The 57,671-nt window shown below is 60.6% G+C and carries 53 protein-coding genes (1 of these 53 running past the window's edge); 19 read left to right on the forward strand and 34 right to left on the reverse strand.

Translation table 11 applies throughout. The features are described from left to right. Window positions 1–196 (forward strand): hypothetical protein (locus ACIOWL_RS18570; protein ID WP_400388584.1); only part of this gene is annotated, 196 nt, incomplete at its 5' end. 383 nt (window positions 197–579) lie between these two features. On the opposite strand, the gene ACIOWL_RS18575 is transcribed toward ACIOWL_RS18570, so the two are convergent. Continuing rightward, the gene (locus ACIOWL_RS18575) at window positions 580–1,344 is read right to left on the reverse strand and encodes a hypothetical protein (RefSeq protein WP_400388587.1); all 765 of its coding nucleotides are present in this window, start codon (window positions 1,342–1,344) and stop codon (window positions 580–582) included. Window positions 1,345–1,478: 134 nt separating this feature from the next. Here ACIOWL_RS18575 and ACIOWL_RS18580 point away from each other — a divergent pair, with 134 nt between their 5' ends. After that, window positions 1,479–2,669: an alanine racemase gene (locus tag ACIOWL_RS18580; protein WP_400388590.1), complete on the forward strand. Its 1,191-nt coding sequence runs from the start codon at window positions 1,479–1,481 to the stop codon at window positions 2,667–2,669. Further along, a complete protein-coding gene (locus ACIOWL_RS18585; RefSeq protein ID WP_400388592.1) occupies window positions 2,666–3,973 on the forward strand; it encodes a D-arabinono-1,4-lactone oxidase in 1,308 nt (435 codons plus the stop codon). Before ACIOWL_RS18580 ends, ACIOWL_RS18585 begins: the two co-directional genes overlap by 4 nt. Here ACIOWL_RS18585 and ACIOWL_RS18590 read toward each other — a convergent pair. The 5 genes from ACIOWL_RS18590 to ACIOWL_RS18610 form a co-directional block, all read right to left on the reverse strand. Continuing rightward, window positions 3,964–5,049: a hypothetical protein gene (locus tag ACIOWL_RS18590; protein WP_400388595.1), complete on the reverse strand. Its 1,086-nt coding sequence runs from the start codon at window positions 5,047–5,049 to the stop codon at window positions 3,964–3,966. The two genes, ACIOWL_RS18585 and ACIOWL_RS18590, sit on opposite strands and share 10 nt — an antisense overlap. Before the next feature lie 40 nt (window positions 5,050–5,089). Next, entirely contained in the window at window positions 5,090–6,742 is a 1,653-nt protein-coding gene (locus ACIOWL_RS18595; RefSeq protein WP_400388596.1) for a thiamine pyrophosphate-binding protein, read from the reverse strand. A gap of 183 nt (window positions 6,743–6,925) precedes the next feature. Continuing rightward, complete coding sequence (locus ACIOWL_RS18600) at window positions 6,926–8,269, reverse strand: TIGR01777 family oxidoreductase (protein ID WP_400388599.1); 1,344 nt, start codon at window positions 8,267–8,269, stop codon at window positions 6,926–6,928. 72 nt (window positions 8,270–8,341) lie between these two features. Continuing rightward, the gene (locus tag ACIOWL_RS18605; RefSeq protein ID WP_400388602.1) at window positions 8,342–9,556 is read right to left on the reverse strand and encodes an RtcB family protein; all 1,215 of its coding nucleotides are present in this window, start codon (window positions 9,554–9,556) and stop codon (window positions 8,342–8,344) included. A gap of 536 nt (window positions 9,557–10,092) precedes the next feature. Further along, window positions 10,093–10,389: a hypothetical protein gene (locus ACIOWL_RS18610; RefSeq protein WP_400388605.1), complete on the reverse strand. Its 297-nt coding sequence runs from the start codon at window positions 10,387–10,389 to the stop codon at window positions 10,093–10,095. Window positions 10,390–10,787: 398 nt separating this feature from the next. Between ACIOWL_RS18610 and ACIOWL_RS18615 the strand changes: the two genes are divergently transcribed. Beyond that, on the forward strand, window positions 10,788–10,961 hold the full coding sequence (locus tag ACIOWL_RS18615) for a hypothetical protein (protein ID WP_400388608.1): 174 nt from the start codon (window positions 10,788–10,790) through the stop codon (window positions 10,959–10,961). Between the two features lie 352 nt (window positions 10,962–11,313). Further along, a complete protein-coding gene (locus ACIOWL_RS18620; RefSeq protein ID WP_400388610.1) occupies window positions 11,314–11,559 on the forward strand; it encodes a Fic family protein in 246 nt (81 codons plus the stop codon). 280 nt (window positions 11,560–11,839) lie between these two features. Here the strand turns inward: ACIOWL_RS18620 and ACIOWL_RS18625 are convergent, their stop codons facing one another. Continuing rightward, a complete protein-coding gene (locus ACIOWL_RS18625) occupies window positions 11,840–13,531 on the reverse strand; it encodes a flavin monoamine oxidase family protein (RefSeq protein WP_400388613.1) in 1,692 nt (563 codons plus the stop codon). Window positions 13,532–13,566: 35 nt separating this feature from the next. Continuing rightward, window positions 13,567–15,048, reverse strand: a complete 1,482-nt coding sequence (locus ACIOWL_RS18630; RefSeq protein ID WP_400388616.1) for an amino acid permease — start codon at window positions 15,046–15,048, stop codon at window positions 13,567–13,569. A gap of 100 nt (window positions 15,049–15,148) precedes the next feature. Here ACIOWL_RS18630 and ACIOWL_RS18635 point away from each other — a divergent pair, with 100 nt between their 5' ends. After that, window positions 15,149–16,753: a PucR family transcriptional regulator gene (locus tag ACIOWL_RS18635; protein ID WP_400388619.1), complete on the forward strand. Its 1,605-nt coding sequence runs from the start codon at window positions 15,149–15,151 to the stop codon at window positions 16,751–16,753. On the opposite strand, the gene ACIOWL_RS18640 is transcribed toward ACIOWL_RS18635, so the two are convergent. The 18 genes from ACIOWL_RS18640 to ACIOWL_RS18725 all read right to left on the reverse strand — a co-directional run bounded on the left by ACIOWL_RS18640 (window position 16,750) and on the right by ACIOWL_RS18725 (window position 40,580). Then, complete coding sequence (locus ACIOWL_RS18640; protein WP_400388621.1) at window positions 16,750–17,556, reverse strand: carbon-nitrogen hydrolase family protein; 807 nt, start codon at window positions 17,554–17,556, stop codon at window positions 16,750–16,752. The two genes, ACIOWL_RS18635 and ACIOWL_RS18640, sit on opposite strands and share 4 nt — an antisense overlap. A 323-nt stretch (window positions 17,557–17,879) precedes the next feature. Then, window positions 17,880–19,271: a glucuronide transporter gene (uidB, locus tag ACIOWL_RS18645; RefSeq protein ID WP_400388624.1), complete on the reverse strand. Its 1,392-nt coding sequence runs from the start codon at window positions 19,269–19,271 to the stop codon at window positions 17,880–17,882. A gap of 109 nt (window positions 19,272–19,380) precedes the next feature. Continuing rightward, the gene (uidA, locus tag ACIOWL_RS18650; protein WP_400388626.1) at window positions 19,381–21,165 is read right to left on the reverse strand and encodes a beta-glucuronidase; all 1,785 of its coding nucleotides are present in this window, start codon (window positions 21,163–21,165) and stop codon (window positions 19,381–19,383) included. Window positions 21,166–21,315: 150 nt separating this feature from the next. Further along, entirely contained in the window at window positions 21,316–22,320 is a 1,005-nt protein-coding gene (locus ACIOWL_RS18655; RefSeq protein WP_400388629.1) for a LacI family DNA-binding transcriptional regulator, read from the reverse strand. A gap of 30 nt (window positions 22,321–22,350) precedes the next feature. After that, a complete protein-coding gene (locus ACIOWL_RS18660) occupies window positions 22,351–23,541 on the reverse strand; it encodes a Gfo/Idh/MocA family protein (RefSeq protein WP_400388632.1) in 1,191 nt (396 codons plus the stop codon). A 40-nt stretch (window positions 23,542–23,581) separates the two neighbouring features. Next, window positions 23,582–24,472: a sugar phosphate isomerase/epimerase family protein gene (locus ACIOWL_RS18665; protein ID WP_400388635.1), complete on the reverse strand. Its 891-nt coding sequence runs from the start codon at window positions 24,470–24,472 to the stop codon at window positions 23,582–23,584. A gap of 65 nt (window positions 24,473–24,537) precedes the next feature. Further along, window positions 24,538–25,407: an ATP-binding cassette domain-containing protein gene (locus tag ACIOWL_RS18670; protein ID WP_400388637.1), complete on the reverse strand. Its 870-nt coding sequence runs from the start codon at window positions 25,405–25,407 to the stop codon at window positions 24,538–24,540. Then, window positions 25,404–27,137, reverse strand: coding sequence for a dipeptide/oligopeptide/nickel ABC transporter permease/ATP-binding protein (locus ACIOWL_RS18675; RefSeq protein WP_400388861.1), 1,734 nt, complete (start codon window positions 27,135–27,137; stop codon window positions 25,404–25,406). Before ACIOWL_RS18675 ends, ACIOWL_RS18670 begins: the two co-directional genes overlap by 4 nt. Before the next feature lie 110 nt (window positions 27,138–27,247). Next, entirely contained in the window at window positions 27,248–28,189 is a 942-nt protein-coding gene (locus ACIOWL_RS18680; protein WP_400388640.1) for an ABC transporter permease, read from the reverse strand. Between the two features lie 9 nt (window positions 28,190–28,198). Further along, window positions 28,199–29,728, reverse strand: a complete 1,530-nt coding sequence (locus ACIOWL_RS18685) for an ABC transporter substrate-binding protein (protein ID WP_400388642.1) — start codon at window positions 29,726–29,728, stop codon at window positions 28,199–28,201. Window positions 29,729–29,923: 195 nt separating this feature from the next. Further along, window positions 29,924–30,928, reverse strand: coding sequence for a Gfo/Idh/MocA family protein (locus tag ACIOWL_RS18690; protein ID WP_400388644.1), 1,005 nt, complete (start codon window positions 30,926–30,928; stop codon window positions 29,924–29,926). Between the two features lie 26 nt (window positions 30,929–30,954). Further along, window positions 30,955–31,824, reverse strand: coding sequence for a sugar phosphate isomerase/epimerase family protein (locus tag ACIOWL_RS18695; RefSeq protein WP_400388646.1), 870 nt, complete (start codon window positions 31,822–31,824; stop codon window positions 30,955–30,957). Next, complete coding sequence (locus ACIOWL_RS18700) at window positions 31,821–32,408, reverse strand: gluconokinase (RefSeq protein ID WP_400388648.1); 588 nt, start codon at window positions 32,406–32,408, stop codon at window positions 31,821–31,823. The genes ACIOWL_RS18695 and ACIOWL_RS18700 overlap by 4 nt, the downstream gene beginning before the upstream one ends. After that, window positions 32,405–33,634 carry a D-mannonate dehydratase ManD gene (manD, locus tag ACIOWL_RS18705; protein ID WP_400388650.1) on the reverse strand — a complete coding sequence of 410 codons (1,230 nt, stop codon included), beginning with the start codon at window positions 33,632–33,634 and terminating at the stop codon, window positions 32,405–32,407. The genes ACIOWL_RS18700 and manD overlap by 4 nt, the downstream gene beginning before the upstream one ends. Beyond that, window positions 33,631–35,160, reverse strand: a complete 1,530-nt coding sequence (locus ACIOWL_RS18710) for a mannitol dehydrogenase family protein (RefSeq protein ID WP_400388652.1) — start codon at window positions 35,158–35,160, stop codon at window positions 33,631–33,633. The genes manD and ACIOWL_RS18710 overlap by 4 nt, the downstream gene beginning before the upstream one ends. After that, window positions 35,157–36,566, reverse strand: a complete 1,410-nt coding sequence (gene uxaC / locus ACIOWL_RS18715) for a glucuronate isomerase (protein ID WP_400388653.1) — start codon at window positions 36,564–36,566, stop codon at window positions 35,157–35,159. The genes ACIOWL_RS18710 and uxaC overlap by 4 nt, the downstream gene beginning before the upstream one ends. Window positions 36,567–36,644: 78 nt before the next feature. Further along, entirely contained in the window at window positions 36,645–37,664 is a 1,020-nt protein-coding gene (locus ACIOWL_RS18720) for a LacI family DNA-binding transcriptional regulator (RefSeq protein ID WP_400388655.1), read from the reverse strand. An 84-nt stretch (window positions 37,665–37,748) separates the two neighbouring features. After that, on the reverse strand, window positions 37,749–40,580 hold the full coding sequence (locus ACIOWL_RS18725; RefSeq protein WP_400388658.1) for an FAD-binding and (Fe-S)-binding domain-containing protein: 2,832 nt from the start codon (window positions 40,578–40,580) through the stop codon (window positions 37,749–37,751). 131 nt (window positions 40,581–40,711) lie between these two features. Here ACIOWL_RS18725 and ACIOWL_RS18730 point away from each other — a divergent pair, with 131 nt between their 5' ends. After that, on the forward strand, window positions 40,712–41,365 hold the full coding sequence (locus tag ACIOWL_RS18730; protein WP_400388661.1) for a GntR family transcriptional regulator: 654 nt from the start codon (window positions 40,712–40,714) through the stop codon (window positions 41,363–41,365). A 20-nt stretch (window positions 41,366–41,385) separates the two neighbouring features. Further along, the gene (locus tag ACIOWL_RS18735; RefSeq protein WP_400388664.1) at window positions 41,386–41,838 is read left to right on the forward strand and encodes a hypothetical protein; all 453 of its coding nucleotides are present in this window, start codon (window positions 41,386–41,388) and stop codon (window positions 41,836–41,838) included. 4 nt (window positions 41,839–41,842) lie between these two features. On the opposite strand, the gene ACIOWL_RS18740 is transcribed toward ACIOWL_RS18735, so the two are convergent. From ACIOWL_RS18740 to ACIOWL_RS18750, 3 genes are all read right to left on the reverse strand, one after another. Then, window positions 41,843–42,658, reverse strand: a complete 816-nt coding sequence (locus tag ACIOWL_RS18740) for an SDR family NAD(P)-dependent oxidoreductase (RefSeq protein ID WP_400388666.1) — start codon at window positions 42,656–42,658, stop codon at window positions 41,843–41,845. Between the two features lie 689 nt (window positions 42,659–43,347). Next, window positions 43,348–43,782 carry an acyl-CoA thioesterase gene (locus ACIOWL_RS18745; RefSeq protein ID WP_400388668.1) on the reverse strand — a complete coding sequence of 145 codons (435 nt, stop codon included), beginning with the start codon at window positions 43,780–43,782 and terminating at the stop codon, window positions 43,348–43,350. A gap of 37 nt (window positions 43,783–43,819) precedes the next feature. Next, window positions 43,820–44,209, reverse strand: a complete 390-nt coding sequence (locus ACIOWL_RS18750; RefSeq protein ID WP_400388672.1) for a pyrimidine dimer DNA glycosylase/endonuclease V — start codon at window positions 44,207–44,209, stop codon at window positions 43,820–43,822. A 936-nt stretch (window positions 44,210–45,145) separates the two neighbouring features. On the opposite strand from ACIOWL_RS18750, the gene ACIOWL_RS18755 reads away from it, so the two are divergent. The 4 genes from ACIOWL_RS18755 (at window position 45,146) to ACIOWL_RS18770 (ending at window position 47,063) form a co-directional block, all read left to right on the forward strand. Further along, window positions 45,146–45,592, forward strand: coding sequence for a hypothetical protein (locus ACIOWL_RS18755; protein ID WP_400388675.1), 447 nt, complete (start codon window positions 45,146–45,148; stop codon window positions 45,590–45,592). Then, complete coding sequence (locus ACIOWL_RS18760; RefSeq protein WP_400388678.1) at window positions 45,568–45,822, forward strand: GNAT family N-acetyltransferase; 255 nt, start codon at window positions 45,568–45,570, stop codon at window positions 45,820–45,822. Before ACIOWL_RS18755 ends, ACIOWL_RS18760 begins: the two co-directional genes overlap by 25 nt. Before the next feature lie 199 nt (window positions 45,823–46,021). Next, a complete protein-coding gene (locus ACIOWL_RS18765; protein ID WP_400388680.1) occupies window positions 46,022–46,342 on the forward strand; it encodes a hypothetical protein in 321 nt (106 codons plus the stop codon). A 58-nt stretch (window positions 46,343–46,400) separates the two neighbouring features. Next, on the forward strand, window positions 46,401–47,063 hold the full coding sequence (locus ACIOWL_RS18770) for a uridine kinase (protein ID WP_400388683.1): 663 nt from the start codon (window positions 46,401–46,403) through the stop codon (window positions 47,061–47,063). Between the two features lie 97 nt (window positions 47,064–47,160). Here ACIOWL_RS18770 and ACIOWL_RS18775 read toward each other — a convergent pair whose 3' ends face one another. Next, the gene (locus tag ACIOWL_RS18775) at window positions 47,161–47,580 is read right to left on the reverse strand and encodes a hypothetical protein (RefSeq protein WP_400388685.1); all 420 of its coding nucleotides are present in this window, start codon (window positions 47,578–47,580) and stop codon (window positions 47,161–47,163) included. Between the two features lie 291 nt (window positions 47,581–47,871). On the opposite strand from ACIOWL_RS18775, the gene ACIOWL_RS18780 reads away from it, so the two are divergent. Then, complete coding sequence (locus tag ACIOWL_RS18780) at window positions 47,872–48,141, forward strand: recombinase family protein (protein ID WP_400388688.1); 270 nt, start codon at window positions 47,872–47,874, stop codon at window positions 48,139–48,141. A 34-nt stretch (window positions 48,142–48,175) separates the two neighbouring features. On the opposite strand, the gene ACIOWL_RS18785 is transcribed toward ACIOWL_RS18780, so the two are convergent. From ACIOWL_RS18785 to ACIOWL_RS18800, 4 genes are all read right to left on the reverse strand, one after another. Next, the gene (locus ACIOWL_RS18785) at window positions 48,176–48,589 is read right to left on the reverse strand and encodes a DUF779 domain-containing protein (RefSeq protein ID WP_400388690.1); all 414 of its coding nucleotides are present in this window, start codon (window positions 48,587–48,589) and stop codon (window positions 48,176–48,178) included. A 149-nt stretch (window positions 48,590–48,738) separates the two neighbouring features. Then, window positions 48,739–49,764 (reverse strand): alcohol dehydrogenase AdhP, encoded by a 1,026-nt coding sequence (gene adhP, locus ACIOWL_RS18790; RefSeq protein ID WP_400388693.1) that lies wholly within the window; start codon window positions 49,762–49,764, stop codon window positions 48,739–48,741. 150 nt (window positions 49,765–49,914) lie between these two features. Continuing rightward, window positions 49,915–51,438, reverse strand: a complete 1,524-nt coding sequence (gene adh / locus ACIOWL_RS18795; protein WP_400388696.1) for an aldehyde dehydrogenase — start codon at window positions 51,436–51,438, stop codon at window positions 49,915–49,917. Between the two features lie 179 nt (window positions 51,439–51,617). Further along, on the reverse strand, window positions 51,618–52,841 hold the full coding sequence (locus ACIOWL_RS18800; RefSeq protein WP_400388699.1) for a transcriptional regulator: 1,224 nt from the start codon (window positions 52,839–52,841) through the stop codon (window positions 51,618–51,620). A 293-nt stretch (window positions 52,842–53,134) separates the two neighbouring features. On the opposite strand from ACIOWL_RS18800, the gene ACIOWL_RS18805 reads away from it, so the two are divergent. The 6 genes from ACIOWL_RS18805 to ACIOWL_RS18830 all read left to right on the forward strand — a co-directional run. Next, window positions 53,135–53,473: an ArsR/SmtB family transcription factor gene (locus ACIOWL_RS18805; protein WP_400388702.1), complete on the forward strand. Its 339-nt coding sequence runs from the start codon at window positions 53,135–53,137 to the stop codon at window positions 53,471–53,473. A gap of 11 nt (window positions 53,474–53,484) precedes the next feature. Continuing rightward, window positions 53,485–54,456, forward strand: a complete 972-nt coding sequence (locus ACIOWL_RS18810) for an SRPBCC domain-containing protein (RefSeq protein ID WP_400388705.1) — start codon at window positions 53,485–53,487, stop codon at window positions 54,454–54,456. Between the two features lie 56 nt (window positions 54,457–54,512). Continuing rightward, window positions 54,513–55,214, forward strand: a complete 702-nt coding sequence (locus ACIOWL_RS18815; protein WP_400388708.1) for a demethylmenaquinone methyltransferase — start codon at window positions 54,513–54,515, stop codon at window positions 55,212–55,214. A 266-nt stretch (window positions 55,215–55,480) separates the two neighbouring features. Beyond that, window positions 55,481–57,085, forward strand: coding sequence for an ABC-F family ATP-binding cassette domain-containing protein (locus tag ACIOWL_RS18820; protein WP_400388711.1), 1,605 nt, complete (start codon window positions 55,481–55,483; stop codon window positions 57,083–57,085). A gap of 65 nt (window positions 57,086–57,150) precedes the next feature. Beyond that, window positions 57,151–57,402, forward strand: coding sequence for a hypothetical protein (locus ACIOWL_RS18825; RefSeq protein WP_400388714.1), 252 nt, complete (start codon window positions 57,151–57,153; stop codon window positions 57,400–57,402). Window positions 57,403–57,481: 79 nt separating this feature from the next. Beyond that, window positions 57,482–57,671, forward strand: partial view of a dienelactone hydrolase family protein gene (locus tag ACIOWL_RS18830; RefSeq protein WP_400388717.1) — the beginning only. It continues 398 nt past the right edge of the window; the window shows 190 of its 588 coding nt (coding positions 1–190); it begins with the start codon at window positions 57,482–57,484; the stop codon falls past the right edge of the window.

Raw genomic sequence — 57,671 nt, forward strand, 5'->3', positions numbered from 1 at the left:
ATCATCCCAAGCAAAATGTTTCGTATTCACCAAACAAAAAATAATTTGGTATCAACAAACTTGGCACACTATTGAGTTCTCAAACAACAAACACTATCTGGTTCTCCGCCACCCACAATCCGGGGGCGATATCGTCCAGCGTTATATTCAAATCTTAGCATCAAAAAAATCTGAAAGTCAAATCCATTCACTGTGATTTGAACCAGAATTCTTGAATCCCAAACAATCCGATATTCTCCACAAAAACCTGTGTAAGAACCCTGATTTCCCGGGGTTTTCACCGCCTCAACCCGTCTGGTTTTTATCCCGTCCGGCTCGTGGCGACAAGGAAAAACTATACACAGGTTTGTGGGGTCGTGCAAATCGGTGGGGTACTTTTCCACGGTGACCGTGACCACACACCGACAGAACAACGTTCGTTAGCGCGGTTTTACGGTCAAAAACCCCGGAAACACGGGGATTTTCCCTGGTCGGGACTCGCTAGGAAAAATATTCTTCTTTTTCCTCCCAGAATCCCGGCCTACAAATTCTTCATCTTCAGGCCGGCAGGCAAGAACTACGTCGCCAAACGCCGCGCATCTATTCTTCGATAACTTCCGCATCGAGGATACGAGGATCATCCAACTCAAGAAGATCCGGCGCCATCGTCGGAAGTCCGGCGAAGGCGACATTCGCAGTTTCAACAACACGCTTGGCCAGGTACCGGTTGCCAGCTCCGCCGATGACCGCCCCAACCCCGAAGGGAACGATCCTTCCAACAACACTTGCCGCTTGAGTGCCGACCACCTTACGCATAAACGACTTCTGCAAGGTGCGCTGCATGGAGGCGTAAAAACTTGTTGGCTTATTGGAGCCGAAGGCCTTCGCCCATCCCTTGATCGGTCCCCCACCCCGGCCGGCGGCCTGACGTGTCAGCCCGGCAATCATGGCGCTGCCTTCTTCTCCCATCAAGATGCCCATCACCAGGACCCGCGAGCGTTCAGGATCTTCAATGGCGATTCCGTGCAGTTCGGCAAGTGTCTGGGCATAGAGCGCCGAGGCTTCAAGGAAGCCCAAGGTAGCCGCCACAGACAGACCCAAGGCAACACCCGTACCTACCGCAGGAACAGCGGCGGTACCACCAACGGCGGCACCCGATCCGGTCACTACGAGCAGATAGTCATGCTCGGCAATTTTTGCGAGCTCGGTGGCAGTTGCTTCTGGGTGCTTGCGGCGCAGTCGTTTCAAATAGGCAAGTACCAACGGACGCTGGACACCAACGCCCTTCATAATGGCGTCCTGAATGACCGTACGTGGTTTACCGTCGTTGCCGATGACCGTCATCGAAATGGGATCTTTGCTCATGATGATGCCAGCATATCGAGGCAAACCTGTAAGTTTCCGTGAAAACCACAACTTTTGCCTCGCAATGGCATGCCAGGACGGTCTTCTTGGGCCGAAGTCTTGAATCGGATACACCCCGGTGGAAGAGTTAGGACATGAAAAACGCGCAGGCCAAACGGTACAACCACGCCCTCAAACAGGCTGGAATCAGTGAGCGCCCCTTGGCGCTACTGGATCTGGAGGCTTTCGACTCGAATGTGATCGCCCTTCGCGAACGGGCCGGAGGCCTTCCCATCCGGGTGGCGTCCAAGTCCCTGCGGGTGCGCAAGGCACTGGAGCGTGCGCTGGCCGCCGACGGAATCCGCGGGGTGCTGTGTTTTACGCTCAGCGAAGCCTTGTGGCTAGCCAGCCATGGATTGAAGGACCTGGTGGTCGCCTATCCCCAGGCCGATGCCGAGGCGATCAGCCGCTGGGCGTCAAGTGAACTGGCCCGCACCGAGATTACCCTGATGGTCGATTCGGCCGCGCAACTGGATCTCATCGACCGAATGGTGCCTCGCCATGCCTCGCTGAAGATCGCCCTGGAACTGGATGCCGCGTACTACCCCACTGCGGGCCTGCGTATCGGGGCAGCCCGTTCCCCGTTGAGAACACCCGAGGATCTGGTTTCGCTAGTCCAAGAGGTTCAACGCCGAAAAGGTTTCGAACTCGATGGGCTGATGGCCTACGAATCGCAGATCGCTTCGGTTCCGGATGGCGGCTTTGCGCCTAAGGCCTGGGTTGCGCGGGCCTTGCGCACACGCAGTGCCGCCGAGCTGGCCGAGCGCCGCGCCGAGGCGGTGCATCGAGTCCGCGACATTGCCGATCTACGCTTCGTGAACGCCGGCGGAACCGGTTCCTTTGAAACCACTGCCAAGGAAAGCGTGGTGACCGAACTCAGCGCAGGTTCCGGACTCTTCGCACCGGCACTGTTCGACTCCTTCCGTTCATTCACCCCCACCCCTGCCTTGTTCCTTGGTTTTGCGGTGGTCCGCAGGCCCGATACTCGCACGGTCACGATTCTGGGCGGCGGCTGGGCAGCCTCCGGCCCTGCCGGTAAAGACCGATTGCCGCGGATCGAGCATCCCCACAAGCTGCGGTATCTCGCATTGGAAGGCGCCGGCGAAGTCCAGACTCCGCTGACCGGGCCGACCGCGCACCGCCTCAACGTCGGAGACACGGTCTGGCTGCGGCATGCGAAGTCGGGGGAACCAGCCGAACGGGTCAATAAGGTGGCGGTCTGCTCGAAATCCAAAATTGTTGATCAGTGGCCCACCTACCGCGGCGAAGGGAAAGCCTTCTTGTGACCAGCTTTCGAAACTTTGCCGGAACCGTCACCGCCTCCCCGAGGCTGCGCCCGTCCATCTCATCGTTGGACCAGCTCGGCGGGCTGCTCGATTCGGCGGTTCGTGCCGGGCACACCGTGCGCGCCGTGGGAGCCGGGCACTCATTCACCCCGCTGGTTCACACCGGTGGCGTGCTGCTCGACCTGGACGGGTACCAAGGCATCGACGAGGTTGATGCGCTCACGCACGAGGTGACCTTCCGCGCCGGCACCCGGCTCTGGCAAATACCGGGACTGCTCGCACCCTTCGGCCTGGCCCTTGAAAATATGGGTGACATTGACCGGCAGTCTCTCGCCGGAACCCTCAACACCGGGACCCACGGCACCGGGTTAACATTCACCGGATTCAGCGGAACCGTGACGGGGCTGCGTTTGATGCTGGCCGATGGGAGCCTGGTTCACACCAGCGCAACGGAAAATCCAGATCTGTTCCAGGCAGCCCGCGTAGGGCTGGGGGCACTGGGCGTCATGACCCATGTGCGCCTGAGGTGTGTACCGCACTACATGATGCAGGCTCGTGAGACTATCGAAGCCATCGAGCCGTTGTGCGAAAGTTTTATCGAGCGCAGCCAGCGGGAGGACCATCTGGAGTTCTTCTGGTTCCCGGGAACCGCCAAGGCGCAGGTTAAAACCAATACCCGGCTTCCCGGCGAATTTCCGGCGAAGGCACCGGGCCGGCTTGCGAGCTGGGTGAATGACGAACTGCTATCCAACGGCGGGCTGCAAGCCATCTGTTCGGTGGGCGCGGCCCTCCCGAGATTGGTTCCGCACCTGAACTCGTTCGCCAGCCGGATACTCTCCGAACGCAGCTACATCGCCGCCTGGAATCAGGTATTCGTCAGCCCGCGGCGGGTGAAGTTCACCGAGATGGAATATGCCCTGCCGATGGAGAGTTTTGCGGCGGCTTTCACCGAGATTCGCGAGTATTTTGCCTCACGGGGCGCCCCGGTGGTTTTCCCCTTGGAGGTCCGCACCGCGGCCGGCGATGACACGTGGCTGGGAACCGCCAGCGGCCGGGACAGTGTTTATATTGCGGTGCATCGCTACATTCACGACCGGGCTCCACAGTATTTCCCTGCGATGGAAGCAATTCTGAGCTCATACGGCGGACGTCCGCACTGGGGCAAACAGCATACTCTTCGCGCGGCCGAGCTGAGCCGTCTGTACCCGAGGTTCGAGGACTTCCGTGCCGTCCGTGCGCGGGTTGATCCGCAGGGATTATTTGTTAATGACTACCTGCGTGAGCTCTTGGATCTTCAGAACTGAACGTCAGTCCAGATCAGTTCCGAAGTTTCGATAGCCTCCGGGGTCGAGCCTGGCAGCAATTGGAAGGTTTGCGGCGCGGCACCGCCAACATGCCCCTGGCCCAAAACGTTCCATCCCTGATTTGGGATCACGAAGTTTCCAGAATCGTTGAGTGCTTCTTCCCGTCCGAGGTCCTTGCCCATTTGCAGGACGTCGTCGGTGAACTCGCTGCGCTGGGACAGCGCACCGGTCAGCACAAGGTGCTCATCCTCGATCCCGGCGGCCTTGCTCCCGTCATCGGCCACCACATAGTCTTCGCCGGTGATGTAGTCGGAGATGACCTTCAGTTCATCGTGCTGGCGTGCAGCCGCAAAATCATAACTGCTGCTCGCTGGCTCGGTCTGAGCGGCCAGGATGTGCACACGCTCGCCGCGGTATTCGATAGGAATGTCCCACAGCCCGTTATGCATCACCGGGATCGAGGAGGCGACGGCGCCACCCAGTTGTGAATCCGCAAGGTTGTTCTCGGTCACCGCACTCCATTTCAGTGTGGACACGGAGATGACATCCTGTTGATCGATCGGGTACTTGGAGAGCACCACGGTCGAAGCCTGTTCGGCAAAAGCCCCCTGGCCCCACGCATCACCGGCGCCGCCGACAATGCGGTCCCCGTCAAGATCAGCGCCGCTCTGCGTCCCGCTGGAGCCCACGGCCAGATAGGAATAGGCATACTCGACATCCGCCGCATCGTCATCTGCGCTGTTGAGGTAGTTGGCGATGAAGGTATTCACCGCGTCCTGGTCCGCATCCATGCCGGTGAGCACCATGACGTCGGGGTTGGACACGCTGATCGCCTCGGCCACCCGCAGTGCCTCGGTGTCCGTGCGGGTCAGCAGGTCCCGATACAGGTCGCCAGGCTCAGCCCGGCTGAGCTGGGTGGCCATGGTGGCAACACGCAGGGACGTCTCGGAGAGTTGGGGTGCAGTTGCACCGGCCCCGTCGTTCGGGCCGGTAGGTGCGGCCAAAGCCGGGGTTACAGGGAGCAGTAACAGCGCTCCCATTCCCAGGCTCGCTGCACCAAGTAAAATCTTGTGCACACTGCAACCCTACGCCCCGAGGCCGCCTCTGACCAGCTTCTTAATCGGATTGTGATGCGGTGGCGCGGGCCGCCTTGCGGTTTGCAGCCAAAACTTCTTCCATATACGGGGCGCGAACCCGGGCGGAAATCCGGGCATCCACCAGGCAGACACCCCGGGCCCCGGCAGCTACCCAGTCGCTGACCTTGCTGAAATCTTCCAGGGATTCCACCTTGATCCCGGTGGCTCCCATTCCCTGCGCCAGGGCCGCGAAGTCCACGGTGGGGATCAACATGGGATCTTCATGCAGACCGATCGAACCGTACTGATGAACCTCTGCCCCATAGGCCGAATCGTTGTAGATCACAATGACGCCGCTGGACACGGTGCGCACGATCGACTCCAGGTCCGCCAGGCCCATGAGGAACCCTCCGTCCCCGGAAGCCAGCACCACGGTGCGCCCGGCGGCGGCCGCTCCGGCGCCAACCATCGAGGCGATACCCAGGCCGATGGACTGGTAGGCGGTGCCAACACAGGTCAGCGAGCGCGCCCCGCTGGTGGACCAGTACATTGGGCCCCAACCGATGAAGTGCCCGCCGTCCTGCACCAGCACTCGGTTCGCCGGCAGGATCTGCTCCAGTTCACTGGCCACCCGGCGTGGATCCAGCAAGCCATCGGCGGCGCGTTCCTCCCCGCGGGGCCGGGTGCGCAAGGTTGCCAGGTCCACGTTTTCAGCCCATGAGGCCTGTGCCTGCGGCACAACCTGAAGCAGATCCGCGGTGGCGGCGGTGATGTCCGCCGTCGCGAAATAATCCACCCGCGGGTTGGTGGCGGACGCAGCCAGGTCAAGCTGGATCAGGGTGGCCGACTCGTTTACCAGCTCTCCGAAACGCATGGTGAACTGGTTCAGCGATGCGCCCAGGGCCAGCACAACATCCGACTGGGCGATGATCTCAGCATTTTTCTCGGTGGCGAAGCCCCCGGTGATACCCAGGTCATAGGGGTAATCCAAGAGGTCGCGGGCCAGCAGCGTCCCGGAGGTGGTTGCACCGAGTTTCGCGGCAAGTGCCGTGATCTGCGCGGCCGCGTCAATGGCGCCGCGTCCGTAGAGAATGTGGGGGCGCTTGGCACCGGAAAGCACCGCGGCAATCTGGTTCAGCTGGGTCGAGTTCAGTTCCGGGGCCGGGGGTGCCGACTGCAACGATTCGAAGCTGGGCAGCTGGCCTTCCGGTGTTTGAAGGGCGGTCAGATCGTAGGGGATCGCCAAAACCACCGGGCACTGCTCACGCAATGCGTGGGCGGCCGCTGCCAGGGCGATGGCGCCGGGGGTTTCTTGATCCACCACGTAGCGCGGAGCCCGCACGGCGGTGTCGATGGCCGCCTGGTCAACGTCCCAGCCGCGCAAGCCGGTTCGCGGAGCGTCGCCGGTGACAAAAAGCAGCGGGGTGCGGGCCGCGGCGGCCTCGGCCAGCGCGGTGACGGCGTTGGTGTAGCCTGCCCCATAGGTGGTGGATGCGATGGCCAGCTTGTTGGAAATCCGGAAATAGGCATCCGCGGCTGAAACCGCGGCCGATTCGTGGCGGACCGCGGTGTAGCTGAACCCTTGGCGCACGGCGGCGTCGAGGAAGTGGGCATTGCCGTTGCCCATCAGCCCGAAAATCTGCGGGGCGAGGGGCTTCAGGGCATGGGCGATGGCGGCAGAAACGCTAGACATCATGGACTCTTTTCAAAAAAATGGTGCTGAAGAAAATTCCATATATGTCTGCCGCTACCGGTTGCTTGTCGGCAACGGGTATCGCCCCTTTTGAGAGCGCCGGAACCCACCCAATGGTGATTCCTGACTCACTGATCATAGGGCACAAACGCCGCCGCGCGCTAGATGGCGCTAGATGGGCATCTACTGCCGGCCCAGGCAGTGGCGTAGCGCATCTTCCAAAGTCTCGGCGCGGAACCGGTGGCCGGCATCCAGCAGCTTTTCCGGGGCAACACGTTGGCTTGCCATGGCCAGCAGCTCGGAACCCTGTTTTCCCAGCAGCAGTTCCGGCCCGAACGACGGAACCGGGAGGACATCCGGACGGCGCAGGACCGCGGCCAGGGTGGCCGAGTAGTCGCTGTTGCGCACCGGGTGCGGTGCCACCGCGTTCACGGGCCCTTCCAGCTGCCCGTCCCACAGCGCCCGGTGATAGATGTCCACCAGATCATCTAGTCCGATCCACGACTGCCATTGCCGCCCGTCGCCCATGCGCCCGCCGAGCCCCAGCTCGTACAGCGGTTTGAGCATTTTCAGGGTCCCACCCCGGGGGCTTTGCACCAGCCCGGTACGCACCTGGACACGTCGCATCGACCCGCCGGCCGGCTCACGCGCCGCTTGTTCCCACTCCCGCACTACCTGGGCCAGAAAATCATCGCCGTGCCCGGCGTCTTCAGCCAACGGTGTTTCCCCCGCCTGCGCGCCGTAGATGCCAATGGCCGAAGCGCTGACAAATACCTCCACCCCGGCCTGCGCCGCGGCGGCGGCAAGTTTGCCGGTTGGTTCGATGCGGCTTTGCGCGATGTCCTGCCGGTGTTTGTCATTAAACCGTCCGGCGATGCTCGCCCCGGCAAGGTGGATCACCGCGTCGCAGCCATCCAGTGCTTCCGGCGCCGGGTTCTGCGGATCCCAAGTGCGCTCGTTAGCCCCTTGGGGGTTGCGGCGCACCAGCCGGATCACCCGGTGCCCGCCGGATTCAAGGAACGCGCAGAGCGCGGTTCCCACCAAGCCGTGGGCTCCGGTGACCGCGATTCTCAGTGATTTCATGCCATGCTCGGCCGCCGCATGGTGGGCGGCGAGGTCATCTGCCAGCTGCCGGTGGCGGTAGCCGAGCAGGCGGTGCACCTGTGTTGCCGGGAGATTGGTTTCCACCACGTCCCGCACCAGGCACCGATCGCCGTCCAGCGGTTCAAAGTGGTGTTCGTGCGTCCATGTCAGCGCCTTGGCGGCCGTGCTCAACGGTCCTTCAAGTTTCATCTGGTCGGCAAACAGGCGTTGCGGAACGTAGCGCTGGGCAAGATGCGGGGCATTCCACCGCAGGCCTGCTGGCAGGCCGAGCACTGAGGTCCCGTCCTTCAACGAGTCGGCCTGCGTGATCGCCGTGACCGGCTGCCACGGCGGCAGCAACCGCTGCATGGCCCCGGGGCGCTCGTGCCAGGCAAATACCTGATCGGCGGGCAACGGGATAACTGACTCATGGTTGATGCGCATGGCTCTAGCCTGACACCTTGCCGGCTGCTCCACTAGGGAGTCCCGGCAAAGTGTCAGGCTGGAACCCGGTGATTAACCCTTAACGCACAGGATGGTGCGCAGGTGCCCGACAACTTCCACCAGGTCCTTCTGGGCCTCGATCACCTGATGGATGTCCTTGTACGCGGCTGGAATTTCATCCAGCACCCCGGCGTCCTTGCGGCATTCGATGCCCGCCGTCTGGTCCGCCAGGTCCTGCTCGGTGAAGGACTTCTTGGCCTTGTTCCGGCTCATCCGGCGTCCTGCCCCGTGGGAAGCGGAGAAGTACGAGTTGGGGTTCCCGCGGCCGCGCACCACATAGGAACCGGTGCCCATGGAGCCCGGAATCAACGCCAGGTCCCCGGCACCCGCGCGGATGGCGCCCTTCCGGGTCACCAGCAGCGTCTGCCCGTCGATCTTCTCTTCACGCACGTAGTTGTGGTGGACGTTGATCGGCTCATCGAATGACACCGGCAGCCCGGCGAAGTGCTTGACCACCTGCTCCTTGAACAGGCCGAGCATCAGCGCCCGCGACTGCGCGGCGAATTCCTGGGCCCACCATAGATCGTGCTTGTAGGCATCCATCTGCGCCGTGCCCTCGATGAATACCGCCAGCTCCTTGTCGACAAGCCCCTGGTTGTGACCCAGCGACTTGGCGATGTTGATGTGGAGGTCGGCCAAGGTCTTGCCGATGTTGCGCGATCCCGAGTGAAGCGTGATCCACACCAGGTCGTCTTGATCAAGGCAGAGTTCCAGGAAGTGGTTGCCGCCGCCCAGGGTTCCCAACTGCCTGACCGCCCGCTGCTTGAGCGGCATGACCTTCTCATCCAGGGTTTCGAAGCGGTCGAAGAGGCCGCGCACACCGGTTTCCATGCCGAAACGGCGTAGGTCGGGCAGCTCGTCGTGGCTGTTGAAGCCTACCGGGATGGCCGCTTCGATGCTCGAACGCAGCAGGTGCAGGTCGGTCAGCTGGTCGGCCCGGATGTTGGTCCGCACCGCGGCGACGCCGCAGCCGATGTCCACCCCTACTGCGGAGGGCGATACGGCCTGGTTCATTGCGATGACGCTGCCGATGGTCGCTCCCTTGCCCACATGGACATCGGGCATGACGCGGACGCCGTGGACCCAGGGAAGCTGGGCAACGCGGCGCAGCTGCGCCAACGCCTCGGTCTCGACCTCGGCTTCGGGTGCCCACATCTTCACCCTGTCCCCGCTATCGGACAGCGCAATCGGGAGCGTGGATTCACGCACCATTTTGTTACCTTTCATTCTCAACAAATTCGCGACCATACCGGCCTTGAATTCTATTTTTTGGCATGACAATTAAACCCATACAAATTATTTGAATGGAGAATAGAAAAGGAGCCGATGAACACTGTCATCGACTCCTGAAAACCCTAGGCCCCTTTCAATGCCAACCACTTCGGGCCGGTCAGGGATCCTGATGTTCATCCACCTTTGCAGGCGGGCAAGAGTCGAGATGCATACGGTTTACCCAAGGGGCGGTCATGGTGACACTCACTTGCATCCGCGGTGTTGAGCGCAAAGCTAAAATCGGCGCGACGCTTCGATTGCTTATCAAAATTACGCTGATCCAACAACATTGCCGCCTCCTTCAACACTCACTCTTATCGACACTTACAAATAACACCGTAGTATATTTTTGATTAGTTTTCCACCCTATTCACAAAAAATGAAAAATAATCATTCGTTCCATGGCAGAAAACAACAACGCCAGGCACACCGACCGGTGAAAGTCGGTGCACCCGGTGTTGTGTGAGGCAAAGCCCAGGAGCCGAAAAACCTCAGGGTGATTTCTGCACACCGATACGGGTAGGACGAGCCCATAACCGGAGCCAGCCCTCGGGTGCCTTAATGAAGTCGCCGAGCAAGGCGCCGCCTTCGCCATCGGTGATGTGCAGGTTGCCGATCTGCCTGTAGACCGGCTGGCTGTCCTGATCGAAATAGTCCGGGTTGCCGAAGCGTTTGTCGAAGTGCCGCTCCTGATCATGCCAGCGTCTAGACGGTCGTCCTGCGCCGATACCAAGATCGCTTCGAGCAGCTCCACGGCGACAGTGCCACTGATCTGGATTGGATGCCATTGACCGACGTAGAAGATCGCTACGTCCGCGGCCGTCGTGCATGTTTTGCTGGTCGATCAATTTTCCATGCACCGTGCCTGAATACATCTGTGCCGCAAACCGGGATGCACGGGTTCCGGGAAGCTATGATTCACGCGGCCGCATTGACCGCTCGCTTACGCAGAATGCTGAAGACTTTGCGGGGGTCATTGACGTACGGCTCATCGTCATCGTTTACAGAAACCACTGCGTAAGGCAGTCTAGGAAGTCGAGGTCGACAACCCCGTCAGCATCGGCGGCACGACCTACCCGAACTGAAACACTACAAGGCTGTCGACCCCGTAGTGATGTCGCGCGCGTAGATGAAGGCTTCTTAACCCGAGTAGCATGTTGGAACCAACGCTTGTTCGGGAGTACAAATGACCACACTGGAAAACAGATCCACCTGGGCAGATCAAGCCAGCCACAGCCTGCGTCTGGAAGGACTCACTGTCTCTTCTGAGTTTGCCGAAGATTCGCAGAACTACGTGGCCGGAAAAATCTCAGCGGACGAGCTAGTTCGCATCACACGAGAGCGATACGGCCTCAAATAACGGTGTTGCAGATCCGTATCGAGTCGGCCCCGATGGAGTTTTAAGGAACCTTGTCGGGGCCGACTCGCACGCCAAGCTTGCCGTAGCGGATGCCGACCTATTTATGCCCGCGTCATGCAGCTATCGGATCAAGAATTTGTTGAGGCTACGCGAGATTCCGCGGAGATAAGAGCCTTGCACAAGCACTTGTTCCAAGACGTTTACGACTGGGCCGGAGAATTCCGCTCAATTGACATGAGCCGCGGAGATGGTGAATTTTTGCCCCTCACTACTCAATACCGGTCTTGCTGGAGACAACCCTTGCGGAGCTCGGTAGAACCAATAATCTGGCGGGTTTGGAAAAGATGATTTTTTGGATGCACTAACAAGCTTCTACGACGAGCTGAACTACATACATCCTTTCCGCGAGGGCAACGGGCGAATGCAGCGCACTTTTTGGAGCCGCGTGGCTTTTGCTGCAGGTTGGATTCTGGACTGGCGCCCGATTCATGGAACCGAGCTAAACGAAGCAAGTCGTGCAGCTCGTGAAGATCGCACAATGGAACCACTTCGAAATGCCCTGATGAAGTGCCTCCGACCTGTGGAGAACTCAAAATAAGCTAGCCCGCCTTTGTTCCGAGGTACCGCGCGTTCCCGGTATCCCCTTCTGTCACATGAGCCGAGCTAGAGAGCAAAGTGCCCGGTTCTCGTAGAGCCCGGAATCAATGCAAGATCGCCCGTACCCGCGCGGATGGCGCCATTTCGGGTCACCAGCAGCCCGGCGAAGCGCTCACAAAAAATGAAAAATAATCATTCGTTCCATGGCAGAAAACAACAACGCCGGGCACAACGACCGGTGAAAGTCGGTACACCCGGCGTTCGAAACAAGCGCCAGGAGGTTATGCCTGCAGTGCTGCCCTCATGTCCAAACGCTTGGGCCCGTACTCGGCCAGGAACTGGCCCGGACCCGGGTTAGCGGCGGCATCCTGGCCGCCCAGGTGCTTCACGACACCCCACACCGCGTTCAGGCCGGTGGTCACAGCGCCTTCGGCCCAGCCTGCCGTCCAGGAGACGTCGTCGCCGGCAAGGAAGATGCCGCGGTGCTCGGCAGGAAGTTCGGCCTGGTCGAAGTGGGTGTACAGGCGTTCCTGGTAGCGGTAGTGCCCCGGCAGGTTCGCCTTGAAGGCGCCCATGAAGTTCGGGTCGTCCTCCCAGGACACGGTAATCGGCTGACCCACGATGTGGCTGCGGATATCCACCCCGGGATAAACCTTCTCCAGGGAGTGCAGCATCAGTTCCATGCGGCGTTCGGCGGTCAGCGAGAGCCACTTCAGGGCATCGTCGTTCCAGGTGTAGGAAAGCAGGATGACCGCGGGCTGGTCCTCTCCGTTCTCCAGCAGGTAGGTGGCCCGGTTCAGCCGGTCGGTGAGTGTCATCGACATCAGGTATTCACCGGTGACAGGGTCGCGGTCCTTCCAGAACGGGCGGTCCACCATCACGAAGGTCTTGGAGGACTGCATGTAGTGGCTGCGCTCGATGGCCGTCCATAGTTCGGCGGGGAACAATGCCTCGTCGGTGTCGATGCCGGTGGACAGCAGCCATGACTGCACGGTGGAGACCACCGCACCAAACCTCTGCGTGCGGCCGAAGCGTTCGGTGACCTCGATGCTGTTCGCGCCATTGAAGCCCGGCTCATCGGTGCGGTAGACCTTGGCCACGGCGCCGCGCGGGGTGCCGCGGTGCAGCGAGGCCAACGAGGTTCCCGCCGGCCAGTGCTTCATGTCCGCAGGGGTGTGGTTCCACAGTGCGTTGGGCAGCTTGGCCGCTCCGCCGGTGATGCCGCGGTGGTCGTCATCCGCGTCGGTGTACACCACACGCAGGATTTCCAGGATGGAGTTCGGGAAGTCGGTGTCCCAGCCGCCGGAGCCGAAACCCACCTGGCCGAACGCTTCGCGGTGATCGAAGCCGGCGTTCTTGAAGGCCTGGGAGTTGGCGATGAAGCCGTAGAAGCTTTCCTCGTCGAACTCTTCGAGCAGCGAGTCCCAGATGTCCTTGATCTTGGCGGTGTCGCGCTCAATGATGGCGCGCTGCATCTGCTCGAAGTGGGCGTCTTCGCGCAGCGCCTGCTTCCAAGCCTCGGCGACTTCCCGGTAGAAGACCGGCAGGTCCGCCGGGTCTTCCACGTAGACCTTCTGGCCCTTGAGCTCGATCACGGTCGAGGCGGTAGGGGCCGCCAGCGGGTTCGGGAAGTCAAAGGTTTCCAAGCCCAGTAGGTCGACGTAGTGGTAGAGCGCCTTGCTGGAGACCGGGAAGCGCATGCCGCCCAGGTCGCAGGTGATCTGCGGGGCCGCCGGGAAGCTGGCGGTGCGCAGGCGCCCGCCGATCTGATCCGCCTCGTAGACAACCGGCTTCAGCCCCAGTTTCATCAGTTCGTAGGCGGTGATGATGCCACTGAGGCCGGCACCGATCACCGCCACCTCGGTTCCGTACAGCTCTTGGGGGACCGAGCCGAGGCCTGCGGGATTGGCCAGGTAGTGATCGTAGCTGAACGGGAAGTCGGGGTTCAGCATGTTGATGGTTTCGGTGCTCATAACCTCAATTGTTCCTTGGGTAGTGTGTGGGGTTGTTATTTTTCGCCGACGTGGGTGGCGATGTATTGTTCTTTGCTCAGGGCTCCCAAGCGGGAACGCGAGCGGCCGTAGCCAACGTAGATTCCAATGCCGATCAGCATCCAGAGCCCGAAGACGATCCAGGTTTCCGCGCGCAGCTGGCTCATCAGAAACAGGCAGGCAAAAATGCCCAGCATCGGGGTCACCGGGTAAAACGGAACCTTGAAGGTTCTAGGCGCCAGCGGCTGCTTCTTGCGCAGGTACATCACCGAGACCCCCACCAGGGCGAAGGCAAACAAGGTTCCGATGCTGGTGGCATCGGCCAGTGCGCCCAGCGGGATGAAACCCGCGGTCACCGCCACGACGCCGCCGGTGATCAGGGTACCGGCCACCGGGGTGCCGGTCTTCGCGGAGACACTGGAGAAGACCTTGGGCACCAGCCCGTCGCGGGACATCGAGAGCAGGATGCGGGTCTGCCCGTAGAGCACCGTCAGCACCACCGAGGCGATGGCCAACACGGCCGCCACAGCGAAGATCAGCACCAGGATCGGCTGGCCGGTGATTTCGCCGACGATCTGCACCAGGGCCGCTTCGGTTCCGTCGAACCACTGCCACTCACGCGCCCCGATGGCCGAAATCGCCACCAGGACATAGGTGACCGTCACGATCAGCATGGAGAGCATGATGGCCCGCGGCAGATCCCGCTTGGGGTTTTTGGCTTCTTCACCGGCGGTGGAGGCGGCGTCGAAACCGATGTAGGAGAAAAACACCGTCGAGGCGGCGGCGGTGACCCCCGCGGCGCCCATGGGCAGCAACGGCTCGAAGTTGCCGGCATTGAAGGCGCTGAAGGCGACAATGCAGAAGAACACCAGGATGCCGGCCTTGATGAGCACCACAATGGTGTTCACGATGGCGGATTCGCGCATGCCGCGCATCAGCAGCAAGGTGGCCAGCGCGACGACGATCAACGCCGGCAGGTTGACCACGCCGCCCGCGGCCGGTCCGCCGGCGAGCGCGGTCGGCAGCCCCAGGCCGAAGGTGCGCAGCGTTTCGTTGACATATTCGCCCGCGCCAACCGCCACGGCCGCCACGGACACGGCGTATTCGAGCACCAGGCACCAGCCGCAGATCCAGGCCAGGCCCTCGCCCATGGTGGCATAGGTGTAGGAGTAGCTGGATCCGGAGACCGGGACCATTCCAGCCATTTCGGCGTAGGACACCGCCGAAAGCAGCGCGGTGACACCTGCGATGACGAAGGAGATCCAGATGGCGGGGCCGGCAATCGGCACGGTGGCGCCGAGGATCACCAGGATGCCGGTGCCCATGGTCGCCCCGACGCTGATCATGGTCAGTTGCCACATTCCCAGGGTGCGGCGCAGCTGGCCGGCGCCCGAGGTTTTTTCGGCGTCGCTGATCATCATGCTGATCGATTTGCGACGTCGAAGCTGCGGGCCTAGCGCGGTGGGCCGTGCCGAAGCCACGTGATCGGTGCTGTTCATAGCTGGTCCTCACTGAGGAAAATGGTATTGCTGTCGAATACCAGCCTAAGTCTGTGACCCACCTCTCAAGTTGAGAAGTTTTGAACTAGAATATCTTCACATGGGACATTTCGCACCGGAATTGGGCACACTGGATTCAGCTGATCTGGGTTTTGATCGCCCCTGGGATTCGATCACCCTTCACCGATTCCTGCGGCAGCTTCCTGCGGGGATCCAGGTATTGCACGACGCCGGAGATCGCCCCTTGCGTTGGGTTGAACCCAGCGACATCGACGACCCCACCGACTACCTGGTCGACGACGAACTGATTCTCACCAGCGGATACCCGCTGGTGGCCCATGCCGAGGACCAGAGGTGGGTCGATCAGTTTGTGCACCGCCTGGCCCAGGCGAAGGTCTGCGCCCTGGGTTTCGGCCTGGAGCCGTACTTTTCACAGGTTCCCGACACACTGCTCACCGCTTGCCTGAGCAACAACGTGACGCTGCTTCAGATCCCGAATTCGGTGCCCTTCGCGGCCATCGGCTTGGCTTTTGCCAAGCTGATGGAAGCCGACGGCGCCGCCCTGCTGCGAACCAGCGCCGAGTCGAATCGCGCGCTCATGCGTTGCGTGTCGCAGAACAATCCCGAAGAACAACTGGTCTCCACCCTGGCGCACCGGGCCAACTGTTCGGTGAAACTCCTGGATTCCACGGGCCGCGTCCGATTCAGCGCTGATAACCCCAACGTGCTGCAGCTCGCAGCAGAGCCCGGGACCGAACTTTTCACCCAGGCCGCCCTAGGCGAAGGAGCCTCGCAGTTCGCGTTGCTGCGCGAAGGGATCAGCACCCACCTGGCGTTCCCCATCCGAGCCAGTGCGGCCAGGGGGCAGGCCCCGCTGCTTGGTGTGCTGCAGGTCGGCTTCCCCAAGGACCCATCCGGGGTCGAGCACACACTCATGGCCACCACCCTGGGTTTGCTGGAAGTCGTTGCCCGTGAACGAGCCATGGTTTCCTTCACCTCGGCCCAGTTGAGCACCTCGCTGCTCACCGGTTCCCCGCAGGTTCTCGACGAACAACAGCTCACGCTGCTGAATCTCAGCCTTGGGCCGCACCAACGCAAACCACTGCGGGCGCTGGTGCTTGCGCCGAGCAAGAACCCGGGCGGCGACGATGTTTCCCGGCACCTTGCCCACCTGCGGATCCTGCTTGAATCAGAACTTGTCAGCAGGCAATCCGGTGCCTACATTGCCTTGAGCAAGATCGAACCCACGGATGCCGCGTATCGCAGGTTGAGCAAGGCGGGGTATCTGGCGGCTTTCAGCCGTCCCGCCGTATTATCCCCAGGCCGCACCGAGGAACTCGGCCAACTTCTAGCCCAGGCCAGGGGGCTGATGCCGCAGGTAATGGAAAAGCAGAAGAGCATGGACGCGGCTAAGCTCCCACGCACCTTCCAGAAGCTGCTGCCCAAGGATGCCGGGCGGGAACTGGCGCAGGAAGTGCTGGGCGGGGTGCTTGAGCTGCCGGCCAAACGCCGCGAGCTGTATCTTGAGGTCTTGCGGTGCTGGCTGGATTCCAACGGTTCCTGGGATGAGACCTCAAAACGACTGGACCTGCACCGCAACTCGGTGCGGCGGCACATTTCCAGCATTGCCCAGTACCTCGATGCCGATCTGGGCTCGGCGGAAGTGCGCAACGAACTGTTTTTTGCGTTGCGCTTCCTGCCCTAGTTTCCCGCGCGCTGCGCGGCCCACTGCGCGTAAAGCTGGGTCTTGGCCTCGCGCAGATAAGGCACTTCTTCGCGCACCTGGCGCAGCAGTGAGGGCTGGACGGTGGCGAAAATGACCGTCGGCTCGGTTCCGCCCTGCGCCAGGATCTGGCCGTCCGGGGACGCAATGACGCTGGTTCCCGAGAGCTCGAAGCCGTTTTCGGTGCCCACGTGGTTTGCATAGGCGATGTATAGCTGGCTTTCCATCGCTCTGGTCGGGACCAGGGTGGTGCTGAGGATTTCGTATCCCTTGCCCACTGCGGTGGGAACAAGCAGCACTTCGACCCCGCGCAGCGCAGCTTCACGCACCAATTCCGGGTATTCAACATCGAAGCAGATCGCTAAGCCTAGCGTCATTCCCTGATAGGTGAAGACTGCGGGAGCATTGTGTCCAGGGGTGAAGACGTCCTGCTCTTCGGCCCCGAACAGGTGCACCTTGTCGTAGTGGGCAAGCTGGGCACCCGTCTCATCGATGCAGCTGGCGGTAATTTTCCACTCCCCGCCGGCTACCTCCGGCATGGAGTAGACCAGCGCGATGTTTTGCCGACGGGCAATTTCACGCAAACGCTCGCGTAGCTCGCCGAGCAGGCTCGGGTCGAAGGACTCTTTCAGCGCGAAGGGCGCATACCCGACAACAAACAGCTCCGGGGTCAGCAGCAGCCGCGCCCCGCGCTGGGCGGCCTGTCCCGCGGCGGCATCGATGGCTTTCAGATTAGCGTCGTAATCCAAAACTGCGGCTTCCGCCTGCATTGCTGCGATCAGCATACCGGTCCTTCCAAGCTCCTCATGGTTGTTTTCAGCCTACGCGAACCGCCGAGCTTCGGGTCCTAGTCCATTCGCACCGGAAGAGGAGATTGCAGTACTTTTCGCACCACCCTGCGAGGAGCTAGTCCCTCCATCCAGGCCCGGATCGCCGGTGCGGTTGCAGGGCCGCAAGGTAACTGGCCAAAGGTGCCGTGTCCGGCGCTCCGAGGTTGCCGATCAGCGCTTTACGGGATTCGCCGCCAGCCGGGACAAAAAACACACCGGCCAGGTTCCTAGAAATAAGGAACCTGGCCAGTGTAGTGGTTGATCTTCGGACGCGCCCGTCAGCCCGCCGGCTGTTCAGCGTTATCGCTGCCGCGTGGCGCAGTGGTTGCCTGCGCGGCCAGCGCGCGCCGCTCGTGGATGTCATGCAGGATGCTGGCGTGCACGGCATCGGTCAGCTTGTATCGAGACATCGCCAGCACCGCCAGACCGGCCAAAACCATCGGTATCGCACCCGCTGCCACTTTGATACCCAGCATCGCTTGGTCCGATTGAATGGCATCGGCGGCGTTGTACCCGCCCCAGGCCAACGCGTAGGCGGCTAGCGCGCCGCCAATTGCTTGGCCGGCCTTGCGGGTGAAGGAGAAGAGCGCGTAAATAATGCCCTCGGTGCGCACCCCGGTTTTCCATTCGCCGTATTCCACGGTGTCGGCTTCCAAGGCCCAGATCACCACATTGACACCGCCAAGACCCACATTGATCAAGGAGATCGCCAGCAGCGCTAGGACGCCAGACCCTGCCGGGACAAGGAAAACTGCCAGCCCTCCGAGCATGACCACGGTGCCGAACACCATGTACACGGTGCGCTTGCCAATCGCACGCACAATGCGTGGCATCAAGATGCTCAGTACCAGGGACACCGCAAGTTGCACCCCTGAGGCCACCGCGAAAAGGTTCAAGTTGCCCATGACATCACGGAAGTAATACAGCTGAACCGTTCCCAGGGTCATCATGCCGGTTAGCAGGATCAGCGAGCTGAGGCACAGCATCAGCAACGGCGAGTTGCTCTTCAAGGTATCGAAGCTTTGTTTTAAGCTGACCTGCTGGACATCGCGTTGAACACGTTCCTTGGAGGTGAGCACGCAGAATAGGTACAGCGCCGTACCGAGGATGATAAAAATGATCGTCAGGGTGGTGAAGACCGGTTGGAGGTCTGCGTCCTTGCTGAACATCGGGGCGACAACCATCCCCAAGATGGCACTGACCAATAGTCCGCCGACGGTGCGCGCCCCTGCCAGTTTGGCCCGATCGCTGGGGTCTTGGGTCATTGCTCCGGCCATGGAACCGTACGGGATGTTCACCAGCGAGTAGGCCAGCCCCAGGGCGGCGTAAGACAGGTACGCGTACACCAATGACGGGTTCTCCGGACCACCCGGCACGTGGAACACCGCAAAGGTCAGCAAAAGCAAAGGCAAGGACCCGAACATGATGAACGGGCGGAACTTGCCCCAGCGTTTGGTGAACACCTTGTCGACCATCCGGCCTGCAAAGATGTCGGCAAATGCGTCGAATATCCGGACCACCAGCAGCAGGGTGCCGGCCGCGGCCGCCGAAATTCCGGCGACATCGGTGTAGTAGACCAGCAAGAACATGCTTGCGGTGGTGAACGCCAAATTATTGGCCGCATCGCCGGCACCGTATCCTACGATGCTCAGTTTACTCAGTGGTTTCACGGGTCTCTCCTCGGCCATCAGGGGATGGCTCGCTAAGGTATTGCCTCGATAAGTCGAAAAATCTTCCCTCGAAGGTGATCTGTTGGTGGGTGCGGGCAACCGCCGCTATTTAGCGCTGGCCGGTCCAGCGCTCACGCAAAACAAACGCCGCGGCTTTGGGTTTGCGGTCGCGGGTGAAAACACCTTTTTTGTTTCCGTCCACGCGTATGATTCCCACGGAGGTCTGGAAGTCGGCGAAATTCCAGACGTGCTCACCCACCATGGCTTCGACCCGGTCGAAAACCCGGTGGTACATCTTCAGGAATTCGGCCTGGTATTCCTCGCTCCACGGGGCGGCGATGACCGAGTGGTTTCCGGCCAGGGTGTCGGCCCCGTATTCGGTCATGATCATCGGTTTGCCGTGTGTTGATTCCCAGGTCAAAAGCTCTGCTTCCAGCGCCTTCTCCGCGGCGGGAAGGTCGCCGGCGTGCAGGTACCAGCCGTAATAACGGTTGAGCATCAACACGTCGAAGAGGTCCTCGATGGTGCTCTTGTCTGGGGAATCAAACATCACGTTCACGTATCCGATCGGCCGGGTGGGGTCCAGTTCGCGGGCGAGCGCGGCCAGCGGTTCAAAGTAGGCCCGCGCGCCGGCTTCCTGCGCGTTCGGTTCGTTAGCGATCGACCAGATCACCACGGATGGCCGGTTTTTATCCCGGGCGATCAGTTCGCTGATTGCCTGGCGGTGATTTACCGCGGTTGCCTCATCCACTGCGCCCGGCCCGTAGGTCGGTCGGGCTTCTTCACCGAAGGTTGGGCCAAACATGGTGTTCAGGCCCACGGCGGCGGTCTCATTGATGACCACGATGCCGTGGCGATCCGCGTAGTCCATTACTTCTTCCGCATAGGGATAGTGCGAGGTGCGGAAGGAATTAGCTCCGGTCCATCCCAACAGGTTGAAGTCGGCTACCATCAGGGCGTTGTTGTGCCCCTTGCCGACGGTGACGTGGTCTTCGTGCATGCCGAAACCGGTGAACTTGAACGGTTCCCCGTTGATGAGGAACTTCTTCCCGTCGACTTCTACGGTGCGCACCCCGAAGTTCTGCGTATAGCTGTCCACCAAGGCTCCGCCACGGTGGACCTGAGTCACCAGCTGGTACAGGTACCCCGCTCCCGGCTTCCACAGGGTGACGTCCGGGATCTGCACCGTACCGGCGGCGCCAGAGTGGGCGGCCACCTCGATACCGGAAGCATCAAGGATACGCACGGAGAACTCTTCGTCACCGGCAACCCCATCGGCCTGCAGGTCGTAGGTGACCACACCGGTGTTCCCGGTGAAGTTTGTGGTGATGGTGATGTCATCAATCACGGTGGCCGGGGTGCTGTAGAGCCAGATGCTCCGGTGAAGCCCTGCATAGTTGTAAAAGTCGTGCAAATAGGTCTGCTTGCGGGTGCCGTCCTCGCGGGTCAGCACTCGCCCCGGCGGGATGGTGGCCGGGGTGAGCATGTTGTTGACGGCGATGCTCAGCCGGAAGTCCTGCCCAGCGGTGACCAGGCTGGTGATGTCAGCTTCGAATGGCATGTAGCCGCCAACATGCTCGGCCACCAGCGTGTCATTGACGTAGACCTTGCCCTCATGGGTGGCCGAGTCCAGGCGCAGGTGGATGCGTTCACCGGCATATCCGCGCGGCACGTGGACGGTGCGCTGGTACCAGACCCAGCCGACGTGCTCCCGCAGCTCAGGCTCGACGAACACGTCGTTGTAGCTGCCGGGAACACCCATGTCGCGGTCGGTGTCCAGCTGATCGGCGTACCAGCGTGCGGAGAAGCCCTCGTCCTGGTGGTCCACCCGGAAGGCATAGAGCCCGTCCAAATTGACCATTTCGCGAGTCGGAGAGTTCTGCGGCTTGAGCATTGTTGCGTCCTTGGATCATTGATTCGTTAAGCTCCGCAACTTTGCGGTGCTTCAACGAGTCTAGGAATGTGTGACCCGCGTGACAATCGATTGCCAAATGTTGCCTTGGCTCACATTTCACCGCGCCGAGACCCTGCGTGGAGCTTTGACCTACACCGAGGCCAGGGAACCTCTCAGGATCAGCTGCGATCCGGGAATGTGGCTGCTTTCGGCCGGCTCACCCTGCTCGATGTGATGGATGAGGCTGGACAATGCGCGGGCCCCGCAATCGAACAGCGGCAACCTCACGGTGCTCAGGGCCGGTGTGGTGAAATCTGCGCCAAAAATATCGTCGAAACCGATAATTCCCAACTGTTCGGGAATATGGATCGAAGCTCGTGCGCACACTTGCAATAGGCCGATGGCCATCAGGTCGTTGTAGGCAAAAACCGTGCTGGCACCGCTGGCCAGGACCTGCTCCAGCGCTGCGGCCCCGCCCTCGCGGGTGGGTGGCTGCGTATCAAGCACCGTGAGCCGCATGCCGCGCGTTTCCACGGCTTCGGCGAGCGCCCGGGAACGCTGCCGGTTGGCCCAGGATCGCAGTGGACCGGGCAGGTAGGCAATACGCCGTTGCCCGGTTGCCCAGAGGTGTTCCAGGGCTTCGCCGATCACAGGACCCACCTCCGGAGCCAAGGAGGTAACCCCCTGGACCTCGCGATTGATGACCACCACTGGCTTAACCTCAGCCAGTTCCCTGATTTGGCTGTCATCCAGCCGGGAGGTGACCAGAATCTGCCCGTCCACGGTGCCGGCTAGCCGTTGGGCCGCCAGCATTTCCGCTTCCGGGTCTTCGACCGACTGGGCGAGGACCAGAGTGTAGTTGCCGGCCGCGGCCGCCGCCTGCGCCCCGCGGACAACTTCGAAATACACGGGATTGAGCAGATCAGCAACGATCAAACCAATGGTCTGCAGGCGCCCGGTATGCAAGGCGCGTGCGATCGGATTGGCTTGATAGTTCAGGCTCTGCGCGGCCTGCTTAACGCGAGCCACGGTGGCCTCCGCGACGCGTTCCGGGCGGCTGAGCGCCCGGGACACCGTGGAGGGGTTGACCCCTGCCACAGCGGCGATGTCATAAATGGTCGGCGCACCGTTGCGTCCGTGCCCTGATCTGCTCATATCTCCCGTGCTTCGATATCAAATGCCGAGTCAGCCCTGCACGTGTGCAGATTGCAGACGTGGGGCGAACTTATTCTCTGTCTTGATACGACTGTTTAGTTCATCCAAGAACAGCTCCTCGTCAAAGTCCAGACCCACTTCTTGACCGGTCCAGCTGGAGAGGTGAATGGCGTTAGCCAGGCGCACCCCGTTGATGCCGTCTGCGCCCGGGGCAAGCAGCTCGGTTCCGTTGAGGATATGTTGGGCGAAGTTCTCCAGGACCCCGGCGTGCTGTTCACCCCAGACCGAAGGGAACTCAATGGTTTCCGTTGAATAGAACTCTTCCGGGTTCAGTTGGTCGGTGAAAAGCTTACGTACATCTTCCATTCCCATATTCTCGCTCAGCTCACGCTCCGGAGACTTCAGCCGAGTCACCACGGCCGTTTTGCTGGATTCGACCACGATCTTGCCCTGATCGCCCAGGATTTCAAACCGATCCGTCCCGACGATGTCGTGGGTCGCGGTAATAAAGGTACCGGTCACCCCCTGGCCAAAATCGGCAACCGCGGTCACTTCGTCTTCCACCGCAATGTTGCGCCGGAATCCATAGGAAACTTTTGAATACACCGAGGTGGGAATGCCGCAGATCCACTGCCACAAATCCAACTGGTGCGGCGCCTGGTTCACCAGCACTCCGCCGCCTTCGCCTCCCCAGGTTGCACGCCATGCCGACTGGTCGTAGTACCCCTGTGGACGCCACCAGTTGGTGATGATCCAATTGGAGCGACGGATTTTGCCGATCTCTCCGTTGTCGACAATTTCCTTGATGCGCTGGTACAGCGGATTGTTCCGCTGGTTGAACATGATCGCAAAGGCAACCTCGGGTTTGGCTTGGGCGACCTCCAGAAGCTCCTTGACCTGGGCGGTGTAAACACCGGCTGGTTTTTCCACCATGACGTTAATGCCGCGGTTAATGGCCTCGATGCCCATTTCCGGGTGCAGGTAGTGCGGAACGCAGGTGACCACTGCGTCCACGATTCCGCTGTCCATCATCTCCCGGTAGTCCTCGAATACCTGGGCTCCGGAATAGTTTTCTTGGGCAAGCTGGTGTTTGGCGGGGTCGGTATCCGCAATGGCGGCTAGCGTCATGCTGGGCACCATACCGTCGGTAATGAACTTCGCGTACATGCCTCCCTGGGCTCCCAGACCGATAATTCCTAGTCGAATCTTCTGCTCACTCATGATTTTCCGTCCTCTACTGTTGTTGATCGGTGTTTGCTGATTAGGCCTTGAGCGCCGACGGCGTGTCAGCGGCAAACAAGTCCCCGAAGCCCAGTTTCTGCAGATTGTTGTACGAGGTTTCCAACGCTTCCCACACGGTGCGCCCGTACAGGTCATCCTGTTCGACAAGCAGGTATTGCGCCCCGGTCTCCACCGCGGTCGGCACGATGGATGCGAAGTCCAGATTTCCCTCACCGACCTCGGCGAACTGCACCACGTCTTTGAACTTGCCCATGAATCCGGCAAAGTCTCCTGCTTCGAGCAGTTGCATGGCATCGGCATCCAAGGCACCGATTCGGTAGTCCTTGAGGTGCACCATCGCCGTCTTCCCCGCGTATTTGCGCAAGGTGCGCACCGGGTCCAGCCCGCCACGCTGCACCCAGTGAACATCGATTTCCAGGCCCATCAGCGGAGAGTTGTCTTCAATGATGTCCAGCATGTAAACGCCGTCGAACTTGGCAAACTCGATGTGGTGGTTGTGGTAATACAGCTTCAGGTCGTGTTCGGCCAACCGGTGCGCATAGTCGTTGGCCAGCTTGGCGAAATCGACAACCCGGGAGATGGAACCCATGGCGTCAAAGGGCATCATGCCAATGCGCAGCAAGCCCGAGCCGAGCCGCTGTGCATCCTCCACGACCTTCTCGAAATTGGATTCGAGGCTGTCTCCGGGGCGACCCGGGGTGGACTGCAAGCTCACCGACAAGGCAGCGATATCCATGCCCAGTTCACTGCGCGCTTGTTCAAGTTCCGCGACGTTGGCCTCATCCATCGGAATCTGCGAGATTTCGACCGCGTGGTAGCCGATGTCGCTGACCTTGCGCAGTGTTTCAAAGGCTCCGACTTGCTCGAAGCTCTGCTTGAGCATCATTGCCTGAACGCCAATAGTAGCCATTGGGGTGTCCTCCATGGTGGTTTCGGATCCTTGCGGATCCGTTGATTTGTACGGGGAGAAAGCTGTTAAGCCGGAACTGAGTTGGACTCTTCGTGCTGCCGACGCAGCAGTTCGTTGCGGGCTTGCCTGCGTTGAGCTTGACGGTCCGGGTCGGGGACCGGGGAGGCGAGCAGGAGCCGCTGCGTATAGGGGTGCTGCGGTTCATGGGTGACCTGCAAAGCAGCTCCCTGTTCGACAATTTCACCGTGATACATGACCGCCACCCGGTGGCTGATGTGGCGCACCACGTCCAAGTCATGGGAAACAAACAGGTAGGAAACGCCGGTCTCCTGCTGAATCTGCAAAAACAGGTCAAGTACTTTCGCCTGCGTTGTCAGGTCCAAGGCGCTCACTGGTTCATCGCAAACGATGAGTTTGGGGGACAATGCCAGGGCCCGAGCAATCGCTACACGCTGGCGTTGGCCGCCGCTGAATTCGCGCGGCAACCGATGCAGCGCGTCGGCGGGCAGGTTGACCTGATCGAGAAGTTCCTTCACCCGTTTGCGGGCCGCCGCCGGTTCCAGACCTTGGACGCTGAGCGGTTCCGCGAGGATGTCTCCAACTTCCAAGGCGGGGTTCAGCGAGGTGTAGGGGTCTTGGAAAACCACCTGCAAATCCCGGCTGAGTTCGCGGCGTTGTTTGCGAGTGGCCTGGGTGATATCCGATCCCTCAAGAAAGATCTTTCCACCGGTGACCGGTGCCAGCCCCAGCACCGCGCGACCCAGCGTGGTTTTTCCGGACCCTGATTCACCCACGAGGCCAAGGGTCTGCCCGCGGCCAATCTGGATATTGATGTTGGTCAGTGCCCTGAACGACTTGGACATGAACCGCTTGCTTTTGTAATCGACAATGAGTTCTTGAACCGAAAGCAGCGGCTCTGAAGGGGTAACGCTCATCGGATGTTCTCCTCAATACCGTGACCGACCAGTTTGGTCATGGGTTCTTTGCCCTCGAGCATCGAGGAGAGCAGGGTACGGGTATAGGCTTCGGCTGGCTGACGCAGAATCTCGCGGACCGTTCCTTCTTCGACAAGGCGGCCGTTTTGCATCACCACCACCCGATCGCAGATGTCGGCCACGACGCCAAAGTTGTGGGTCACCATGATGACCCCGATGTTCAGCCGTTGTTGCAGTTCACGCAGCAGGTCCAGCACATCGGCTTGAACGGTGACATCCAGGGCGGTGGTGGGTTCATCGGCAATCACGAGATCAGGTTCGCAACTGATGGCCCCGGCGATCAGCACACGCTGAGCCATGCCGCCGGATACTTCATGGGGGTAGGCCGCAAAGGTTCTGTCCGGGCTGAGAATTCCTACGTCACCCAGCAGCTTCAGGGCACGTTCCTTGGCTTCGGTTTTGGAGATCCCCAAAACGCGCACCATCGGGGTGACCAGCTGATACCCGATGGTGAACGCCGGGTCGAGGTTGCTCATCGGTTCCTGCGGAATGTAGGAGATCCGTTTTCCGCGCAGGGTGCGCAGGAAGTCTTGCGACACCGCGCTGTGTCCGGGGGCGACGGTGTATTTCCCGTCGAACTGGATGCTGCCGGCGGTAATCAGTGCGTTTGACGGCAGGAGGCCCAGGATGGAGAACGCGGTTTGGGACTTCCCCGATCCGGATTTACCCACGATTCCGAGGATCTCTCCACGATCCACGTGAAAACTCACGTCGTCAACGACCTTTTTCACGCTTCCATCTGCCTGTGGGTAACCCACCGCAAGATTGGTGACCTTGACCAGGTGGTGCTCGGTGCCCGCCTGAACAGCAACCGCGGGTTTACGGCCTTCGCGGGGTGTGTTCTTGGCCTTCGCCAAAGTTTTGGCAACACCCTTGGATTTGATCTTCTCGCCGTCTTCCAAGGCATCACGCAATGCGTTTCCCAGCAAGACCAGTGCCCCGATGGTCAGTGCCATCGCGAAGGCCGGCCAGAACAGCAGGGTCGGTTCGAGGTAAACATTTTTGAATCCCTCGCTGAGCATCACACCCCAGGTCGCTTTGGTGGGGTCGCCCAACCCCAGGAACTCGAGCGCCGACTGGATGCCGATGGCCACCCCGGCAATGGCTGCGGTTTGGATGATGATCGGTGCGCGAACCACCGAGAACACATGCCGGGTGATGATGCGGGCATCCGATAATCCCGAGACTCGAGCCGCGTCAACATAAAGTTCGTGGCGCACCGCCTGGACCGCCGAGCGTGTCAGGCGGAAATACGACGGCGAAATCAAGACACCGAAGGCGATCATCGACACCCACACCGATGGGCCAAAAGCGGCCCTGATGGTCAGCAGGACAATCAGCCCCGGCAGGCTCATCAAGATGCTGACTATCCAGTTCGAAACGCTTTCAAAGGTCCCGGCGTAAAACCCCGCGATCAGCCCGGCAGGCAATCCAATGGCGATTGCCACGGCTGCGCAGAGCAGCGCAGAAGCAAGTGTCAACTGGCCGCCGTAAAGCAGGCGGCTGAGAACATCTCGGCCCGAGCTGTCGGTCCCCAAGGGGTTCTCGCTATCTGCGGCCGCGAGGGTTTTGGCGATATTCGCGTAGTTCTGGTCAAAGGGGGCCAGCACCGGTGCCAACACCACCGCAAGCACTACCAGGGTGAGGATTCCCAGCGCAATTAAGCCCATCGGGTTCTTCAGCAGGCGACGCAGCGCGGTTGAGCGCACCACGCTCCCGCTTTGGCCCGTGGGGACCGGGTTCTTTTCCGGGGTTGTCCCCAAAACTTGCACGGCTTCGCTCACGATACACGCACCTTCGGGTTGAGCCAGCCGTTGAGGATATCGACCAGCAAATTGACAATAATCACCACGACCACGGTGTACATCACGACCCCCATGACCACTGGAAGATCCGACTGATTGGTCGCCGTCACTGCCAGCGGTCCGATGCCTGGCAGTGCGAAAATCTGTTCAATGATCACCACACCGCCGAGCATTCCGATCAGCTGCAGGCTCAACACGGTCAACCCGGCTGGCGCCGCCGAGCGCAGCACATGTTTGAACAGGATTTCGTTTTCGCCGATTCCGCGGCTGCGCAGTGTCCTGACGTAGTCCCGTTCCAGCTGTTTGATGACAGCGCTGCGGATCTGCTGCGCCCCGCCGGTCACGCCGTTGATCAGCAACGCGATAATCGGAAGTGTCATGGAGTAGACCCACGTGGCGGCCCCGGAACCCGGGGAGATGGTGCTTGTTGCCGGGAAGATCCCCAGCTGAATGGCGAACACCGTCACCAGGATGATGCCAATCACGAACCCCGGGATCGAATCCCCGATGACGGCACCCACCTGGACAACCCGGTCAACCCATCCGCGTTTGACCGCAGCCAGCACACCGATCAGGGTCGCGACCACGGCGATGCAGAGCATCGCAATCAGCACCATGGTGATGGTGACCGGGATGCGGGTGGCCAAGGACGTGCTGACCTGCTCCGAGGTGAACCATGAAGCACCCAGGTCGCCGCGCAGTGCGTCGCCAACCCAGCTGAGATAACGCAAGGCCAGCGGCTGGTCGAGTCCCAGCTCCTGTTCCTTCAGCGCGACCTGCTCTGCCGAGGCGGTCTCCCCCAGGATGTTGCGGGCAATACTTCCGCTGGAGACGTACAGCAGCGCGAAGGTCAGCATGGACACCACAAAGAGGACAATCACCCCGCTGCCCAGGCGTTTGGCGATAAACGAAATCATGTTCGCCGCCTACTTAGCCGGGGAGTAGTTATAGATCGACGGCACGGCCTGCTGGATCTGCGGGACAACATCAACCTTGTCGTTGTGGAAGTACATCTGGTTCACCCGGAACAGCGGAGCGAACCAAGCGTTCTCGACGACATACTTATTAACCTCTTGGGCCAGTTCACCAGCCTTGTCACCGCCGGCACGCACCTGATCGATCTCGGCCTGCAATTCCGGGGGCATGGTCTTGAACGGGTTGTACAGTGCGTCGGTGGAAATGATCTGGTCGATTGCCACGGTTGGTTCGCCCTGGAACAACGAGAAAAACAGGCTGGTGTATTTCTGCGCCGCGACGTCGCTGGTGAGCGTGCTGGTGATGGCCGCTCCGATATTCAAGGTGATCCCCACGTCAGCCAGCTGCTGCTTGACCACGGAGAGCTGGGTTTCGAAATTCTGCACCCCAGGAATGTCGACGGTGACACCGTTTTCATAACCCGCTTCTTTGAGCAGCTCCTTGGCCTTCTGGGGGTTGTAGGTGTAGTAGTTCTCCAGTTCTTCACTCCAGGCCCCGCTGGCCTTGCCGAAGGGTTGCGAGGTTGCCGTTCCCTGACCCATCATGACTTGGTCGAGGATGGTTTCCCGGTCAAATGCATAGTTGATGGCCTGGCGCACCCGCACGTCCTTCAGCGCCTCATTTTTGGTTCCGTCGCGATCCAGCAGGAGCAATCCCTGCCAGTCGACTTCGTTGGTTTCCAAGGTCATGTTCGCGGCCTCGGCTTGCTTCGCGTTTTTCGGGTCGAGGATCGTTGCATCAACCTGGCCGGAGACCAGCGCGTTGGTGCGGGCGGTCACATCGGTCATGATCTTGAACGATAGTTTTGAGAACTTCTGCAGCTCGGGGTTCCAGTAGCCTTCGCGTGCGTTAAAAAGTGTTTGGGATTCCTTCACGGATGACGCTTTGTCCATGACGTAGGGGCCCGAGCCTACCGGCTCGGTCACGATTGCCTCGGTACCGATCGCCGCGGGGCTGCCCATGAGTCCGGCGGCTTGGCTCAAGAAATATTCCATGGCCGGCTCGGGTTCGGTGAGGTCGATTTCGATCGTGTCTTCATCAACAACCTTCACTTCCTTGACCGTTTTCAGTTGGGCCATCTGTGGTCCGTTGGCCTCGCGGAAATGATCGAGATTGGCCTTGGCCGCCTCGGCGTCGAAAGCCTCGCCATCGCTGAACGTGACATCGTCGCGCAGGTCCATCGTCAGCACCGTGTTCTCGGAGTTGTAGCTCCATTCGGTGGCCAGCATGGGGCTCAGCGTGCCATCTGGTTCACGCAGGATGAGCGAATCGTACACCGCCTGATACGGCTGCAACCCATGCCCGACATGCGCCTGCGCCGGATCCCACGACCGCACATCCTGGATGGTGCCTAGGGTCAGGGTGGTTGCCGCGGCATTCGCGGCACCGCCGGCGGGTTCGCCGCCTCCCGCACAGGACGTCAGAACGAGGCTCACACCTAGAGCGGCAGCGCCGACGGCGGCCTTTGGACCAGGTTTCATTGATGGCTCCTTGAGAACGGTAATCAAAGGGTGGAAAAACGTGGTCTATGCCACATTTTGATCAAGACTAAAGACAGGTGTTCAGCGACGGCAATCGGTTGGCAAAAGTTGCACGGAACCCAATTTTCCACGCGCCAAGGCGCGCCAAATCACTCCCCCGACACGGTCGAGGGAGTGATCATATTTCGGAATTAATTAACCGGAAATTTCGAAATCGTACTCGCTTTGACGATAGATTTCTTTGACGACATCCAGCGATTTCACGGCTTCGCTGGCGTTAATCCAAAATGGTTCGGGAGCATCGAGAGATGCGTAAAAGTCCGCAATGAGCAGCGCGTGGGAGGCGCCCCAATAGTCGCGTCCGGAAGTCGCAGAGTTGTTACTCGCGAGGTGCTCCACACGTCCGTCCGGGTGCCTGACCGTTAGCTCCGCTTCAAGGCTCAGCACCGCTGTCTCCGTCACAATCTCCAGCGCCACCGGAGCGTTGTGTGCGTGCCCCAGGGTCGCAAAGAAAACGCTGGACGCGCCACCTGCGTGTGTTGCCGCGAATTCTGCGGTGTCTTCCACCTCGATGACCGCGCCAAGGCTCCTGGTTGACGCGCGACCACGAACTTCCTGCACCTCCCCGATGAGCCATTGGAGCAGGTCAACGGTGTGAATTGCCTGATTCATCAGCAGCCCGCCCCCGCCACCGGACCAGCTGCCTCGCCACGGGCGATTCAGGTAATAATCGGCGGTGCGGTGCCACAGGACCGTCGCCGAAGCGCCCAGCACCCTCCCGTACCGTTCTTCGCGCAGCACCCGATGCAGGGTTTGGCTGGTCGGGTTGTAGCGGTTCTGGAAGCACACCCCCAGCTTGGCGGTGCTCTCACGCTCGGCCTCCAGCAATTGCTGGGCGGCCAAACGGGTGTGGGCCAGCGGCTTCTCGGTCAACACGTGGATACCTTGTTCCAGGCACTGGATCGCAATGCGCGCATGCTGGTCATGCGGTGTGCACACATGCACCACATCGGGTTTTGTTTGCGCGATCATCTCCTGGACATCGGAAAAACCCACGATCGAATGGCTAGCACTCGCTTCCTTCAGACGGCCTGCGTCGGTATCGCATACGGCGACCAATTCAATGTCTTTTAGAGACCGAATTGCCTCGAAATGAACACTCGAAACATCGCCGCAGCCAATAATTGCCGCTCTTTTCATTCCCGCTCCCTTGCGTGATGTGGCGCTTAATCTTCTGATGACTCAAAGGTGATCGCATGATTGCGGGCAAGGTGGCTAAAAGCCCGCGCTGCCCGTCCGAAGGCCACCGGGCCGGAGAACCCTCCCAGGTGATGGGCCTGCGCCAAATGCGGTTCCAGCGATGCGAAGCCGGTGTAGCCATCCGCGGCCAGAGCCGCAATGGTCTGCGGCAACTGCCCGTCGCCCTGGCCGGCGGGCACAACTGCTCCGGTGCTCGCCACGGCATCTTTAACCTGGAAGTACTCCAAGTAGGGGCGGAGCAGGGCATATCCGTCGTCGAAGGGACGGGTGCCGACCTGGACAAAGTTCGCGTTGTCCCACGCCACCCGCAAGGCCGGAGAATTCACTGACGAAACGATGTCCAGGACCCGCGCCGGGGTGTCCCCGTAGATATCCTTTTCGTTCTCGTGCACCAAAATGACACCGGCCGCCTCCGCTTCTGCAGCAAGCGCGGTCATACGCTCAATCACTGCCTGGCGAATCTCATCCTGCGTTTGGTTCTCCCCGCGGTAGTACGAGAACACCCGAATGTATGGGGCGTTCAGGGTTTTGGCCACCTCGATGATCTGACGCAGCCGTTGCACCTCGTGCTCCACCGGCAATGAGACATCTACCTTGCCGATAGGGGAGGCGATGGCAGAGACCTTCAGTCCTTTATCGTGCAGGATTCCGGCCAGCTTCTGGGTCAGCTGGGTATCAAAGTCCGCAACGTTGATTCCCCAGGCGGAGCGAACCTCGATGTGCGTCGCGCCCAGCGCGAGCAAAACGGTTGCTTGGACCGCGGGGTCCGGATCAATTTCATCGCCGAATCCGGACAGGGTCCAGACACTTGGCTCGGTGGCAGGCAAGGTGCTCATTGGCCGGTTCCTTCGTTTGCGGCGCCTGCGGGACGGGCACCTGGGTTGTTGTAGCGGGCAGCAAGCCAGTTCGCGGCCTCAATCGCCAGCTGCTCCGGTGAGGCGGCAATGTCGAACCGGGCTCCGGGTTCCTGCGGTGAAAGTTCTTCAAGCGTGTCCAGCTGGGAATCCAGCAAACCTGGCGGCATGAAGTGACCGGGCCGGTCCTGAAGCCGGGCCGCCAGTACTTCACGACTACCGCTCAGGTGCACAAACACGGTGTCTGGCGCGTAGTTGAGGATCTGTTCCCGGTAGCGGCGCTTCAGCGCCGAACAGCCGATTACCGCGGAACCTGCCGATGCCGCCAGACGCTGGCCGACCAGGGCCAGCCATGGCTCACGATCCGCGTCATCCAACGGAATTCCGGAGGACATTTTCTGAATGTTTTCCTGCGGGTGAAGGCTGTCGCCGTCGAAGAATTCGGCACCAAGTTCTTTGGCGAGCAGCGCGCCGACCGTTGATTTGCCGCATCCGGAGACACCCATCACGATGATGTGATGTGCGGTGCGGGCATCGGGTTGCGCAGTCAATGTTTCGGCGCTCACCAGTCGTGGACCGTTCCGTCGATCAGGCGGTTGTACGGAAGATAGGCCTGCTGGTACGGGTAGGCCGCGGCCGCTTCTTCATTAAATTCAACACCGAGTCCGGGTTTGTCCCCTGGGTGCAGGTAGCCGTCGGTGAAGGTCATGGACGCTTCGAACACGGTGTTGGTGGCATCCGAGTGCTGCATGTATTCCTGGATACCATAGTTGTGAATTGCCAATCCCACGTGAAGCTGGGCGGCGAAACCGACCGGAGAAATATCCGTTGGGCCGTGGAATCCGGATTTGACCTGATACTGGGCCGCGTAGTCCATGACCTTTTTCAACGGGGAAATCCCGCCAAAGTGGGTGGAAGCTGCGCGTACGTAATCGATAAGTTGTTCCTTGATCAACGCCTGGTAGTCCCAGACGGTGTTGAAGATTTCACCGATCGCCAATGGCGTGGTGGTGTGCTGGCGGACCAGTCGCAACGCTTCCTGGTTTTCCGCCGGGGTGCAGTCCTCCAGCCAGAACAGGTCATAGGGTTCCAAGGCTTTGCCGAGCTTGGCCGCTTGGATGGGGGTCATCCGGTGGTGGCCGTCGTGCAGCAAAGGCAGCTCGGGGCCGAATTCGTTGCGAACAGCCTCGAAAACGGTGGGCAGGTGGCGCAAGTAGGCGCGGGTATCCCAGTCTTCCTCCACCGGGAAGGCCCCGCGGCCAGCCGGCTCGTAGTCGTAGCGTTCCCCCGATGACTGGGTTTGCGCGGCCACACCGTAAACTGCCTTGATGCCCGGTACCGCGGTCTGCACCCGGACGGATTTATACCCCAGCTCCAGGTGCTCGTGGATGGATTCGAACAGTTGCGGAATATCGGTGCCCGAGGCATGCCCATAGGCGCGCAGCCCGGTGCGCGAAGCTCCGCCCAGCAGCTGGTAGACCGGCATGTTTGCGGCCTTGCCCTTGATGTCCCACAACGCCATATCAACCGCGGCGATGGCGGCCATGGTGATCGGCCCGCGGCGCCAGTAGGAGGAACGGTAGAGGAACTGCCAGGTATCCTCGATGCGGTGCGCGTCCTTGCCGATCAACAGCTGGGTGACGTGGTCTTTGAGGTAGGAGGCCACGGCCAGTTCACGGCCGTTGACGGTGGCGTCACCGATGCCAACCAGCCCGGACTCGGTGGTGATTTTCAGCGTAACGAAATTGCGCGACGGGCTGGTGACAAAAACTTCTGCCTTGATGATTTTCATGCTGTTCCTTCTGCCGAGTCAGGGCGTTGCCGCCCCACGGTACTGACGTTGTCGGGAGCCATCGCGGCCAATTCGGCGCGTAGCTCATGGATGGTGGTGATGGCGTGGGCATCCGCAGCCAGCTGCGTATCGATGAGTTCCACCAGCGCACAAGTTTGGGCCTGGCTGCCGGCTGCCGCCTCGCGTGCACCCAGGATTGCACCGATCTGTTGCGCCGCCGGGTCAACAATCTGAATCCCGGCCTCGTATTGGGCGGCCAGCTGTTCTGCCCATGCGGCGATCGCGCGGAGCGCCGCCACGCCGTTTCGCCCGGCATGTTGTTCTGCCCGATACACCGGCACCGCGCGGGCGGCCAGCTTCAGCGTTCCGTCCATGGCGATCTGCGAGAGGTTGTGCGCGATCCGCGGGTTCGCAAACCGTTCACGCAGCGCCTGGCGGTAACCGGGCACATCCAGCCCGGGCTCGGTCAGGTGCCTCGCGGCGGCGTCCCAAAATTGTTCAACCCAGTCGGACACCACGGGATCGGCCAGCGCTTGGGCTACGGTGTGGTGCCCGCGCAGGGCGCCGGCGAAGGACATCAGCGAATGCGCACCGTTCAAAAGCCACAACTTGCGGCGTTCAAAGGGACCCAGATCCTCAACGAATACGGCTCCGGCCCGCTCCCATTCCGGGCGCCCGGCAGGGAAGTTCCCGCACAGCACCCAAGAGCTGAATGGCTCGGTAACCACCGGGGAACGATCCATGAATCCGGTGGCCGCGGCCACCGTTTCCCGGTCTGCCACGGTACTGCGTGGGGTAATCCGGTCGATCGAGGTGTCCACAAAGGACACATTGCCCTGAATCCACGCAGCCAGCTGCTCGTCGACTTCTGCGGCCATCCCGAGCAGTGCCGCACGCGCCACCTTCCCGTTATCCGCAAGGTTGTCGCAGGACACCACGGCCAGGGGCCACCCGTCGGCGGCGCGGCGCGCGGCCAGTGACACCAGAAGCCGGGCCGCGGTGGTGTTCACGTGCAGGTGATCGAGTTGTTCAGCGGTGCGGGCGAAGACTCCCCCGCCCCATGCGGCGCGCAGCACCTGCAGGTCTTCGGCGACCTGGGAGTCGTCGAGGTTCAACGTCGGTTCGGCGGCCTGCGGGTCCATCCGGTATCCCGCCTCGGTGATGGTCAGCGTGATGATGCCGACCGAGGGGCTTTCAAGCAACGTGCATAACGCTGCAAGATCCGCGCCATCGTGCGCTTGGACGATCACGTCGAGAACGTCAAAGCTGTCCCCCTCGGCATGCCGGTTGACCAAGGTATACAGCCCGTCCTGGGCCTCCAGTTCGGTGGCCGCCGCGGCGCTGCGTCCGGTGAAGGCGGCAATCCCCCAGGCTTCGGCGCCCAGCCGGTTGGCTTGCCAGGTGTACCAGGCCTGGTGGGCCCGGTGGAATGCGCCCAGCCCAATGTGCACGATGCGCGCCGCGGCCGCGGGAGCCGGGTGGGTGGCGCGGTTCAGTTCTACCGCCGCGGTGGTTTCGGCGCTCACAGTTTAAAGGCCCTTCGTGGTGCGGCATCAACAATGTCCACGATGATCTCGTGGGCTCGTTCTTCGGTGATCCGGTGTTCTGCCACCAGCCGAGCCAAAAATGCCGCTTCGGTACGCCGCGAGGCATCGTGGCGGGCCGGGATGGAGCAGAAGGCGCGGGTGTCATCGATGAATCCGGAGGATCGGGAGAATCCAGCGGTCTCGGTGACCGCGGAGCGGAAACGCAGCATTGCATCGGGCGCATCCAGGAACCACCAGGGGGCGCCGATGTACACGGAAGGGAAAAATCCTGCCAGCGGCGCAATCTCTCGGGAAAACACGGTCTCGTCAATGGTGAACGGGATGAAGTGGAAACCGGGCGCGGTACCGAAGTCCCGGAGCAACGGCTGCAGGCCGGTTGAAAAATCTACCGCGAACGGGATGTCGTGGCCGGTATCGGCCCCAAACGCAGCCAGCGTTGAAGGGTGGGTATTACGGTGCACCCCGGCATGCATGGTCATCACCAGCCCGTCATCCACCGCCATGGCCGCCTGCTGATACATCATGTGGGCCTCGAAGGCCTGTGATTCGGCCCAGGTGGCGGTCCCTGCCAGCCCCTTGGCAAACAGGGCCGAGGCCTGTGCGTCATCCAACCTGAGCGTGTCGGCGTTATGCGAACCGTGGTCTGAGGAGACCGCGCCATGCTCCACAAAGTAGCGGCGGCGATTGGCCATCGCGGCGAGGTACCCCTGGTAACCGGTGGCACCGTCCCCGGCCTCGTCAATCAGGCGGTTGACATTCTGCGCAAACTGGGGCGCCCAGAACTTGATGTAGGCATCCGGCCGGAAGGTTGGCAGCACCCGGGGTGCAAATGAAGGATCCGCGGCCAAACGTTGGTGGGCTGCCAAATCATCCAGCGGGTCGTCGGTGGTGGCAAGCACCTCAATGTTAAAACTGTCCATGAGCGCCCGCGGGCGAAAGCCCGGGTCATTAATTTTTGCCTGCACCGCGTGGAAGGTCTGTTCCGCGGTTTGGGCCCGGAGGTCCAGGTCGTCCAGGCCGAACACCTCAACCAGCTCCTGGCGTAGCCAGTATCCCGAGGCGGTGCCGTCGAAATCGGCAAAGTGTGCGCAGAAGATCTTCCAGGCTTCGAGCGCGCTGGTGGTGTCGCTCCCGCCAACCCGCAACCGGTCGAGGCTGACCCCGTTGGCATGCAGCAGCCGGGTGACGTAGTGATCCGGGCTCAGCAGCAACGTGGTCGGGTCCGGGAACGGGACGTCGTCGGCGATCATCTCCGCCGGCACGTGGCCGTGCGGGGAGATGATCGGCAGGTTTTTCACGGCTGCGTGCAGCGACCGGGCAATCTGGCGCACCGCGGGATCCGCGGGAAACAGGCGATCTGGATGGTTCGAAATCGAGGATGGCATACCTCGATCCTGAAGGCCGGGAACCTAGCACGGCAACAAGTTGCCATGAGTTGCCCCACGGCTCACCCGGCGGTGATCCTAGCTGGTGGGGCGCGGCCCGGTGGAGGCCCGCACCGCCAACCGGGTGGGAAGCACGACCGGCCGTTCGGGGACCGAGGCGGTGCCCCGGGCGATGGCCAGCAGGTTGCGCACCGCTGCCACCCCCAGCGCGTGCAGCGGCGCGGCAACACTGGTCAGCCCGGGGGTAACCAGCTGCGCATCGGAAGAGTTGTCGAAGCCGATAATGCTCATGTCCTGCGGAATCGAGTAGCCATTGGCCTGGGCCTGGCGCATAAAACCGATGGCCAGCTGGTCGTTGTAGGCAAGCACCGCGGTGGCTCCGGAACCCAGCACCTTGCCCGCAATGGCGGCGCCGCTGTCCATATTCGGCACCCCCGGGGTGAACGCGGTGAACTTCATGCCGAATTCCGCCGCGCATTCCTTCAGGGCACGCCACCGCATCCCGTTGGCCCAGGAGGCGTCGGGCCCGGCCAGGTAGGCGATGTCGTTATGCCCCAATAACCTCAGGTGCTCAACCGCCCGGTAGACACCCTGCTCATTGTCCGTGACCACGCTGGCCACCCCGGTTACCCCGCGGTTCATCACCAGGGTTGGTTTCTGCTTGGCCATTGAGCGAATGGCGGCGTCCGACATCCGGGAGCTGGAGAGCACAATCCCGTCAACAATATCCATGGACCGTTCAATGGCTTCGCGTTCAATGATCCCGGATTCCCGGGTGTGCGCCAGCAACATGGTGTAGCCGTTTTTCGCGGCTTCTTCCTCCGCCCCGCGGATCATTTCAAAAAACACCGGGTTGGAAATGTCGGCGACCACCAACGCGATGGTGCCACGGCGTTGCCGTCCCTCGGCCAGCGGGCGGCGGATTTCCACCGACCGGTAACCGAGCTCGGCGGCGACGGCGCGGATCCGTTCAGCCGTGGCAAAACTAACCCGCCCGGGCCTGGCAAATGCACGTGAAACGGTAGACGCTGACACTCCGGCTGCGCGGGCAACGTCATAGATTGTTGCGGCGCGCTGGCCGGATTCGTTTTCCTCCATGATCTAAGTGTGCAACTGAGCGCCGGAATATTCCACGTGCAGGGCAACTTGTGGCAATCGGTGGACGCCCCCGGTGAGCTGCGGCTAGCGGGCCACCGACTGAGCCAGCAGTTCAATCACGTGATGGTACTCCTTGCCGGTCGCTTTGCTCATTCCCAGCTCGCAGGTGCGGTTGCAGGAGGCGTGGGCTTCGGCATCCAGTTGGAGCACCTCCGCGGCTTCGCGGGCGGTGGCCGATGCAGTCAACTCCGGGTGCAGCATCCCGCGGTCCCCGGCGTAGGCGCAGCACCCCCAGTTCACCGGCACGTTGACGGTATGGGCGATCACCTGCGCGACCTTTTCCAGATATGGATTCAATCCCATCTGGGTTGAGGAGCATGTGGGGTGCAGGGTCAGCGAGGAGATTTTGTCCCCGGCCGGCAGCTTGTCCAGCAGCTGTTGCGAGGTAAACGCCAGCAGGTCGATCACCTGGTAGCCGTGCTCCTGGAGGGTGTGGGCGAAGCCCTCGGTGCAGCTGGACGCATCGGAGATGATCGGCAGGTTCTTCCCTGGCAGCGCCGCGGCCACCTCGTCCAGCACCCGCTGCGCCATGAGGTCGTGGCCCTGCGCGTAGCCCTTGGAGGTCCACGGGGTGCCGCAGCACATCGATTCGATTCCCTGCGGCACATACACCGAAACCCCGGCGGCGTGAAGCAAGGCGGTGAAGGCCGCGGAGACCCCCTGGCCGTCGCCGGCGGGACCGAACATCGAGTTCACGCAGGCCGGAACATAGATAGCTAATGGTTCTGTCCCCGGCGCCCCCAGGTTGCCGGCCAGCGGCTTGCGGGCCTTGCCGCCGCCGGGCAATTCGCTGTCATAACGCGGCATCAGATCGGTGCTGACGATCTTGCGGGCCACGTCGGTCACGCCGCGCACCAGCCCCACGGGGAACTTGTCCGCAACACTCAACGCCAGCGATCCGGCCCGGGTCGCCGCGCCCCAGCCCTTGGCCGCGGTGTTGAACCCGGCGGCCACGGCGGGGTTCGAGTCCTCGCGGCGCAGGCGTTTGACCAGCAGGCCGGTGTTGATGCCCACTGGGCAGGCGGTGACGCACATGCCGTCCACGGCGCAGGTCTGCACCCCGTTGTATTCGTAGTCCTTTTCCAGTTCCGCGACCAGTTCATGGTTGCCTTCGGCCTGCGCCTTGGCAATGGCGCGGCGCACCACAATTCGCTGGCGCGGGGTGAGGGTCAGGTCCTTGGAGGGGCAGACCGGTTCGCAGTAGCCGCATTCAACACAACGGTCGGCTTCCACCTCAATGGTTGAATTCAGTTTGATATTCCGGATGTGCGCGGCATGGTCTTCCTCCACGATAACCCCGGGATTCATCATCAGCTTGGGGTCGCAGGCGGCCTTGAGTTCCAGGTGCACCTTGTACAGCTCGTCTCCGTATTGGGCGCGGACAAACGGCGCCATGGCCCGTCCGGTGCCGTGCTCCGCCTTCAGATTCCCGCCCTTGGACAGCACCAGCTGGACCATCTGGTCATTAAAGCTGTTGTAGCGGCTTAACGCCTGCTCGCCCTCGAAACGGTCGGTGAGCATAAAGTGGATGTTTCCGTCCTTTGCATGGCCGAAAATCACCGAGTCCTCATACCCGTATTCGGTGAAGAGCTCTTGCAAACTGGCGCAGGTTTCGGCCAGCGACGGCACCGGAACGGCCACGTCTTCAAGCAGCGCGGTGGTCCCGGAGGCACGCGCCCCGGCCACCGACGCATACAGGCCCTTGCGGAATTTCCATGCGGACTGGCGGTTTTTCGCATCCGTGGACAGCTGGGCCGGGGCACGCAGCGCGGCAGCATCCAGCAGTTCCTGCCCGGCATCCTGGAGCCCGCGCAGTTCTTGCTCGTGATCCGCGTGATACTCGATGAGCAAAGCCGCCTGCTGCTGAACCTCGAATCCCATGATCGCCTCGGGCACCCCCGGCAGCGACTGTCCCACCCGAAGCGAGGTGGAGTCCATGAGTTCCAGGGTCGCCGCGCCCGAGTCGAGCAGCTCGGGCAGCGCACGGGTGGCAAGGTCCAGGTTGTCGAATACCGCGAGGGTTGCGATGGCCAGTTTGCGGATCGGCACGGTGCGGAACACCGCCTCGGCCACAAATGCCAGCGTTCCCTCCGAGCCGATGATCAGGTGGGCCAGCAGCTGCGCCGGCGAGTCGAAGTCCAGGAAGGCGTTGATGCCGTAACCCATGGTGTTTTTCAGCGAGAAATGCTGGTTGATTTTCGCCACCGAGTCAGGGTTTGAACGCACCCGGTCTCGCAAGGTGTCCAGGGTGGCAACCAGCCTCGGCTCGACAGCCGCCAACTGCGCATCGGCATCCGGCGCGGCGGTGTCGATCATGGTGCCGCTGGGCAGCACAAAGGTCATGGATTCCAGGGTTCGGTAGGTATTCAATTCGGTCCCGCACGCCATCCCGGAGGAATTGTTGGCAATCACTCCGCCGATGGTGCAGGCCGCCTCGCTGGCCGGGTCGGGTCCAAGTTTGCTGCCGTAGACTCCCAGCCGGGCGTTCACCTGGCGCACCGTGGCGCCGGGCTGGACCCGTACCCGTTTCCCCTCATCCAGCACGGTGATGCCGCGGAAATTTCGACGCACATCGATCATCAGCCCGTCGCCGCTGGCCTGACCCGCCAGCGAGGTCCCGCCCGAACGCAAGGTCACCGGCTGGTTGTTGCGGTTGGCGGCGGCCAGCAGCTGGGAAACTTCGCGGGCGTCCTTGGCCACCACCACCGCCTGCGGGGTGTAGAGGTAGTGCGATGCGTCCGAGGCATAGGCCACGCGGTCAATGGATCGGGTCATCACCCGCTCCGGATCACCGACCAGGTCGAGGATGCTGGATGAAACCGTGGTCTCACCGAGTGCTGGCGTGCTCAATGCCATGGTGCGCTCCTGTGTGAATTGTAGGTAAAACCTACTATCAGGGAATATTGTCTAACAAGTACACATGCCATAGTAGTACGCTTCATGGGATACTGGGTAGACCCAGCGCATTTCTACCCCAAAGGACCCCTATGCCTGCCCGCCTCGGAGTGGTTTCGGTTGTGCAAGCCGTCATCAAGTCACTGCGTGCCCGGATCTTCAGCGGAGAGCTGGCCCCCGGCACCCCCTTGGGTGAGGTTGATGTCGCCGCGTACTATGAGGTCGCCCGTCCAACAGCCAAGGCCGCCCTGGAAAATCTGGTGGTCAGCGGGTTGCTCACCCGCAATGCCCATCAAAGCGCCAGGGTACGGGTGCTCACCGCGGCCGACACCCGGGATATTTACCAAACCAGGGCCATCATCGAGGCGGAGGCGGTGCGCCTACTGGCCGCCACCCATCAGGTTCCGGAGGCGGCCCTGGAGGCAAATGCGCAGATCACCGCGCTGAGCAACGCTTCACCCGTCGAGATCGTTGAACCCGACGTACGATTCCACACCGCCTTGGTGCAGGCACTGGATTCACCCCGAACCAGCGCCATCTACGCGCAGCTCAGCGATGAAATCAGGTTGTGCATGACCCACGTGCAGGATGCCACCTTGCTCTCCACCCGGGATATCGCCGCCGAGCACGCACGCCTGCTGGAACTCATCCGCGCCGGAGCCCAACAGGAGGCCGCGGCCGTACTGGCCGAGCACCTGCAAACGGCGAGCGCCAAGCTGGCCGCGCACCTGGACACCCTCGACTAGCCGAAAGCTCTGCCACCACCATGGGTCTATTCTCACGCAAACGCCATCCCGATTCACCGGCAATCGAAGACTGGAAACGGCAGATCGAGGACACAGCGCCGCTTCAGGTGGAGCAGGTTCATTTCACCGCCAAGGTGCTGGGTGTTGGCCTGAAAGGGAAAAAGCTGATCCCGGCGGTGGAACTCACCTTCGAAGAGACCGCCGGGTATTTCCGCGCCGACGAGCTGGAAGCCTTGACGCACGGGCACGTCGGGATCATCGATTCGCTCCCGGGTTCGCCTGTCGAGCTATTCCTGGCGACGGGAAAACATGTGGACGCCGCGTCCGCGGCCGGCGAGGCGCTCGCGGACGCGCCGAAGGACCACATTGCTATTTTGCTGCCGACCGCCAAGGAGATGCGTTGTCTGGCGCTATTCAGTACTACGGACCAGCTGCGGATTGCTCACTGGCTGACGCTGTTTCCCCGCCGTTAGTTGCTCAGCCGGGAAGTACCGCGGACCATCCGCCGTCCACCATCAGATTTGCCCCTGTCACATAGGACGCCTCATCCGAGGCCAGGAACAGGGCGCACGCGGCCACTTCTTCCGGCGCGCCAATACGTTGCAGCGGAATACTCGTGGCGATGCTGTGCATCGGATGGTCCGCTGCCAGCAGGTCGCCTTCGGTCGCAGGTGTGCGGATCATTCCGGGGCTCACCGCGTTAACTCGAATTCCGTGAGGAGCGCCCTCCGCGGCCAGCTGTTTGGTCATGGCAACAATTGCGCCCTTGGTGGCGGTATGAGCCAAACGGGAGTTGGTCACCGATCCCGAGACGCCGGCAGTGGAGCCAACCAGAACAATTGACGCTCTTCCGGCCGCCACCAGCTGATCCCAAAAATAGCGGATCGGAAGGAACACCACGTCAACTTCGTGCTCGAAGTTCCAACGCCAGGCCGAGTATTCCAAACTGCCCACCGGACCGAATCGGGTGGCCGCGGCATTGGCATAAAGAATATCGATAGCCCCGTATTCACGCTGCACGTGGGCGGCCCAGCCGGCAACCGCGCGTTCATCGATCAGATCCAATGGCGCGGCAATCTCGATTCTGCCACCGGCGGCTTCCACCGCCGCGGCGGTCTGCGCCGCACCCTCGGGGCTCAGATCGCAACCAATCACCGTGGCTCCTTCAGCCGCGAACGCCAGCGCCGCGGCACGCCCTTGGCCGCCGGCAATTCCAGTGATTACCGCGCGTTTGCCAGCCAATCGGCCACGAAGTTCCCTGCGGACATCAGTCGAGGTGTTAGGTTGCGACATGAATCCAGACTGCCAGCTGAGAAGTATCCGCGGAAGCGGGATTTCCAGCTACATGGTATTCGCCGCACTGATACTCAGGGCACGAATCTCTCGGCTACAGCTGTCCCCCAAACAGGCTAGGAGCCAACACTCCGCTCTGAGTGGTTAGGCAGTTTTGAGCACGTAGGTAAGACGCATTTCGGCAGCATCATGCTCGAAGTATTGTGTGTCCCACCACCCGTTAACGTTTCGGCGCCGTTTCCGGCTCCGGTGGAACTGGCGGTGCAGTTGGATCGAATGGTCTCCCCGGAGGTGCCGTTGGATCAACTATCGGACCGTCGGGCGCAGTAGGGTCGCTGGGCGGCGCGACAGGTCCGGTGGGATCGGTGGGATTGATCGGAGGGTCAGTGGGGTGACGGTCAAACATCTTGTTCTCCCTTGATTTTGAGGCCGGCGGTTTTCACGTGCCGGCCGAACGTTCTACTACGCTAACCATCACGGGTGTAGCTGCGCCGAAAACCATCAGATTCCAAGCTGATTTCCAGTGTTGGTGGACAGCACTTTCAGCTAAGGGAGCAGTCCGTCCCAGCGGAGCACGCACAACCATTTGTGGCATACACGGCAGCCCTCGGGCAGCTACGGGTGCACACCTCAACCCGTGGACACCGCAGAACCTCTGAATAACCCGGCGGCGAAATGCTTGGCGCTATTCAGCTGATTTGTTGATCCGCGAAAATCCGCTCGGTGAGCCAACTGCGTTCCTGCTGATTGAGTGGGCGCGAACTGACCTTGTCCTCGGCGAGCGCCACCATGACGTTACTGGCATCAAAAACCGGGGTTCCGTCTTGATATCCAATATGGCGCACCACAAAGGATGTGGTGCCGATACGTTGAACCCCCACCCGCACCATGACACAAGAGGAGTAATAAACGGGGCGCAGGTAATCCAGTTTCAATGACGCGACGACCAGACCATGCTCAAATAACTCCGAGCCTTCGTGCCGCCCTGACCAGCGAACGCGAGCTTCCTCCACGAGGGTAACAATCTTCGCGTTGTTCACATGCCCCAAGGCATCTTGGTCGCTCCAGCGTAGCTGGATTTCTATTTCTTCCCCACCCTCGGGGAGATTCACTGTTCGTCCCATGCGTTTATTGCAACAAAGATTTGCTACCGGCGCATCTTTAGTGGCGCGTAGCTTGATCTTTCTCCCAGTCCGCGACCGGCCCAGGGATCTCAATGAACAGCGGATGCGCGGGAAGCGCGCCCAGACCCAAAGACTGCAGGTGCATCCCACGCTCTGGGTCGCGTTGCTGGAGTTTGCGCAAGAGGTGTTCCGCTTCGAAAACGAGCTGTCCGGTATTCACTGGCACGGTCCCCGCCCTAGATTCCAGCTCCGGAAAAAGAATCTTGTTCCAGTCAAAGTTGTAACCGCGGGTTAGCGCTTCGTCCAGCAGGCCTTGCAGGTATGCACCAACGGTCTTGAGCGGGTCTTCTTGCTCCCTGATCCGTTGCAGCTGCGGATGGTTTGTAAAACCGCGGGTCTGCCCAGAGAGCACTTTCTGAGCTAACAAGGTTTCGCGCCAACACGCCACCAAACCCTTGGAATCCAGCAATGAGGGGTGAAGAGACTATAGGCGCATCACTCAAGCGTATGCGTGCCACCTGGAGATTCCCCGGTCTCGCGGTGCCTTCAGCAAGTCTATTTTTGTGGCAATGGCACAAAGCTGACCGAAGAGATCAGCAGGCTCTAGTGAAGGATGGGACTCAATGTGGATGAACGATCTTGTGAGCATCATTGCTGCAATCCTCTGGGTACCTTGCGGTGCTTGTCACGGCTGCACTACGCGCTCAATGCGGGATTCTGGAAAAGCTCAACCAGATCTTCTCAGGCAAGAAGTTGCGTCACGACATCTAACTCCTGCGCACTGCGTAAAACAAGTGCTGGTGCGATTGCGAAGGAAGGGCTCTACAGCGTACTAAGCGGTATGGCCGAAGCCATTAGCCCACAGCGATTTGAGAATGATCGGTCAGAGCGGCCCGCTCAGGCCAGACACACATTTTGGCCTATAGCCCCGAATTAAAGAAAGAAGCCCCATACCAAATACAGGTACGAAGCGTTCCCAATAAAATATGCACGGATCTCAGAACTAACAAGCAACTGTCAGGTGGTCCAGCTTCTATCAACTATCATACTCTGGTGAGTGCAACAGACACGGCTTCCGCAAAGTCGTTCACGTCGTCCATTACACATCCTCAGCCTGAACCGCGCCCAACAGCAGCCCGCCATGAACTGCGAATCCCGACCGGCACGAGGACCGGCTTACGGGACTTTTGGATCACAGCCGTAGCGGGCGAGGCACAGAAAAGCAGTCCACCCAGTGTGTCAGGATTGGCTAGTGCATACTCACAGAGATTTACTCGCAGTTCACGATGACCAAGTACGTGGAAGCATCGAAGAGCGTATGCCATCAACGTGGACAGCCGAATGGGACGGCCCACTTCTGCGGATGACGACTCCTGCTCAAGGGATTGCCTTTGCGAAGGGCATAGACGGTTTGAGCGTTTCCGAACTGGATTCGCTCATTCACCGGCTGCGTGACTATTTCAGCAACCGCGGTGAAGCTGTCGAATGGAAAACCTATGGACATGACCGCCCCGACCGCCCCGTGCGGTTGAGACTGGCGGGCTTTGAGCCAGAAGAAACAGAGACCGTTGTCATCGGCAACGCGACAGAACTAGCCGCTGCTGCCGAGCCGCCGCATGGGGTAACCATCCGAGAAACCACTGCCCGCGAAGATTTTGAGCGGATCGCTCACATGGAGTCGGAGGTGTGGGGCAAAGATTGGTCGTGGCTGGCCGAAGACTTGGCGAGTCGCTGTACTACCCCCCGGACAACGTGGATGTTCTCATTGCCGAGGCGGATGGAAAGGTGGTTTCTGCCGCTTGGCTGGTAGGTATGCCCGGAACTGAATTCGGGGGCCTATGGGGCGGATCCACCTTGGAGCAATGGAGAGGCAAAGGCATCTACCGGACGCTCGTGGCCCGCCGCGCGCAGATTGCTCTAGGTCGCGGAATAAAGTACCTGGTTGTAGATGCATCGGACGACAGCAGGCCTATCCTGCAACGCCTCGGATTTCAGAAAGTCACCACCACAACTCCGTGGGTCTGGTCGCCAAGAGTGTAGGCAATCATGGGCAGAAAGCTTCGGAAACAATTCCAGTAGTTGATAGCCTAACCGCGAACACCGTCCCGTAGGAGGTCAGGTCTGCGGGTTGAGTTTGGTACCGGCCTCTATTCCGATCTTCTGTAGATCGCTAACGATTCGCAGGGGTCGCCCGCGACAAGCCAATCCCAACCGCATACAGACTGATTATGATGGCTTCATGGCGGAACGCATTATGTACATTCAACTCAAGACCGGGTACAACACGGATCGCGGACCTGCATGGATTAGTCGTGTCCGGTTCTCCAAATCGTGGAGGACAGCATACTTTCGTGGCCTTGCTCTGCGTCAAGTCTCCGGACTTTTTGACGCAAATTTCGTTGACCCCGAGACTGGCGATGAGTATTGGCTTTCCGGCCCGAAAAGAGATCGAACTGACGGACGCTATAGTAGCGAGCAGCCTTCAGTGGATGCTGATGTGATCGAAGAATATGAGGCTTTTCTCGCTGGCGCTCCATTACCTGATAGGGAAAATGGCTGATCTCCTACAAGTGTCCCGTTGAACGTTCCTCAATCAACGACGAGCCGGACGCGACTTCATGGAAAATGAATCGATGGAGAAGTTCATGAAAGCATTGGCAGATAGCATCCTCGGCAGCGTCGGCCCCGGACGAAGGATCGTGGCCATCGACGGAGTTGACGGCAGCGGTAAAACAACTTTCGCAGCAAACCTAGCCGCTCAAATTAACGAACGACCTGTTATCACCGTCCACGTCGACGATTTTCTTAATCCAGCTTCAATTCGTCATTTCCAGGGGCGCACTTCACCGCAAGGGTTTTGGGAAGACACCTATAACTATGAATCGCTAATAAACGGTGCGCTCGTGCCACTCGGCGTCAAAGGAGACGGCTGGTATTCGCCAGCCTCATACGATGCACAGCGGGACGAATTCTCGTTGGCTGAGGCTGTTCGCGCACCATCAGCTGCTCTCATTCTGGTTGAGGGCATGTTTCTCCACCGTGATGAGCTTGTCGCATATTGGGATTGCTCGGTGTTCTTGGACGTTCCTTTCGAGGAGGCAGCTGCTCGAATGGCAATACGCAAAGGAAGCAATGCAGATCCAGAGCATCCAACGATGAACAGATACGTCGGCGGTCAGCGACTGTACTTCGAAGCTGCACACCCGTGGGAACGCGCCACCTACATCGTCGACAATACGGACTATTCCTCACCGAAAGTTATCGATGTTGATACAGCTTGAGTCGTCCCGTATAGCGTTCCTCTTACAGGACACCGAAAACGCTCGTTTGCAGGAATGGGGGGATCCTCAGCTTGGAGTTGCCATGTTGACTCTAGGGTCAGCTGTCCCAACGTTCTAAGTCCATTTTCTGTTGCACTAGCTCAGGTTCATCCCCGAAGAAATCAATCAGGATTCCTAATGCTTCCTGCGCCAAAACGCGCCCAGGTTCGTCGATTTGCCCTGTAAGGCGAAGCAGAGTGAAGGCAGCGGCGGCAACGAAAACAGCATCCTCGTTCCATTCCTCCGCCTCAGGCGATTGCCCCCAAGCGCCCGTTGCTGGGGCATCAACGATTTCCAGAAGTTCCGCAACCGTAGAATGAATAGTCAGTTCGTTGCGTTTTTCGGCCGCCACGTGGAGCGTATCCCATCCTTCATCGGATCCGAACGGGGCAAACTCCGAGGCTTGATCTTCGTAAATCGCTGCCGTGAAATGGCGTGTGAAACGCTCGTGAGCTTCCGGCAACTGTTCTTCGTTCATTGTTATCTCCGATGCTTCAGTGGCTAATGACATTCATATTCGAAGGTTCAGTAGTCGTCAATCATCTATCGTTGCGGAATCCAAGGAGCTGGCAATTCTGTCCCGCAGAGCGTTCGGCATGTGGAGCATCAAAACGGTCGTTTATGACACACTAATCTGCGGGTATCAGCGAAAAATCCTGACAGTTGAAAACTCAACAGCTTTCCAAGGACATTTCGCCGCAAAACTCAGTGCCAGAAACTATGTCACCGAAAATACTCATACTTCACGAGTATTGGTACATCTTGAGTCATGGGACACCTCCTCGGATGTGTCAGAGTCTCCACCGGCGACCAAGACGCTCAACTTCAACTCGATACACTCGCCGCGGCCGGCTGCTATCGCAACTTTACCGACACCGACTCCGGCGCACTCGAATTCCGGCCCGAACTCGACAAGCTCCGAGCTAGCGTGGCTTACGGCATGCACCGCACCAACAACACAAGTGGGTTCACTGATCCGTCAGTTCAGGCGCAGGTGCAGCACCGCCACGCAATCGTCAAAATACATTGGCAAAATTAGAACCCGAACCTGCAGGAGGCTGAAGATTGCCCGCCTAGCCTTGGGGGAACTCGATAATTTCGCTGCGAATCAAAAAACGTTTTCCTTCGGGCGCTTCAACGGAAAATCCCGAGCCCCGGCCAACCACCACGTCGACCGTCAATTTGGTGTGTTTCCAGTATTCGAACTGCTCCTTGGACATCCAAAAATCGATATCGCCCAGCGCATTTCCCTCGGTATCTCGAAGCGGCAAAACCCCCAGCCGGATGTCGGATCCACCGGTGCGGAATTCACCGGCGGGGTAACACATTGGCGATGAGCCGTCGCAACAGCCCCCAGACTGGTGGAACATCAATGGGCCGTGGATGCCCCAGAGCTTGCGCAACAGTTCCAAGGACTCATCGGTGAAGGCGACACGAGAGAAATCCTCACCTTCAATGGATGCGCGGGTTTCGGTGATGGTGCTCATGACATAACTCCTGTATTTGATGAAGCCCTGGCTGACACTGGCGGTAGGCCCAGTGTCCTCCAAACCCTTCGGCGAGTCCATGCCCTGTGGCCCGGCAGACGATGTCATGCCGGGCCACAGGATTTGGGAGGAGGTGAAGGTGCGGGTGATTATTTGGTGTAGTCGATCACGACTCGGCCATCAATTTTTGCATGGCGCATCTCGTCGAAAACTGCGTTGATGTCTTCCAGCGGACGGGTGTGGAAGGTCGGTTTGATCTTCCCCGCCGCGTAGAAGTCCAGGGCTTCGATCATGTCCTGGCGGGTACCGACGATCGACCCTCGGATGGTCAGGCCCTTGAGCACAATATCGAAAATCGGAGCCGGGAAGTCGCCAGCCGGCAAACCGTTGAACACGATGGTTCCGCCACGACGGGTCATCCCGATCGCCTGGCCAAAGGCAGCCGGGTGAACCGCGGTGACAAGCACCCCATGGGTACCGCCAATTTTTTCCTGAATCACGGTGGCGGGATCCTGCGCAAAGGCGTTCACCGTGATTTCTGCTCCGTGCTTGGTGGCCAGCGCCAGTTTGTCATCGGCTACGTCGATGGCGACAACACGCATACCCATGGCAACCGCATACTGCACCGCGATGTGTCCCAGACCTCCGATACCGGAGATCGCGACCCACTGGCCGGGACGCACTCCCGTCATTTTCAGACCCTTGTACACGGTCACACCGGCGCACAGCACCGGAGCGATCTCGTGAGGGTCGGAGCCTTCAGGGATCAGCGCCGCGTATTTCGCGTCCACCAGCATGTACTGGCCGAACGAACCATCCATCGAGTAGCCGCCGTTACTCTGGGATTCACACAGTGTCTCCCAACCGGTGCGGCAGAATTCGCAGCTGCCGCATGCACTGGCCAGCCACGCGTTGCCCACGAGGTCGCCCTCTTGCACCTCGGTGACGCCCTCGCCCACCTTCACCACGGTGCCAACCCCTTCATGGCCCGGGATCAGCGGAAGCTTCGGTTTGACCGGCCAGTCGCCTTCGGCCGCGTGCAGGTCGGTATGGCAAACGCCGGATGCGATGAGTTTGACCAATGCCTGGCCAGGACCCGGCTCAGGGATCAAGACGTTCTCTACCTTGAGTTCTTCGCTGAAGCCTTCAACAATGGCAGCTTTCATGGTGCCCATAGGAATAGTCCTTTGTTTTGATTTCGAAGGCCGAGGCCGGCTCCGGGATCAGCGTTCCGGAACCGCCTCGGGCCTTCGAGGTCTAGTGCATCTGACGGTCGCGCAAGACAGTGGCAGATGCGTGAATATACCGCGGTGGGGTGGCGCAGTTTAGAAGAAGCCGAGCTTGTTTTCCGAGTAGGAGACGAGCAAGTTCTTGGTTTGCTGGTAGTGGTCCAGCATCATCAGGTGGTTTTCGCGGCCAATGCCCGAAGACTTGTACCCACCGAATGCCGAGTGCGCCGGGTAGGCGTGGTATTGGTTGACCCAGACACGGCCGGCCTGGATATCACGGCCGGCGCGGTAGGCGGCGTTGCCCGCTCGGCTCCAGACGCCGGCACCCAGGCCGTACAGGGTGTCATTGGCGATGGAGATCGCGTCGTCGTAATCCTTGAATTTGGTCACTGCAACCACCGGTCCGAAGATCTCCTCCTGGAAGATCCGCATGTTGTTGGTGCCTTCAAAGATGGTCGGCTGCACGTAGTAGCCGCCTTCCAGGTCGCCGCCGAGTTCCGCACGGCCGCCGCCGGTGAGCAGCTTGGCCCCTTCGGCCTTGCCGATATCCATGTAGGACATGATCTTCTCGAGCTGGTCGTTGGAGGCCTGGGCACCCATCATGGTTTCGGTGTCCAGCGGGTTGCCCTGCTTGATGGCCTGGGTACGTGCCACTACCTTTTCCATGAATTCGCCGTAGATGCTCTCCTGGATCAATGCGCGTGATGGACAGGTGCAGACTTCGCCCTGGTTCAGCGCGAAGAGGGTGAACCCTTCTTGGGCCTTGTCGTAGAAGGCGTCGTCCTTGGCCGCCACATCTTCGAAGAACACGTTCGGCGACTTGCCGCCGAGTTCCAGGGTGACCGGGATGAGGTTCTCCGAGGCGTACTGCATGATCAACCGGCCCGTGGTGGTCTCACCGGTGAACGCGATCTTGCGGATTCGTTTGTTGGAAGCCAGCGGCTTGCCGCATTCAACACCGAAACCATTGATGACGTTCAGCACGCCGGCCGGAAGCAGTTCTCCGATGAGTTCAAGCAACACCAGGATGCTTACCGGGGTTTGCTCCGCCGGCTTCAGGACGACGGCGTTACCCGCGGCCAATGCCGGTGCGAGCTTCCAGACGGCCATGAGAATTGGGAAGTTCCATGGGATGATCTGCCCGACGACACCCAGCGGCTCATGGAAGTGGTAGGCGGTGGTGTTGTCGTCGAGCTGGGACAGCGTGCCCTCCTGGGCCCTGATAGCTCCGGCGAAGTAGCGGAAGTGGTCAATCGCCAGCGGGAGGTCGGCGTTCAGGGTTTCACGGACGGCTTTTCCGTTGTCCCAGGTTTCCGCGACGGCCAGCAGTTCAAGGTTCTGCTCGATGCGGTCCGCGATCTTGTTCAAGATCACCGCACGTTCAGCTGGACTGGTTTTGCCCCACGCGGGGGCCGCGGCGTGCGCCGCATCCAAAGCGACCTCTACGTCTTCAGCGGTTGAGCGAGCAACCTCGCAGAAGGCCTTTCCGGTGACGGGGGTGACGTTTTCGAAGTACATACCCTTGACCGGGGCAACCCACTGGCCGCCAATGTAGTTCTCATACCGCGACTTGAAATTGACCAGCGCCCCATCGGTATTCGGGTTTGCGTAGATGCTCATGGCTCAGTGACTCCTTCGTCGATCCGCTTCGCGTCGGTGTTTGTGTAACCCACCGTCTTGGGATGTGACTCTAGTCACTTAAACGTTGCATCAAGGTTGCATGGTTCTGCTCAGTGTTTAACCGGCCGCTTCAGTGCGCACAAAACCTCCGGCCCGCGCGGAAGCAAAACCGGGACTAGCTACGCTTCAAGCGCTTCAATTTCGGCAACCACCAGGGATCGCGCCGGAGAATCAAGCGGCAGTTCCCGCAGGGCGGCTAACAAAAGTTGGGAATCCGAACTCTGGCGGCCTAGGCGCAGCAGCTGCTGCCCGGTGCCGCGGTCCAGCACCATCTCACGCAGGGCCATCTGTGCGCGGCAACGCAGCGCCACAATGCCCGGAGCCTGGGAACGCACGAGGATCTCATCCGGATACAGCTGCAGTGCGCGCTCAAGGTCGCCTTGCTCCATGGCCTGCCAGAGCCTGCTCAGCGTCGTCTGCAGCTCCCACTCCAGCCGGTAGGGGCGTGCGGCGATTCGCCGCTCAGACGAGTCGGCCAACGCCTTGCGCAGGCGCACCAGTTCCGAACGCACCGTGCCCTCGGAAGCGGCATCGGGTTTCTCAAAAAGCTCTTCAACCAGCTGGGCGCTGGTCAATCCCCGCGGATGAGCCACCAGCATGGTCAAGATTTCCGCATGCCGCAAGGAGAGCGGCTTGCCTGAAATTCGCGGCCCATCGCTGGCGCACAAGTCCAGGAAATCCTCATCAGCCTGTTGCGAGGCGAGGGTCGGCAGCAACAGTTGCCCCTCGGCCGCGGCGACCGCGGCTTGGAGCAGGGGAAGCGAATGCACGGCGATCGCGTCGACCCCACCGGTCAGGTCCACGGCCCCGATGATCCGCCCGGTGCGCGGGTTCCGGATCGGTACGGCCGAGCAATTCAGGTGATGAACATGCTCATAGAGGTGCTCGGCACCGGAAACCTGCACGCCGCTTCCGGTGGCCAAGGCCAAGCCCGGTGCCGATGTGCCAACGGAGGACTCGCCCCAGTTGGTCCCTGCGCTAAACCCGACGTTTTCCGCGCCATCCAACGCCCCGTGATTTCCCGCAACCCACAACAGTGTTCCCTGCGCGTCGGCCAGGGCAACCAGCAGGTTCGCGTCACTGGCGGCCGGCACCAGCAGTTTTTCAAAAACCGGCCAAATACGTTGCAGTTCGCTGCGTTCCCGGGCCAGCCGCAGGCTGTCGTCACTGAGCATTTCAGGATGGCCGAATTGCAGTGGGCTCGATAGCGAACGCCGCCACGATTCCCGCACCACATTCCGCAAGGGAAGCGCGTCGAGGTCAGTCAGATGAGACCCCAAAAGCTCATGCGCCTTGCGCGCCTGGCTCGCCGCAGCCGACCAGTCCATACCAGTTTCGCCCACCGTGACTCCAGATACCCATCAAAAATTCAGCGTAACGCAGGTCACCCCCATGCGTACCTTACACACTAGGTCATGGAAATGAGCTTTTGAAGTGTTTGCCCCATAAGTCCACCCGCGGATCCACGCGAGCACCCTCCACCTCGCTCCACCGCATCCTTCGCCCGTAAGTCTAAAATAGTGGACTTTACTCCTAAAAATATTAGGTGTTTTATCATCCAATCTCCCACCGTGCGCGCAGATCTGGACACCACACCCCTTCCCCTAACCCAAACCTCGAGCTAATATACAACCAAATGGTTGTATATGAGTTGAGCGAAGAACAGGTAAACAAGGTCTTCCGCGCCTTGGCCGACGCCACACGACGAGACATCGTGCGGCGGACGTTGAGCGCCGAAGTCCGTGTCAGCGATCTGGCCGCGGCCTACGACATGTCGTTTGCCGCCGTCCAGAAACACGTTGCCGCATTGGAAGCAGCGGGCCTCGTTACCAAAATCGCACGTGGCCGCGAACGTATTGTCCGCGGCCAGCCGGACACCATCCGACATGTACAGGAACTTCTCACCAGCTTCGAGGACATCTGGCGCCAGCGCATCAGCAGGCTTGATGAATTCCTCGCGACTGAAACCGACTAAGGATCAACACCATGCCTGTCACCTCCGTACTCAAAGACCCTCAGACGCTCACGCTGACCGTCAATGCCAGCTTCCCCGTCCCGGTCACCCGCCTCTGGGACGCCTACTTGGACCCCCGACAGATCGAAAAATTCTGGGGACCGGTTGAATACCCGGCCACCTTCACCCGCCATGACGGAGCGGTCGGCGGGCGAAGCAACTACTACATGACCTCGCCGGAGGGCGAGCAGTTCCACGGCTACTGGACGTGGACCGAAGTTGTCGAACACAAATTTTTTGAGGTCACCGACGGCTTCGCTCATGCCGACGGGAGCATCAATCCAGATCTGCCCGCCACCCGCACCGTTTTCAGCTTCGATCCCCAAGAGGACGGCTGCAGGCTCACCATCACCTCGAATTTCGACTCCGTTGCAGACCTGGAGCAGGTTGTCGCGATGGGCATGATCGACGGTACTCGTTCGGCCATGAGCCAGATCGAGCAGGTCTTGATCGACCTGCGCGACTACGCGCAGAGTTTCGCCACCGAAGCCCAGGTGCTCTCCGATACCCAGGTGCGCATCAGCCGCATCATTCGAGGCACCCAGGAGCAGGTTTGGCGTGCGCACCACGATCCGGAACTCATGAAACGCTGGATGCTGGGCCCCGATGGCTGGCTGATGACCGAATGCATCCTGCCGGCGAAGGCCGGAGACAGCTACCGCTATTGGTGGGAACCGGGCCCGGGTGTTGAAGGGCAGGGTTTCGGTTTCACCGGTGTGTGCCTGACCAGCACCCCGCACAACTTCGAATCCTTCACCGAGCAGATGCTTGATACCGATTATCCGGCGACGCTCAATGAAACCGCATTCACCCCGATGCAGTCCGGGACATTGCTGAGTTTGGTGATCACCTACCCCGATGCGCAAACCCGGGACATGGTGCTGGGCACCGGGATGGTCGACGGAATGGAGGCCAGCTACGCACGCCTTGAATCATTGCTCTGAGCGATACACCCCACAATCGCCAGATGGGTCGGGGCAAGTGTGAAAGACTTAGAGACATGACTTCCCAGAATTCGCGTGCAGGCCTGGATAAGCAGGCCGATCAGGTCCAGAACATGTTCGACAAACTAGCTCCGCGCTATGACTTGCTGAACACCCTGATGACCGGCGGCATCGTGAATTACTGGCGCAAAATCACCACCGAGGCAATCGCGCCGAAACCCGGCGAGCGCATCTTGGATTTGGCGGCTGGAACCGGCACGTCTTCCATGCCGCTGGCCAAGGCCGGCGCGAAGGTCACCGCCTGCGACATGTCCACCGGCATGCTTGAGGAAGGCCGCAAACGCTACCCCGAGCTGGACTTTGTGTACGGGGACGCCCACGAGCTTCCCTTCGAGGATGACACCTTTGACGCGGTGACCATTTCCTATGGCCTGCGTAATATCGACGACACCGAGAAGGCGCTCTCGGAGTTGCGCCGCGTGACCAAACCAGGCGGCCGGATCGTCGTCGCCGAGTTTTCCACCCCGACCGTGGTTCCGATCAAGGTGGCCTACCAGCAGTTCCTGCCGCGGGCCATTCCGGCGTTGGGCTACATTGTCTCGCCGAATCCTTCGGCGTACGCCTACCTCGCGGAATCCATCGCGGCTTGGCCTGACCAGGAGACCCTGGGCGGCAAGTTCGTTAACGTCGGATGGAAAAACGTCGAGTACCGCAACCTCACCGGGGGCATCGTCGCGGTACACCGCGCCTGGAAATAAGTTCACAGTCGTTGTCGGCTCGGGGTGCGCCTTTTCGGTGCACCCCGAGCTTTTTCTGTGCAAGGCTCCCCGCACAGCCTGTTACACTCATAACCATGGATCTTATCTGCGCATAGCCACGAACCGTCTCGCGTCCTTTCTTGGATGCACGTTCATACTTTGGCTTCCGGTGCAGATCTTCGTCCTTCTCGGTTCGCCTTCCATTGCCGCGGACCATTTATCGACATCTTCGCCCGGTTGCCTCCCCAGATTTTTTAGGAGCCACCATGGCCTTGACCCCACCCATTACCCTCACCGCACTCAGCTTCGCCTGGCCCGATGGCAGCCAAGCACTCTCACAGCTTGAGGGGACCTTTCCCGCTGGCGCCAGCGGGCTGATCGGCACCAACGGCAGCGGCAAATCCACCCTGCTCAAGCTGATTGCCGGAAAACTCAACCCTAGTTCGGGCCAGGTCTCCGTTGCCGGGGAGGCAGCCTACCTGGAGCAGAACATCACCTTGCAGTCCGATGCCACGCTGGCTGACCTCTTAGATGTCGCCAGCACCTACCGCGCGTTGAAGGCCGTCGAGTCCGGCAGCGTCGACCCGGCAGATTTTGATGCCATCGGCTCCGACTGGGACCTCGAAGCCAGGGTCCAGGCCGAGTTGACCCCGCTGGGTTTTGGCGGCATGGAGCTTACCCGCCGGGTTGACGAGCTCTCCGGCGGTGAAACCATGCTGCTGGCGGTGCTAGGCCTGCGCCTTGCCCGCAAACCCATCACCCTGCTTGACGAGCCAACGAATAACCTCGACCTGGAAACCCGCGAGCTGCTGTATGGCCTGTTGGAAACCTGGCCCGGCACCTTGATTGTGGTCAGCCACGACCTGCAACTTTTGGAACAAATGCAGCACACCATCGAGCTGCACCGCGGGAAGCTGCGGTTTTTCGGCGGACCCTACAGCCTGTACCGGGAACAGTTTGATACCGAACAATATGCTGCGCTCCAAGCCGCCAAGAGCGCTGATTCCGCGCTGAAAGTCGAAAAACGACAACGCGTCGAGGCTGAAACTAAACTGGCCCGCACCAAACGCAAGGGCAGGGCCGAACAGCTAGGCGGCAACATGCCGCGCATCCTGGCCAACAGCCTGAAACAAAAATCAGAGGCGAATGCGGGGAAAACCCGGGCTCAGCATGACGCGAAAATCGACGCCGCGCAGCAGCACGCCGCTCAGGCCCAAACCAAAATCAGGGACATCGAGCACATTAATCTGGAGCTGCCCGACCCGGGGCTTCCGGCAGGACGACGTGTGCTTGAGCTCAGCGATGGCAAGGGCTGGCACCAGGTGCAAGGCCCTGAACGAGTGGCACTGACCGGTCCCAACGGCACGGGGAAAAGCACGCTCTTGAAACAGATGCTCTCCGGCCAGAGCCCGACCGGCTCCTTGGGCGGCACCATCTACGTAGATCGGGTGGGCTACCTGCCGCAACAGCTCACCGGCCTGGATGAGCTGCGCACTGCCGTGGAAAACGTCCAGCAGGCAGCCCCGCAGGTACCTCCGGGAACCATCCGCAACACGCTGGCCCGGCTGCTGCTTCGCGGAGCGAGCGTCAACCGTCCGCTGGGCACGTTATCCGGAGGCGAACGCTTGCGTGTTTACTTAGCATGCTTGTTGGTTGCCGTTCCCCCGAACCAGTTACTGATTCTCGACGAACCAACCAATAATCTGGATATCGACAGCGTGAGACAACTCGCCGAAGCACTGAAGGCCTATCGCGGGGCACTTTTAGTGGTCAGCCACGACCAGGATTTCCTTGCACAACTTGAGTTGGACTACGCATTCAGGCTTGATTCTTCCCGCAAGCTAAGCAGGGTCAATGCTCCGGGGACGTGATTCGAGCACGATCTCCCCGTAGACTTGAACAAAGTACAACGCCCAGGACCGAAAGCAGTTCAAACATGTCCTACCCGCAGCGCACCGTTGAAGTTGTAGATTCAGGTTTGGTCATCGACCAGTCCGCCACCCTGCTCTGGGGAGACATCCTACGAGCTTTCATCTATGAAGCCGGAACAGAAGCTGAGGCGTTAACCTGCGCCGAGTTTTTCTTGACCGAGGGCTACAGCGTCGAAATCAACAGCCAAATGCCGGGGTGGGAGCACGCAATCGAGCACCTGCCTGCGCGTATCAATAACCTGGTCGACGAACGATAATCCTCATCCGGGTTGCGCTACCGCGCGGCCCAGACCGAAACCACAGGCCCACCCCGAGCCACCCCTAGGAGTTTGCTTAATGGCAACCATAGTTTTGTTTCACCATGTCCAAGGCCTGACCCCCGGCGTCCAGGCCATGGCCGCCGAGCTTCGCGCTGAGGGGCATACCGTCCACCCGGTGGATCTGTTCGCCGGCAAGCTGCCTAAGGACCTTGAAGCCGGCATCCTGATGGCCAACAAGGTTGGCGAAGACAAGATCCAGCAGCGTG

This window comes from Glutamicibacter sp. NPDC087344 (assembly GCF_044744225.1).
In the GTDB taxonomy this organism is placed as follows: Bacteria; Actinomycetota; Actinomycetes; order Actinomycetales; family Micrococcaceae; genus Glutamicibacter.

Coding starts and splice junctions, on each gene's coding strand:
- ACIOWL_RS18575 (WP_400388587.1), bottom strand. CDS start 1,344: ATGAGCAAAGATCCCATTTCGATGACGGTCATCGGCAACGACGGTAAA.
- ACIOWL_RS18580 (WP_400388590.1), top strand. CDS start 1,479: ATGAAAAACGCGCAGGCCAAACGGTACAACCACGCCCTCAAACAGGCT.
- ACIOWL_RS18595 (WP_400388596.1), bottom strand. CDS start 6,742: ATGTCTAGCGTTTCTGCCGCCATCGCCCATGCCCTGAAGCCCCTCGCC.
- ACIOWL_RS18600 (WP_400388599.1), bottom strand. CDS start 8,269: ATGCGCATCAACCATGAGTCAGTTATCCCGTTGCCCGCCGATCAGGTA.
- ACIOWL_RS18605 (WP_400388602.1), bottom strand. CDS start 9,556: ATGAAAGGTAACAAAATGGTGCGTGAATCCACGCTCCCGATTGCGCTG.
- ACIOWL_RS18610 (WP_400388605.1), bottom strand. CDS start 10,389: ATGGCATCCAATCCAGATCAGTGGCACTGTCGCCGTGGAGCTGCTCGA.
- ACIOWL_RS18615 (WP_400388608.1), top strand. CDS start 10,788: ATGACCACACTGGAAAACAGATCCACCTGGGCAGATCAAGCCAGCCAC.
- ACIOWL_RS18625 (WP_400388613.1), bottom strand. CDS start 13,531: ATGAGCACCGAAACCATCAACATGCTGAACCCCGACTTCCCGTTCAGC.
- ACIOWL_RS18630 (WP_400388616.1), bottom strand. CDS start 15,048: ATGAACAGCACCGATCACGTGGCTTCGGCACGGCCCACCGCGCTAGGC.
- ACIOWL_RS18635 (WP_400388619.1), top strand. CDS start 15,149: ATGGGACATTTCGCACCGGAATTGGGCACACTGGATTCAGCTGATCTG.
- ACIOWL_RS18640 (WP_400388621.1), bottom strand. CDS start 17,556: ATGCTGATCGCAGCAATGCAGGCGGAAGCCGCAGTTTTGGATTACGAC.
- uidA (WP_400388626.1), bottom strand. CDS start 21,165: ATGCTCAAGCCGCAGAACTCTCCGACTCGCGAAATGGTCAATTTGGAC.
- ACIOWL_RS18655 (WP_400388629.1), bottom strand. CDS start 22,320: ATGAGCAGATCAGGGCACGGACGCAACGGTGCGCCGACCATTTATGAC.
- ACIOWL_RS18660 (WP_400388632.1), bottom strand. CDS start 23,541: ATGAGTGAGCAGAAGATTCGACTAGGAATTATCGGTCTGGGAGCCCAG.
- ACIOWL_RS18665 (WP_400388635.1), bottom strand. CDS start 24,472: ATGGCTACTATTGGCGTTCAGGCAATGATGCTCAAGCAGAGCTTCGAG.
- ACIOWL_RS18670 (WP_400388637.1), bottom strand. CDS start 25,407: ATGAGCGTTACCCCTTCAGAGCCGCTGCTTTCGGTTCAAGAACTCATT.
- ACIOWL_RS18675 (WP_400388861.1), bottom strand. CDS start 27,137: ATGGGCTTAATTGCGCTGGGAATCCTCACCCTGGTAGTGCTTGCGGTG.
- ACIOWL_RS18680 (WP_400388640.1), bottom strand. CDS start 28,189: ATGATTTCGTTTATCGCCAAACGCCTGGGCAGCGGGGTGATTGTCCTC.
- ACIOWL_RS18685 (WP_400388642.1), bottom strand. CDS start 29,728: ATGAAACCTGGTCCAAAGGCCGCCGTCGGCGCTGCCGCTCTAGGTGTG.
- ACIOWL_RS18690 (WP_400388644.1), bottom strand. CDS start 30,928: ATGAAAAGAGCGGCAATTATTGGCTGCGGCGATGTTTCGAGTGTTCAT.
- ACIOWL_RS18695 (WP_400388646.1), bottom strand. CDS start 31,824: ATGAGCACCTTGCCTGCCACCGAGCCAAGTGTCTGGACCCTGTCCGGA.
- manD (WP_400388650.1), bottom strand. CDS start 33,634: ATGAAAATCATCAAGGCAGAAGTTTTTGTCACCAGCCCGTCGCGCAAT.
- uxaC (WP_400388653.1), bottom strand. CDS start 36,566: ATGCCATCCTCGATTTCGAACCATCCAGATCGCCTGTTTCCCGCGGAT.
- ACIOWL_RS18720 (WP_400388655.1), bottom strand. CDS start 37,664: ATGGAGGAAAACGAATCCGGCCAGCGCGCCGCAACAATCTATGACGTT.
- ACIOWL_RS18725 (WP_400388658.1), bottom strand. CDS start 40,580: ATGGCATTGAGCACGCCAGCACTCGGTGAGACCACGGTTTCATCCAGC.
- ACIOWL_RS18730 (WP_400388661.1), top strand. CDS start 40,712: ATGCCTGCCCGCCTCGGAGTGGTTTCGGTTGTGCAAGCCGTCATCAAG.
- ACIOWL_RS18735 (WP_400388664.1), top strand. CDS start 41,386: ATGGGTCTATTCTCACGCAAACGCCATCCCGATTCACCGGCAATCGAA.
- ACIOWL_RS18740 (WP_400388666.1), bottom strand. CDS start 42,658: ATGTCGCAACCTAACACCTCGACTGATGTCCGCAGGGAACTTCGTGGC.
- ACIOWL_RS18745 (WP_400388668.1), bottom strand. CDS start 43,782: ATGGGACGAACAGTGAATCTCCCCGAGGGTGGGGAAGAAATAGAAATC.
- ACIOWL_RS18755 (WP_400388675.1), top strand. CDS start 45,146: ATGACGACTCCTGCTCAAGGGATTGCCTTTGCGAAGGGCATAGACGGT.
- ACIOWL_RS18765 (WP_400388680.1), top strand. CDS start 46,022: ATGGCGGAACGCATTATGTACATTCAACTCAAGACCGGGTACAACACG.
- ACIOWL_RS18770 (WP_400388683.1), top strand. CDS start 46,401: ATGGAAAATGAATCGATGGAGAAGTTCATGAAAGCATTGGCAGATAGC.
- ACIOWL_RS18775 (WP_400388685.1), bottom strand. CDS start 47,580: ATGAACGAAGAACAGTTGCCGGAAGCTCACGAGCGTTTCACACGCCAT.
- ACIOWL_RS18780 (WP_400388688.1), top strand. CDS start 47,872: ATGGGACACCTCCTCGGATGTGTCAGAGTCTCCACCGGCGACCAAGAC.
- ACIOWL_RS18785 (WP_400388690.1), bottom strand. CDS start 48,589: ATGAGCACCATCACCGAAACCCGCGCATCCATTGAAGGTGAGGATTTC.
- adhP (WP_400388693.1), bottom strand. CDS start 49,764: ATGGGCACCATGAAAGCTGCCATTGTTGAAGGCTTCAGCGAAGAACTC.
- adh (WP_400388696.1), bottom strand. CDS start 51,438: ATGAGCATCTACGCAAACCCGAATACCGATGGGGCGCTGGTCAATTTC.
- ACIOWL_RS18805 (WP_400388702.1), top strand. CDS start 53,135: ATGGTTGTATATGAGTTGAGCGAAGAACAGGTAAACAAGGTCTTCCGC.
- ACIOWL_RS18810 (WP_400388705.1), top strand. CDS start 53,485: ATGCCTGTCACCTCCGTACTCAAAGACCCTCAGACGCTCACGCTGACC.
- ACIOWL_RS18815 (WP_400388708.1), top strand. CDS start 54,513: ATGACTTCCCAGAATTCGCGTGCAGGCCTGGATAAGCAGGCCGATCAG.
- ACIOWL_RS18820 (WP_400388711.1), top strand. CDS start 55,481: ATGGCCTTGACCCCACCCATTACCCTCACCGCACTCAGCTTCGCCTGG.
- ACIOWL_RS18825 (WP_400388714.1), top strand. CDS start 57,151: ATGTCCTACCCGCAGCGCACCGTTGAAGTTGTAGATTCAGGTTTGGTC.